Origin of the sequence: Marinobacter sp. BW6, from assembly GCF_008107725.1 — a bacterium.
Lineage (GTDB): Bacteria > Pseudomonadota > Gammaproteobacteria > Pseudomonadales > Oleiphilaceae > Marinobacter.
Map to the genome: position 1 here is coordinate 576,478 of NZ_VIRN01000061.1, position 57,671 is coordinate 634,148.

The window sequence follows — 57,671 nt, forward strand, 5'->3', positions numbered from 1 at the left end:
CCAATCAAGCGAAAGGCAAGTAAACATAGAGGGCGGGGGTGATGACCTCCGCCTTCCCACGACATAATTCTTATCAACTCCAGATTAGAACTGCTGCCATGGGCAGGAAAGCGAGACCAAGTCTCTCCCTGGCGTCACACCACTGGGCAGGTGTCGCGTTTGCCAGGCATCCTTGCCGGCGCTGAGCCCCGATCTTCCTGATCACAGAACTCTCTCACATTATCTGCGTTCCAGGTGAAGGCCGTAAGCAGATATGGCTGTAAAGCGATTGCGACATCTCTTACGCGGAGACACAGCTGGCCATGGCATGTAGCATGCGGTCGATTTTCAGGATTCCGTGTATCTAAGGAGTTTTACGTGAGGTATTTCCAGTATTCTTTACTGGCTCTCACCCTGGCTTTTGGGTTATGTGCAGGGGCCTCAGAGACCGTAAAGAAAACGTCAGCCGGCATCTGCCACCCCCCCGCAAGCTCTTACTACGATCGAACGACGAACTTTCGCGCATTCCAATCCATTGAGGCATGCTTAGCCAGTGATGGCCGCTTACCTGAGAGCTTGGTCCTTTCAGACTCATCTCAGTCTCCAATAAATGACGTTGAAACCTACGACCGGTCAGCTTTTGGACATGGCTGGAAAGATGCTGATGGGGACTGTCAGGACAGTAGAGCTGAAGCTTTAGTCGCCACTTCAAGCACAACTGTGCGTTTTGCCACAGATAAAGCCTGTCGAGTAATCGCAGGCCGCTGGGTGAGTCCTTTTACAGGGAAAACTATACAGAACAGTAACGAGATCGACATTGATCACGTTGTGCCACTGAGATGGGCTTGGGAGCATGGAGCTAAAGGTTGGGCAAAGGCCAAAAGAGAAAGATTTGCAAACGACCTGATCAACCTCTGGCCCGTCGAACTAGGACTAAATCGAAGCAAAGGTGCTCAGCCCCCGAGTGATTGGTTACCCCCATCTAGCCAATGCGGGTATGTCGCAAGATTTACGCGCATCGTTAAAAAGTATGGTCTGGAGCCATCGCAATCCGAAACCAAATGGTTACTAACATTTCTGGATCAATGTCGTCGTAGGTGACCACCTCCCAGTTTTAATACACTGGCGATAATTAAAAGCGGAACCCGAAGCAGCTGTAGAGAAAAATAACCGAGAGTGATCGGGCAGTAGCAACACAGGCAATTCTCATGAAGATCACAGTAGGCTGCGGTCACGTGTACAGGTAGGAGTTATGGAAACAAAGAAAAGTGGAAAGAATGCCAAGAAAAAGGGATTCAAACTAACCCGGCAGCTAATACGCATGGCAATCAATGACGGCTGGACCCAAAAGGATATCGCTGATCGCTGTCGAACCCACCAATCAATTGTCAGCGCCTGGTATAAGGGTCAAAAGCTGGCCACCGAACAACAAGTTAGGCCTTTGCTGGAAATCTACGGACACAAAATCCGACGTAATTCATTCCGGGTATATTGGAATATCGATCCCGAAACCCGAGAAAAAAAGTACTATCGAGTTGAGGGCAAAGTCATCTTAGCTGAGGCCTTCCATGACGCCAGGAGAGAGTCATCCGGCAAACTGACGAAAAAAATCCCGATCCACAAACTCGTCGTGCATCATCAAGGTAACAATCGATTCCGCGTCGTACTGCAAAGCCGTCTCTACTTTCAGCACAGCTCACAAGAGCTGGAGTCCAACGTTTCTGACGCGATCTGGGGATCTCAGATTCATCCGGACCTCCTATCAACTGATGACCTTGTTAAGTTTATTGATCAGTATGCGGCGGAAACATTGCGGGACTTTCCCAGCGATGCGAACACTCTTCCGTTCTTGATCCGGCAATCCCTCTTGCAGCATGGGTTCGAGGTCTCTGGAGTTGAGGATTATCCTGCGTCTTGGTAGGTTATCTGTACCCCAAGGCCCAAGTGCTCCTTAACGCACATCTATGCGAAAAAGCGCAACAGGCCTGAGCTGCTCAATGGAGCAAAGCCTCGTGATCAGCCCCTTGCTGCCACGACGCTATCAGGCCATTTTGGAGAGCGCTAATGCTGCCGATAATGGCTAGGCGACTAGGTGACTTGCCTTATTAGCCGAACCGCCTTAGTGCACTGAAGGGTAAGAGGTGGGATAATGCCCAAGCCGTCAATCACTGACCGCTTGGGCATTTTTTCGCTTGACCGCACCGCCAGGCTTTCCACTCCCGAGTACCGGGCTTGGGTCTATTTGGCCATAGCTGCTGGTATAGCTTCATTCGCTTCTCCCACGCCTGCCTCAGGTCCTCGGGTGTAGCGGCTGCTAACCGCTGCCGATCAGCATCGTCCTGGGCTTGTTTAATCTGCCTGATTTCCACTGCACTGAGTCGAGCCATTGCGCCACCCACTTACTCTCGCTTGCGAATTCCACTATACGTAAAATCGTCAGACCTTGCGTGTAGGCCTCTATGTTGTTCCGTGAATTTGCCCCGCCTCACCGGGCACACCTCATTGATTTGATGCCAGCGCTATTAGGTACTCCTGATGCGATTTCATTTATAGCCCTTGGTGTGTGGGCCGGGTGTTCCTATTCTTTCCCAATTATCTCGCTCTCTTTTAGTAAGCGGCCGGTAATCCCATCTTGAGCCAGGCGCTGCCGCCGTCAGGATAGTGTCCACTTATTTTCTAGTGGACACGTAACATGAACAGAACGACTTAAGCGTAACCAAACCCTACCAACGCCGTCGCCGGTTTTCCCGGGAATGTCTGGCGTCAACTATCTTGTCCGGTCATCCTAATTGTCGCCCAACACGGGAATTCAAATCCCAGATTGTTGCCCAATGTTTGGAGCCCGGTGCCTCCGTTTCCCGAATTTCACTGGATAACGGTCTCAACGCCAACATGGTCAGCCAAGCTGAACGGCCATGATCCCTATGCCTACCTGAAGGATGTGCTGACCCGCCTTCCGACTCAGAAGAACAGCGCCATCGACGAGCTATTGCCCCACAACTGGAAGTCGGCTATTAATGGCGAGACATAACAAACCAAAAACTAAGAATTATCGCAGTGGAAACTGCTGTCCATGGTGAACTGGCATGGGTAACGCATCTCAGGTCTATAGCCGCTATAGAAAAGAAATTCGAGAAATTACCTACCGTTACCCAGTAACTAATGTCCGAGTGTTTGGCTCAGTTGCTCGTGGAGATGATTGCGATACGAGCGATCTCGATCTATTGGTGGACCCATTACCAAGTACAACCTTATTTGATTTAGGTGGCCTTCAGGATGAGCTTCAATCCCTATTAAAGGTAAAGGTCGATCTGGTGACGCCGGGAGACCTTCCGGTCAACGTCAGAGAGATCATAATCAGCGAAGCAAAACCCGTTTGAAAAACCTACTCTAAAAATTAAGGTTCACCGACTAGCCATCAGATCATTACTGAAATTTGCAGGCTGTGATGGCCGGACGCTTACCTCTTTTACGCGAAACCTTCCGCCATCCGTAGTTACAAGCACACGATCAAAATTATTAGGTGATTTCTACCTTCCTTCTTTAGAGGTATCGGACTAGTCAGTTCTCTAAAACTTGGGCTTAGTTTGACTTTAATAAGTCGATAATTACCAGGCATCACCCTTATTTCGAAGTAAGCGTGGCCTGCCCCATTTCTTTGCTCATATTTTCATCTCATCGAACGCTATTCTGAACTCGGATGAAGATAAGACACCCTGGTAATACCTGGGATTAAACGGTCCTCGCTTTACCATGCTTATGATTCGCTGCCGCTGCTGCGAGCCTACATCCGCACCAAAATAAAGCCCCGTGATGGTTTCTGGATGCAAAGATATAGAGTCACCATCACTGGTAAACTCGTCAGCCCCCGGCGCAAAAATATGCCGAAACTCTTCTTCGTATTCCCAGGCTTGCGATTTTATTAGCGCAGCCTGCATGTTTCGCTCATCCTCCACTGGTGGATAGGACATCTGAGGGTATCTATTCTGATACTTTACTTTTCGAGCCCCGCTAATGGGCCAGATTGATGCATCAAATTCGACACAAATTCCAGTGTGCGAAGCACCATAATGAGACCACATCAAAAGATTCTCGTTAGACGTGGTAAAGCTGCACATACGTAATTCGGCAAACGTTTCTATCCCGCTTTGATGAAGCCTCTGATAGAGGATTTCGGGATGAATAAGATTCTCCGCAACCTTACGTCGTGCTTCTTCCTCTCGCATGCCGTTTTCCCGGAACACCTTAAAGATATGAACAAGCAACGCTTTCCACTCTTCTTCGGTATCAGGCTTCCTGTAATGAGGCTTGCACTCAAATGGATCGTTAAGTTTGCTTGGTGCTGAGTGATAAAGCTTTCCATCGACAAATAGGTGCTCCAGCAACCAATCTTCGACATCAAGAACGCGACGGAAATGAAAGAGGCTTTGTTTCCCCGCTTTACCCGGATGGGGATGATCTCTATCGAACTGCTCCAGAGTTATCTGTGCCGCCATAATGCAGTCCCTTGAGCCCTTCTTTGAAGTCTTCTTGTGAAATTTCAGCAGCCAATCTGAGTCATGTGCGTAGCAAGAGAATTTTAAACTGAGAACGGGTATTTGATGGGATCGTGGTGCTCATAGCCTGTCACCTCAAAATCATCCACAGTTACCCACGTTTCGATATCTCTCAGTGTCTTGATGTCTGGGTTGATGTGAAACTGGGGTGATGGGTAGGGATCGCGCTTGAGCTGAACATCACGCATCAACTCCAACTGATCTTCATAAATGTGCGCATTTACGATCTTGTGAAATGCCTTGCCCGGCTTGTGGCCAGTAATTTGGGCAACGAGCGCTAATAGGCAGAAAACCTGAACCTGATTGAAGTTAAGCCCCAGAGGCACATCGCAAGAGCGCTGGGTGCTCGTTAGGTACAAGGTATCTCCCAGAAGAGAAAAGTTGTGAGTGTGCATACAGGGACGCAAGCATCCGAGATGAAACTCGCCAGGGTTATAAAACGTAACAATCTCTCCCCGGTCATCGATCCCTTTGGACAGGTCATCGACAACTTTTTGCAGCTGGTCAATGTGCCTGCCATCAGGCGTCATCCAGCTCCGACCCTGGACACCGTACACTCGCCCCATGTCGTCCTCGCCCTTTCGGGCTGGATTGTTTAGCCAAGCTTCATTTTGGTTTGCGTTAGCGTTCCAGGTATTACAACCGATAGCTCGGAACTGCGCAGCACTGTCGTAGCCCCTCAAGTAACCAAGCAGCTCAGCGATGGCCCCCTTCCAAAAGCTTTTTCGAGTCGTAATCAAGGGGAACTTATTGCCACCGACATCATATTCCATGTCAGCGTTAATAACGGTTAGGCAGCGCTTGCCAGTGCGCTCATTCTTGACCCATTCACCTTCATCGATAATCCGCTGACATAAATCTAAATATTGTCTCATTTGTCTCTCACCGTATTTAGCAGGTCACATACTCGCTCGTATTCAGCTTTCAAATCATCAAAGTCTTTCTTCAAAGCTTCGACTTGACGCTTGTATTCATCCCTGGTTTTAGCGAGATATTTGATGCTTTCATTGGAGGCTTCATATAGCTTCATGACTTCGTTATGTTTTTTGAACCAATACATAGTTTCCAACTGAGCCTTCTCAAGCCTGTCAGTGAGGACATCTATTGGTTTCGGAGAAGAGAAATCTCCCTTTTTCCTTTCTTCTGCTTCAAATTTTCTATGGGCCTTTATTTCCCGTATTCTCGATAATGGCCATTCACGATTGCGGATCGTATTCCGGTGCACGCCCGCTAATTCCGCCAAGCTGCTAACGGTCGTCTTAATGGCGGAATCGGAGGCCATTTTGAGCAGTGCTTCATTGATGCGTTCAGTTACATCTTCAAAGTCCTGTTCGTTCTTTTCGTCAAATGATTGCGCCGCCATTTACAGTGCCCCTAGCGACCGCAAAACCATTCTTGCCTCGTTGACCGCTTCCAACGCTTGATTGTATGCCGCGCCACCCTCTCCGAGTTCAACGATCTTCAAATTTTCAGTATAAACTTCCCGCCACTTCGGGATGTGAGACTGGGTTACCACTGCGTTTTTGCAGCGCACTGGGTTGCACCTGAGTCCACCGATACACGGCAAGGATTCATCAAAATCCTCTTGCTTACCGCCATAGCACATCCCAGTTCCAACATTGGTTATCGCCATTCCTTGTATAGCCATTGCCTCGAAAACCTCCTCTTTTGAATGACCCGCAGCTTGATAACCTCTAAAGATTTTGGTCATTCTCTGCGAATGTTTCTCTGCATTTTCTCCCGCATACTTTGCGTCAGGGTCATAGCTTGCCTTAACCGCGTCAATTTCAGCTTTGTGCCGAAGACTCTTCCGTGTATTGCTCGTGCCGCTGAGCTTTTCGCCGATCTCGCCATAACCAAGAGTGACTTCTGAAAACCCTTTGTTCGACGCCGCGCTAAACGCGCCGACAAGATTTCCAAAATGCTTCAGTTGGTGACTAATGAATGGCAATCCCAGATCTGCTCTGAAAAGTTGGTAGGCAAGCGTATGCCTCAGGACATATGGATATAGCGAATCAGCATCATATTCGTCGGGCACGATCTGTTTAAAATATTCTTGGAGGATATGCTTAATGCCGGTTTGCGAGAGGTGAGATGGCTCCTCACCAAAGGGTACAGTCTCCGCTTTCGAGAAGAGGTAAGGGTTTGCTCTAGTACGCGAGATAATTCGAGCTGCATTCAAAGCGTCCACCATTGCCGGAATACATACCCATTTATCGTCAAAAAGTGCTCGCTCCGAACCTTGATGCTTACGAACGGTTGAGACAATACAAGGGACACCGAAGGATTCTTCCATGTTCGTGTCCAGTCGCACCTCTATAAGCTCAGAGGGCCGCATTCCAGTGTATTGGCCAATCATATAGGCCGCAGATCTGTAAACTAGGTTTAGGTAACTATGTAGCTCTCCAATCGTCTCAATATTGGCGCTGCTCTCAGAAAAGTACTCACGTAGGGCGTCAGCGTAGTTATGATCTTTATGATTTTTAGTCAGCAAATTAGAAGGATCGATGTGATGTAAAGTCGCGTCAAACGGGTAGTGCTTCTTCGACAGTCTCATTGCCGTGTAGGTATCCAAGATTGCCCAATCAATGTCCGCGAGCTTTACCGACCCTAAATCAAACGGGAAATCGCGCATAAGGTCGGTCGATTTTTTATCACCAACCTCGACACCGAGTTTGGTGAGAAAGTCGGCGATAATGTATCCGGAGATTGCTGAAGCTTTTTCAAACACAAGATCAGATAAAACCTTCTCGCGATCGTCTTTTATAGAGTCCGTTACGATGGCTTTCGTCTGACGCAGTTTTGGGAAGGATAAATGCGTGGAGAACAGTAGCTCATGCACTCGCTTTGATTGGAAAAAAGCGGGCACTCTTTCAATCCGCTTCGCTACACCGGTAGACGTCTGAAAGCCCTCAGAGAACTCAACAAAATGAGACCTTTTCAGTGCTTCCAACGATTGAAAATTATCGTTGACAACATCACTGGTAAATTCATGGATCATGTGTAAAAACACATGATCCATGAATGAGAGCCACGACCTGAAAGTCGGCATGATCGTTTGTATTTTCAGGGGTTTGTTCGACTTCGTCTTCCCTAAAAAAAACTCAGATTGAGGGAGCAGCGTCGCCATAAGAATCACAAGCTTAACTTGAAAGATTATTGGCTGTGGGATGCTTTCATAGCTGTCAAAATCAATCGTAAATCGTGTTAATGCCAGCGTCTTTGCTGCTTTTGCCCTAGCTTCTGGAAAATACCAAGTACTGTCTCCAAATAGAGACGCACTTGAAATCCTCAAGCTCATGATCTCGCGAAGGGAGCTTAGCGCTGCCGCATCAGCTTTCTGGTTGTCTAAATGCTCATTCAAATACAACCGGACAAGCGTTGTAGATAACTGCTTATACTTCTTGATGCTGTCCAGAATCGCTTCCACCCTCATACTGCAACTCCATCAATCTTCACTGTTGAATCAATATATCGAGCAAGTCGCTGCGCCTCTTCAAGTTCGGTCTTATCGAATTCAGACTCGTCTCCAAGAATTGACTCAAGAATTTCGATATTTTCTCGAATCACAGTGCCATACGGTGTGGCAGCGACCGTTCCGTGCTGCCATGCTGTCTGATAGTCCCTGAGCAGGGCAAAAAGATCGGGCAGGTGGGCGCGAGTGATAATCACGTTTTCGCAACTCAAGCACTTATTGAAATTCGAGCAAGCGCCGCCGTCATAGCTCTTTGAATTCTTGATGAAATCCGGCGGGTTAAAGATATTCGCGCAGCCCCCGAGGGGGGTTTTGAAGATAATCTCGCCCCGATACTGTTCTTCGCGAGGAACATTCTCTGGCTCTTTCGGCACCCAGGCGTTGTCATAGATGCTTTGGAGCTTCTCCTGTATCTTCGCTCGGGCCTGTTGATTGAAATCCATTCTATCCAAGTAGGACAGCGTCGTCGTGATGGATCCATGCCCCAGCATCAGCTGAATTTCACGTATTGAAACCCCAGCTTCAATCATCGCGCTGACAATGGAGGACCTAAACCGAGTGCCGACCAACGTGATCACTTCGCCGGTATCAACATCGATCAGCTCATCAAGATATCGATTTTCAAAATGTGCCCTGATTCTTTCGTAACCGCTCTCGTACAACCGCTTCACCTGCCCATATCCTTTTGGCGGTTTCCCGGCAGCAATGAAAAGTAAATTCTTGAATTTATGATCATCTGGAAGGCGAGATCGGACGCTTTCAGTAAGCGCTTTTACCTTATCAACGATGTCCGAAACCTCCCTCGCTTGGGACTTTGACAGCCAAGTAATTTCGGAGTTGAAGATGTCCAGGTGCAGATCTTTTGCTCCCGTACTACGGGCTTTCCAATAGCGAAGGCATGGCCTTAATGTGGCAGGGTGCTCAGACTCAAAAGCATCAATATCGAGATCCAGAGCGGATATCGGATTCATTCCGGTTACTTGTAGCAGCCTCATATAAAACGGGAACAATTCTTCCCGATAGACATCCCTCGGCACTCCCCAAGCTTCATAGAGATCCTCTAGGCGAGAATGCGCTCCCGAATGCCGTTGTCGGTACTTTTGGAGCGCCTTGTAGAACAGAGCATCATTAGCAACTCCTTTGACGCTTGATAAATCGTTGAACGTGAACCGTTCAGCTCCAAGCTTTTGATCGAAAAACCAACGCAGATTTTGCTCAGTACACAGCTCACCGTCTATTCGAACACCACCCGCTATTTGTTTGACGAAAGTGCAACCCGTTGTAGTCTTCACATAAGGAGTTGAGTGACGATCCCATACGCGTTGAATTTCCTTGTTGAGAACGTCTGCGACAATGTCGCGATGTGCTTTAGGATAGGGCTTGTAAGTATCGGTTGTTCGTCCACGCAGATCGAACCCAGACGCTTTGATGTAACTGAAATCACGTCCACCATCGAGTTCGGAGAGCCGGTCTAATGAGAGTTGGAAGCAAGACAACATCGTTGATGCATAGCTAGGCGAGAGTTCACCGGTAGCTACATAGTCTTCCAAGTAGGCACGAAACTTAAGCGAAACATACTCATCTAGCGCTATGTGGACTGACTCAGTCCCAAGAAAACCTTGTGAACTTAAAAATGCCTTTAGGTGTTGATATGTCGCGCTGAAATTGCCAATCGAAGACGCTCCAGATACCGTTCGCGATCCCAACGCACACAAATAGTAGATAACATCGAAGGGCTCTTTTAAGAGGCCTTCGAATCCAGACAACGATGACACGTTCGAACAATCTCTGGCCTCCATGAACTTCGCTATGAAAGTTTCAAGACGATCAAAAGGCTCAGGTTCAGCAGCAGGCTTGTTGTCCGTATAGACGTAGGTACCTGAATCTTTGAGAAGCTCCATCACCCTAACCGCAAAAACATTCTTGAAATAGTCGGCAGCTTCTTTGCCCCTTGGATAGGCGATGGATAAACTAAGTTCATGTTCTGGAAATGCATGGATGAGTCGGCTAGCTTGGACTGAATTCCTGTAAATCTGAACTCGTTCAAGCAGGGTTGGATCGGCTTCCATCCGCCGGAGCAGATTCTTTAAGCTATTGATCAAGTTAAGGTTGTTTGCTGAGATGTTCGGTTTAATCAGTCCTTCCGACCGCATCAGCTCGGTCATCTGCTCTAACTCAACCTTGCAGTGCTCCCGAAGAATGGATCGACCGGAGGGGGGCAGCCCAAGCATTTTTAGGAACTTCTCCACACTGATAATGGGAGCATCCGTATATTTATCGGTCAGCTTTAGACTGTAGAGCATCTCGCGATTTTGGGAGGCGTCGTCGAGCCATCTCCGGACCTTGTCTAGATAATCGATAGACTTCATTCTTGGCATTACTTATCGTCTCCTAACTTAATCCGAAGCTTGGTTCTCTCAACAACCTCCTGCATTTTTTCTATTTTCGATCTAAGCCTACCGGAGCTTGAGTCCGCCATTGAGTCGTAGATGTCGTGTGGAATGCTGGTGTAACGCTCGGACGTTGATATAAATGCGTGGCCTAGTGTTTTTTGAACATTCACTAAGCGCTCTAGAGCATCTTCTCCCAGGTTGGGGTCTTTCAACGTTAGGTAGGCTGACCCGTGTCTAAACAAGTGTGCGTGAATCTTTTTGGAGACAAGGTTCTTTTTGATCGCTGCGTTTGACCGCCGCTCAATCATCTTGCTTAGCGTACTTTCGTTGTAGGCATTACCTTCTGAGTTCAGGAAGGCTGGGCAATCGTTTCGATTTTGGAATCTCGCTTGATAGCGCCTATAAAGTGGTGAAGCGTGATACGAAGCGATCCGTTTCAATGTTGGAGTTGTAATGACCGCGAATCGCTCCTTAATTGAATTGCCGCGCCCTTTTGATCCGCGAATTAGAATTGGGGCGTAGCCTGGCTGTACCGGCACATCAATATTCTTGGAAGAGACAAACTCCGAATCACTAAAATTAATAGCTTCTTGAATATCGCGGTAAGTGACGCGCTGGACTTCACTTATTCTGACGCCAGAGTCATACATAAACTGGAAGAGTAAGCGCTCTCGCTCGTACGGAGACTGGTTCATCACAGCCACAAGATCACTCAAGCTTGCACTTACAACTTGCTTCTGGTGAGGTTTAGCGCTGATAAACTTTTTAGGGAATGGGCTTGCTTCGAGAACGGCATCTCTATAGTCACCACTGCTAAGAAAGTCATAAAAAGAACGAAGAGAGCCCTCTCGGTTTCGCACTGTTGATCGATCAAGACATTCGCTCTCTAGCAGGTGAATAATCCAGTCTTCAAGCACACTCAAAGTAACTCGAAGAAGCATCTCATCAGTAGTCAAACCTTCGTTTTCTGCCCTGAGGCTCAGAAACTCAATGAAGTATGAAATATTTCGGGCATACGTTTGAGCTGACTTATATCCAATAACTTGTAAGTCAGTGAGAGTTGTTAGCCACTCCGACGCATACTGAACAACCTTTTCTTGATCATCAAAAACCAGACCGCCGGAGACTGATTGCGATCCAACCTCCACATTCTCGATTAGGCTTTCAGTCAAAAGTGATTTTTGAACAACACGTATATCCATAAATATCTCCTATTAAGAGATATTATAGTTACGCGTTGTGCAAATTACAACTGTCGAAAATAAAATGAAGGAAAGTTTTCTTTCGCTACGCAATCATGGCGTACTGTGCACTTTTGTTGGCTTCCGATAAAAGGAACAGGTCGGCGCTGCGCTGGTAAAGCTGGCAGGAAAGCTTTCCGTCAACCACGTAGAACTGGAACAGGCAGTGGCAGGGCGCCAGCGCCATGCGGCCCTCGCGAACATTGTCCTGAGGACCAATGGATTCGTCCGGCAGCTCTGCCGGGTTCCAGGCAGAGACAATCAGACGACGGGAATTGGGCTTCGTGCGGATCTGCTCGATCACCTCGCTGATCTGGTCGACCACCTCGCCATTCGGGCAATGCCAGCTGCGCCACTGCTTGCCGTAGATAGGCCCTAGATCACCATTTTCCAGTGCCCACTCGTTCCAGATCGAGACCTTGCGCTCCTGCAGCCAGGTATTATCGGTGGAGCCCCGGAGAAACCAGAGCAGTTCGTAAATGATGCTGCGCAGGTGAACCTTCTTGGTTGTCACCAGGGGAAAGCCTTCCTGCAGGTTGAACCGGATCTGGCGGCCGAATACCGACCGGGTACCAACGCCGGTACGGTCGCCCTTGTCGAATCCGTTATCAACAACGTCTTGCATCAGGTCCAGATAGGCTTTCATTGGGCTTGTCTCCGGTAGGCAATAAACATCAGGGCGGCGCCGGCAACGATCATCGGGAAGGAAAGTACCTGCCCCATGGTAAGCCAGTCAAAAGCAAGATAGCCCAGCTGGGGATCTGGCTGGCGCACGAATTCCACCAGGAACCGGAACACGCCGTAGCAGACCAGGAACAGACCGGACACTGCCATGGTCGGCCGCTGCCTGGATGAGAACCACCACAGGATCACGAACAGGGCGACGCCCTCCAGGGCAAACTGGTACAGCTGAGAGGGGTGCCGGGCGAGCGAATCCGGCGCAGTGCGGAACACCATGCCCCAGGCAACGTCCGTGGGCTTGCCCCACAGCTCTCCGTTGATAAAGTTTCCGATCCGCCCTGCGCCAAGACCCAGCGGCACCAGTGGCGCCACAAAATCGGCCATACGCCAGAAACCACTGCCCACTTTGCGGCCGTACCACCACATGGCAAACATCACGCCCAGCAGACCGCCGTGGAAGGACATGCCACCTTCCCAGACCCGGAGCAGCCAAAGCGGGTCAGCCAGGAAGGCATCAAAGTTGTAGAACAGGACATAGCCAAAGCGGCCGCCCAGAATGACCCCCAGGGCCAGGTAAAACAGAAGGTCACCCATCTGCTCTTCGTTAATAGGCGACCAGGGCTTGCGGGTGCGAATGCGCCCAAGCCACCAGCCGGCTAAAAAGCCGAACAGATAGGTCAGACCGTACCAGTGGATCTTGAGGGGACCGATGGCGATGGCCACCGGGTCAATCTGGGGGTGCTGCAGCATCAACTACCTCTCAGCTCAGGAGAAAACGGAGCCCCACCAGCAGAAGCATGATGGAGAAAGTACGCTTGAGAACACGGGCGTTCAGCCGATGGGCCAGATTCGCGCCAATCCGGGCAAAGAAAACGCTGGTCAGAATAATACCGATCAGGGCCGGCAGATAAATAAAGCCGGCGCTCAGTTCTGGCAACGCGGGATTATCCCACCCTGTCCAGATGTTCCCCAGCGCACCCGCAACGGCGATAGGCAGCCCACATGCGGCCGATGTTCCCACCGCCTGCTGCATCCGCACGTTGCACCAGCTCAGATAGGGGACCGTGAGCGTTCCCCCGCCGATGCCGAAAATTGCCGAGGCCCAGCCGATACCGCCACCGGCGACGCCCAGACCGGCGCCCCCAGGAACATCACGGCCTGGCTTGGGATCGACCTGGAAAAACATCTTCAGGCCCACCAGGATAACGAAAATACCGATCACCAGTTCCAGGGCACGACCGCTCATCAGGGACGCCGTCCAGGCGCCGACCAGTGCCCCGGCAACAATCCCCGCAGTCATGGGCCGGAAAAGATCCCAGCGCACTGCGCCATGCTTGTTATGAGAACGGATGGAGCTGACCGAGGTGAACACAATGGTCGCCAGCGAGGTACCAACCGCCAAATGGGGAATAATCTCCGGATTGATTCCCTGCAGGCCAAAACTGAACATCAGCACAGGCACAATAATCAGCCCGCCACCAATACCGAACAGGCCCGCCACGGTGCCTGCCAGGGCGCCGAGGGCCAGATACGATGCTATTACATAAAACAGGGTCATAGTTTGAGACGCACCCGGGAAAACCAAGGCTGGTATGATACACAGCGCAAGAGTCAACTTCATTAACTGCGGGAGCACCATCCTTCAACATGTGCCTGATTGTCTTCTCCGTTAATCAGAACCCTCATTTCCCGCTGGTTGTTGCCGCCAATCGCGATGAATTCTTCCGTCGCCCAACGGACGCTATGGACTGGTGGACCACGGAATCCGGAACGCAGGTGCTTGCCGGCCGCGACCTGCTCTCCGGAGGCACCTGGCTTGCGGTAAATGCCCGCGGCGAGGTTAGCGCTGTGACCAATGTGCGCGAAGGCTCACCGGAAACCGGTCGAATCAGCCGAGGGGAATTGCCTTTGCGGGCTCTCACCGATTCTCGGGAGCATCTTGAGAGCTATCTGCTCAACGCCGCCGATCAGTTCTCCGGCTTCAACCTCGTTCATCTGACCACAGGCGACGGTTGGTATTTCAGCAACCGGGATGCCCATCCCGGCCGGCAAATCCACCGTGGGGTCTACGGCCTGAGCAACCACCTTTTGCAGACTCCCTGGCCCAAACTTCTGCGCCTGCGACAGGCCGCAGGGGATACCATTGCCGCCGCCGGACACAACGCAGAAAAGCTGCACAACGAGCTGATCCCTCTGCTCCAGGACAGTACGCCGGCACCGGACCATCTGCTGCCGGACACTGGCGTTGGGCTGGAGACCGAGCGCTTCCTGTCGTCGCCCTTTATCGTCGGCTCGGATTATGGCACCCGGGCAACCACCGTGGTGACCGTGTCTGTCAACGGGGAAATAGAGGTAACCGAACAGAGCTGGGGCCCGGACGCCGAAGCCCGCGAACGCCGTCACTTCCATTGGCAGCGATAGCGATCAGGCTCTGATATAATCCGCGAAATTCTGCCACCCGATCGGAGGGCCCCTGATGGCCGGTGAACAAGGCGCCACATCGATAGCCGATTTTGAGAAATCTCTTGATGAACTGGAAAAGCTGGTTCGCGATCTGGAACAGGGTGAGCTGTCTCTCGAACAGTCCCTGACGGCGTTTGAGCGGGGTGTAAAGCTGACTCGTGAATGTCAGCAGGCGCTGAAGAGCGCAGAACAGCGGGTCGAACAACTGGTACAGAACAGTGACGGCACCCTGGAAACCCGCCCCTTTTCACCGGATGATGCTGACTGATGTCCGGACCGAACCCGCTTGCCGCTGATTTTCTGGAAACCTGCCGGGCCCGCGTCGATGCGGAACTGGACCGGTGCATTGCACGTGATTCGGCCTCCGGCCGGCTACAGGAAGCCATGCGCTACAGCGTCCTGGGCGGCGGCAAGCGAATCCGGCCGGCGCTGTGTCTTGCGTCGGCAAAGGCACTGGGACAAACCGGTGAAGAGGCCCTGATTCCGGCCTGCGCGGTGGAACTGATCCACGCCTATTCGCTGATCCACGATGACCTGCCGGCCATGGACGACGACGAATTGCGCCGCGGTCGGCCCACCACCCACATCGCCTTCGACGAAGCCACCGCCATCCTGGCTGGAGACGCCCTGCAGGCCCTGGCATTCGGCTGGCTTGCCGAAGCACCGGGAATGTCAGAATCCGTCCGTCTGATGATGGTCAGGGAACTGGCTCGGGCCAGTGGCCACGGCGGAATGGTTGGTGGCCAGGCCATTGATCTTGAGTCGGTGGGCAAAACCCTAACGCTGGCCCAGCTTGAGACCATGCACCGGCACAAGACTGGCGCCCTGATCGAGACCAGCGTGCGGATTGGCGCCCTGACCGCGCCCTCGGTCAGCGAACAGGCCCTGTCTTCCCTGACACGGTATGCCAAGGCACTGGGACTGGCGTTTCAGGTTCAGGATGACCTGCTGGATATAGAAGGGGACACCACGGTCATTGGCAAGCCCCAGGGCTCGGATGCCGCCCGCGCCAAGCCCACCTACCCCGCCCTGCTTGGCGTGGCCGGCGCCCGGGAGCACCTGTCGGATCTGCTTGAACAGGCCCAGCAAAGCCTGCGGGATTTCGGCCGCGAAGCCGATCCTCTGCGGGCAATGGCCGATTACGTGGTGGCAAGAACCCATTGAACCCCGGCGCCCCGAAGGCGCACACTGGCGTAAATATTTTCGTAACAACTGGCCCGCTTTGTGTGAAACAGCTTCCCCTGTTCCCTTATAATGCCAGTCAGTTAGTGAACGTACCGGAAAAGACCCGAGCAGATGCAGGACACTTATATTTTCAAGGAAATTCCGTCACAGCGGCCCAACACGCCTCTGCTGGACCGGATTGACGAGCCGGCCCAGTTGAGGGATCTGGCGCCGGAGCAGCTGACCCTGCTCGCCCGGGAGCTAAGGGCATTTCTGCTATGGTCCGTGGGCCAGACCGGCGGCCATTTTGGCGCGGGTCTGGGCGTGCTGGAACTTACCGTCGCCCTTCACTACGTCTTCGATACTCCGAGCGACCGCCTGGTCTGGGATGTCGGCCATCAGGCCTACCCCCATAAAATCCTGACCGGCCGGAAGGAGTCCATGGGCAGCATCCGGCGCAAAGGCGGGCTGGCCGGCTTCCCGAAGCGGGCCGAAAGCGAGTACGACACCTTTGGCGTGGGCCACTCCAGCACCTCCATCAGCGCAGCCCTGGGCATGGCCATCGCCGCGCGCCTGCAACAGACCGGCCGTAAAAGCATTGCCGTCATTGGTGATGGTGCCATGACCGCAGGCATGGCATTTGAAGCCCTGAACCACGCCGGCCACCTGCACGCCGACATGCTGGTAATCCTCAACGACAATGACATGTCGATCTCCCGGAACGTTGGCGGGCTGTCCAACTACTTTGCCAAGTTGCTGTCCAGCCGCACCTACAACCAGGTACGCGACAGCAGCAAGAAGGTTCTCCAGGGAGCGCCACACCTGATGGCGCTGGCCAAGAAGACCGAGGAACACTTCAAGGGAATGATAGCCCCGGGCACCCTGTTCGAGGAACTGGGTTTCAACTACATCGGCCCGATCGATGGTCATGACCTGCCTCTGCTGGTGGAAACCCTGGAGAACATCCGCGAACTCGAAGGCCCGCAGTTCCTACATGTCGTAACCACCAAGGGTAAGGGCTTTGCCCCGGCCGAAGCCGACCCGATTGGCTACCACGCCATCAACAAGATTGAACCGGTTCCACCCAGCAAGCCCGAACCGGTCAAGCCGAAACCGAAGAAACCGAAATACGCCAATGTCTTTGGTCAGTGGCTCTGTGATTCCGCCGAGCAGGATGAGCGCGTGGTGGGCATTACCCCGGCCATGTGTGAAGGTTCGGATCTGCTGGCGTTTTCACAGCGCTTCCCGGATCGCTATTTCGATGTCGCCATCGCCGAACAGCATGCGGTCACCCTGGCCGCGGGTCTGGCCTGTGATGGAGCCAAACCGGTTGTCGCCATTTACTCGACATTCCTGCAGCGGGCCTACGATCAACTGATACACGATGTTGCTATCCAGAACCTCGATGTCCTGTTCGCTATCGACCGCGCTGGCCTGGTCGGTGAAGACGGTCCGACCCACGCCGGAGCCTTTGACATCAGCTACCTGCGCTGCGTGCCGAACATGGTAGTGATGACACCCTCGGACGAGAACGAAACCCGCCAGATGCTGCAGACCGGCATGCTTTATGAAGGGCCAGCATCGGTGCGCTACCCGCGGGGAACCGGGCCCGGCACCGAGATACAGCAGGAATTGACGCCGCTGGAGATTGGCAAGGGTCGCAAGATGCGCAGCGGCAAGGGGGTGGCCATCCTCAACTTCGGCACCATGCTGGCTCCAGCTCTGGAAGCCGCAGAAGCGATCGGCGCAACGGTTGCCGACATGCGCTTCGTGAAACCCCTGGATGAGGAACTGGTGCTGGAACTCGCCGAGCAGCATGAGCTGCTGGTAACTCTGGAAGAGAACGCCATTGCCGGTGGTGCCGGCAGCGCTGTAACCGAGTTCCTGAACAGCCGCCTGGTCTCCATGCCGGTCCTTCAGTTGGGCCTGCCGGATACCTTCATGGACCACGGCAAGCATGGGGAACTGCTGGCCGAATGTGGCCTGGATGCGACTGGCATTGAATCCGCTATTCGCACGCGGATGGAAACCCTCCGCCACCAGAACCTGAAAGTCGTTAAATAACCGGAAGACTCTCCTCAGACAGCAAAAAGCCCGCGACATTCGCGGGCTTTTTCGTATCCGGATCGAGGATCAGCTCAAACCTCCGGATCATCGTCCTGGTGCGTCTCCAGCCAGTGGCCGAGCTTGCTCTGCTTGGTATCGAGGTAGTGTTCGTTGTGGGGGTTCCGGCCCACGTGTAGAGGCACCCGCTCGGCAATATCGATTCCGTACGAGGACAGCGCTTTAACCTTCCGGGGATTGTTGGTCATCAGTCGCAGACTCCTGATACCCAGATGCTCCAGCATGTCTTTGCACATGCTGTAATCCCGCAGGTCTGCTGCAAAACCCAGACGCTCATTGGCTTCGACCGTATCAGCACCCTGATCCTGCAGGTGGTAGGCGCGAATCTTGTTTAGCAGACCAATGCCGCGGCCCTCCTGGCGCAGGTACATCAGGATGCCGCGACCTTCCCGGGCGATACTTCGCAGCGCTTCTTCCAGCTGGTAGCCGCAGTCACAACGCATGCTGTAGAGGGCATCGCCGGTCAGACACTCAGAATGAGTGCGGGCCAGCATGGGTTCGTCACTGTCCAGGTCGCCCAGAGTCAAGGCAACATGTTCCTTTCCGGTGTCCGGTTCTTCAAAGCCGTGCATATCAAATACCCCGAACGGGGTCGGCAACCGGCAGGTCTGGATGTAACGAACAGCCACAGTGTTTCCTCGTGGTTCAGTCAATCGGGCCGCGCATTCTATCACGGGCCCGCCCGCTTGGCGTAGTCTCTGCACTGTCGCTCCTCCGGCGTGGTCTTGGTAACCAACACTTACGAGCGCGGTGGTCCGCCAGATCAGGCTCTATCGGCGACCCAGTGGCCACTGCGGCCGCCTTTCTTCTCCAGCAGACGCACGGAACCAATCTCCATACCACGGTCGACCGCCTTGCACATATCGTACAACGTCAGTGCCGCAACGCTTGCCGCAGTTAACGCCTCCATCTCGACACCGGTCTGACCGGACAGTTTGCAGCGGGCAAGAATATGCACGGAAGCACCATCGTCGCCTGGCGTCAGTTCGACTTTCACAGAAGTCAGGTTCAATGCGTGACACAAGGGAATCAGATCATGGGTTTTTTTCGCGGCCATGATACCGGCGATGCGGGCAACGGCAAGGACATCTCCTTTGGGATGCTCACCCTCAACAATCATGTTCAGGGTTTCCGGCGCCATGCGTATGGTGGCTTCGGCGCGGGCCTCACGTTCGGTGGCCGCCTTGTCGGTCACATCCACCATGCGGGCTTCGCCCTTGTCATCGAGATGGGTCAGTTTGCTCACGGAATCTCCCGGAATCGGTTGTGCAAGATGATGGAAAACGTAGAAATAACAGCATAACAGAGATGGTCATGGCATCGCTGACAAGCGTCAGCTTTGCGGCCACCAGAAGCGGATACCGGCGATGCCCTGGCCGCCTCGCTGAAGGGCTTCCCGGAGATCTCCGGGCGACAACCCGCCGAGGGCAAACACCGGCAGCCCGGCTTCGGACGCCAGATCGGCAAAGGCCGGCCAGCCAAGGGTCGGCGCGCCCGGGTGACTCTCCGTCGGTAGGACCGGCCCGAGAGTAATGTAGTCCGCCCCGATAGCCATTGCCTGATCGATTTCCTGTCTGTCGTGGCATGACACCCCCAACCAGGCGTCAGCCGGAACGGGTCGGGCCGTTAGCCCTGCCGCTTCGCGCCAGGGCAAGTGCAGACCGCGAGCTCCGGAGGTGGCGCGGAATACCTCGGGGCCGCCGTGGACAATCAGGGCAGTCCCAGCCCTCTCACAAACCGGCACCGCTTTCGCCGCCAACTCTCGGTAGGCTTGCGCGCTTATGTTTGGAGCACGAAGCACCACCAGGGCTGGCCTGGCAACTTCGAGACCTGCCAGAAGTCGTGCAACCGTCTGGTCCTGATCAGTCTCTTCTCCGGTGATCGCCAGCTGCCGCGGCAATCGCAAAGCCCGAATAATCGGCCGGTTGGCGGCGGGAAAATCTTCATCCCGAAGCTGCTCCGGACTGAGCCATTCGACCGGCTGCCCCTCGCACCCCTTTGCTTCACCTTCGGCGGCTCTGGTTTCCCAGACGTCCAGGAAAACCCGCTTGTCACCGTAGTCGTGGCGAATACCGATAACAGGCTCCAGAGAGGCCTCAGGCACGCGAAGACTGGTTTCTTCGGCAATCTCACGTACCAGCGCCGCCTGAACACTTTCCCCAGGCTCCACCTTGCCCCCGGGAAACTCCAGCAAGCCCCCCTGATGAACATGATCCGGCCGTCGGGCAATCAACACCCGACCATCCCGGACAATAACCGCAACGGCAACGTGAACTTCTTTCACCCGGGCTTCCGACGCAGACATGCTCAGGTACGGTACTCGGCGTTGATGGTGACGTAATCGTGGGAGAAGTCACAGGTCCATACCGTCTCCCGAACATCACCCCGCTTGAGATCAATAGCAATGGTAATCTCTTCCCGGTCCATCACAGCCTGGCCACGAGTTTCCGAGTAGTCCTCGGCCCTGCCACCGTTGCGGACCAGACAGACATCCCCCAGGTAAATTTCCAGGGCATTCAGATCCAGCCCGTCGACACCCGCGCGCCCTACCGCCGCCAGAATCCGGCCCCAGTTCGGGTCCGAGGCAAACAGCGCGGTCTTGACCAGCGGCGAATGCGCAACGGTGTAGGCCACATCCAGCGCTTCCTGCTGGCTGGCCGCGCCGCTGACATCGATGGTGACAAACTTGGTTGCACCCTCGCCGTCACGGACAATGGCATGAGCCAGTTCCAGATAGACGTTTTGCAGCGCCTCCCGCAGCTTCGGAAGCTCTGGACTGGTGGCCGTAATCTCGGGGCCGGAATACTGACCACTGGCCATCAGCATGCAGGCATCGTTAGTGGAGGTGTCGCCGTCGATGGTGATGCGATTGAAAGATGCCTCCCCCAGCTCGGAGGCAAGCGCCTGCAATAACTCTGGCGCAATCCGGGCATCGGTGGCAATGAAACCGAGCATGGTCGCCATGTTGGGACGAATCATACCCGCCCCCTTGCTGATTCCCGAAATGGTCGCCGTGTGGCCGTCCAGCTCCACCTGACAGGACGCACCTTTGGGGCGGGTATCCGTCGTCATGATGCCACTGGCGGCTTCAGCCCAGCGATTTTCAGCGGTGTTTGCCAAAGCCTCCGGAAGCGCGCCAACAATCTTTTGCACTGGCAACGGCTCGCCGATCACTCCAGTGGAAAACGGCAGAATCTCGGCTTCTGTGACGGCCGCCTGGGCTGCCAGGGCCTGACAGCAGGCGACTGCGTCCCGCATACCCTGCTCACCGGTACCGGCGTTGGCATTGCCGGTATTAATCAGAAGGTACCTTGGCGAGGTCGCGGCCAGATGCCGACGGCTGAGGGTAACCGGTGCCGCACAGAACTGGTTTTTCGTGAAGATACCGGCAACCCGGCTTTCAGGGGCCAGTTCAAACACAACGACATCCTTGCGACCCGGCTTCTTGATACCGGCGCTGGCTATGCCAATTTTTACCCCGGCCACCGGGTGAAACTCAGGTAAGGTTCCCGGACCTACCGCCATTCTGCCACTCCTATTTTCTATGGTTCTGCTCGAAGGACCACACCACCCATTGGAAACTAAAAAACCCGCAGCCCACCAGTCATGGCTGGCAGATTGCGGGTTCCGATAGTGTGATCAGTGCTCTGAATCAGCTGACCTTGCCATGACACTGCTTGTACTTCTTGCCGGACCCGCAGGGGCAGGGCTCATTTCGGCCCACCTTACGCTCCTGCCGAACAAAGGTTTCCGGGGTCGACTGCCGGGCATCGTCTGCGTCGCCCTCACCCTGGCTCTGGGCCGTGGCACTGGTCTCATCGTGGCGCAAGCGGGCGCGGGCAAGCTCCTCTTCCAATTCCTGTTTGCGACGACGCTCGACTTCTTCCATCTCTTCACGGCTCTGAACACGAACGTGGCAGAGCACCCGTGTGACGTCCCGCTTCATGGTATCAAGCATGGTTTCAAACAGGTTGAAGGCCTCGCGCTTGTACTCCTGCTTGGGGTTCTTCTGGGCATAACCCCGCAGATGGATACCACGGCGCAGATGGTCCATGTTGGAAAGATGCTCTTTCCACAGGGTATCCAGCACCTGCAGGAACACCTGTTTCTCGAACTTGCGCATGGCCTCGGAACCGGCAATTTCTTCCTTGCCTTCGTAGGCGGCCACAATTTCGTCCAGAATCTTCTGGCGCAGGTTTTCCTCATACAGCTTGTTATCTTCCTCCAGCCATTTCTGAACCGGCAGATCAATCGACATCTCAGACTGAAGCTGGGCTTCCAGCCCCGCGATATCCCACTGTTCAGGCATACTCTGGGGCGGGATGTATTCGCTGATCAGCGAATCGACAACGTCTTCCCGGATGGTCTTGACCATGTCGGAAATGTCATCGGAGGACATGACTTCGTTGCGCTGGTCGTAGATGACCGTCCGCTGATCGTTGGCCACGTCGTCGTATTCCAGCAGCGTCTTCCGCATATCAAAGTTGCGGCCTTCGACCTTGCGCTGGGATTTCTCAATGGCATTGGTCACCATCCGGTGCTCAATGGCCTCGCCCTTCTTCATGCCCATCGCCTGCATCAGGCTCTTGACCCGATCTGGGGCAAAGATGCGCATGAGGTTGTCTTCCAGAGAAAGGAAGAACCGCGAGGAACCGGGATCACCCTGACGACCGGCACGACCGCGAAGCTGGTTATCAATCCGGCGGGACTCGTGACGCTCGGTACCAATGATGTGCAGGCCGCCTGCCTCAAGCACCTGATTATGACGCTCGGTCCATTCCGCCTTGACCCGGGCAACCTCCTCTTCCGAGGGATTCTCCATGGCCGCAGCTTCGTGCTCCCAGTTACCACCGAGCACGATATCGGTACCACGGCCGGCCATGTTGGTGGCGATGGTCACTGCGCCCGGACGGCCCGCCTGGGCAATGATATGGGCTTCAGATTCGTGCTGCTTGGCGTTCAGGATCTTGTGCTCGATCCGCGCCTTCTTGAGCAGCATGGAGAGTAGTTCGGAAGCCTCGATAGACGCGGTACCGACCAGGATTGGACGCCCTTCAGCGGTGACATCCTTGATCTCGTCAATGATGGCGTGGAATTTCTCTTCCTGGGTCAGATACACCAGGTCGTTGTAATCAGTCCGCTGGATCGGCTTGTTGGGCGGAATAACCACGACGTCGAGGCCGTAGATCTGGCGGAATTCGAAGGCTTCGGTATCCGCCGTACCGGTCATACCGGCCAGCTTGTCGTAAAGCCGGAAATAGTTCTGGAAGGTAGTGGAAGCGAGCGTCTGGCTTTCGGCCTGAATGTTGACGCCCTCTTTGGCCTCCACCGCCTGGTGCAAACCTTCACTCCAGCGACGACCCGGCATGGTACGACCGGTATGCTCGTCGACAATAACCACCTGGCCACCCTGGACAATATAATCCACGTCTTTCTGGAACAGGTGATGGGCCCGCAATGCCGAGTGCACATGGTGCAACAGGCTGAGGTTGGCCGCAGAATACAGGCTCTCACCTTCCTTCAGGAGGCCACGTTCAAGCAACAGTTCCTCGACTTTCTCGTGGCCGCCCTCCGTAAGCTCGACCTGGCGGGACTTCTCGTCAATGGTGAAGTCACCGGTAGGCTCGCCTTCTTCAGGCACTTCACCTTTTTCGAGGCTTGGAATCAGTTCATTGATGGCCTGGTACAGTTTTGAGCTGTCCTCGGCTGCACCGGAGATGATCAACGGCGTTCTGGCCTCATCGATCAGGATCGAATCAACTTCGTCCACGATCGCGTAATTCAGCCCGCGCTGGACCTTGTCTTCAGTACTGAACGCCATGTTATCGCGCAGGTAATCGAAACCAAATTCGTTGTTGGTGCCGTAGGTAATGTCGGCCTGGTAGGCCGCGCGCTTTTCCTCCGCCGGCTGGCCCGAGGCCACCACACCCACCTGCATACCCAGGAAACGGTAAAGCTTGCCCATCCAGTCGGCGTCACGGCGGGCCAGGTAATCGTTCACGGTGACAACGTGGACACCCTTGCCGGACAGGGCATTGAGGTACACAGAAGCGGTGGCTACCAGGGTCTTGCCCTCACCGGTTTTCATTTCCGCGATCCGGCCTTCGTGCAGGGTAATCCCCCCGATCAGCTGGACGTCGTAATGGCGCATGCCCATAACCCGCCGGCCCGCTTCACGCACGGTTGCAAAGGCTTCCGGTAACAGGGCATCCAGGGATTCGCCTTCGTCGATCCGGCGACGGAACTCCGCGGTCTTGCCTTGCAACTCGGAGTCAGACAGATTGCCATACTGCTCTTCAAGCTCATTAATGCGTATGACGGATTTACGCATTCTCTTGATTTCTCTGGCGTTTTTACTGCCGAACATCTTGGTTGCAAGCTTTGTGAACATAGACCACTGCTTCTTTGATTAAACGGAGGAAGCCGGCATTCTAACCTTATTTTGTAACAGGACAAAAGGCAGGCCTCACACAGGCGCAATAAGTCGCCGATGAGGCACCGGATTCATGGATAAAAACTGGCCGGGCGCGGAATGGCAGAGAAATACTGAAGGCGGCGGGTAAGCCGTAACCGGATTAGCGGCTCGCTCGCTTGATGTAGGTTTCCGGGTTTTCAGACTTGCCATTCCGGATTACTTCAAAGTGCACATGGGGACCGGTTGAACGCCCGGTGCTGCCCATCAGCGCCACCACCTGGCCCTTCTGGACAACATCACCCACCTCCACCTTGATGGTCTTGCAGTGAGCATAACGGGTTATCAAACCATCACCATGGTCGACTTCCACGAGGTTCCCATAGCCATAGCGCTCGCCGGCATAGGTAACCACACCGCCCGCGACCGAGATAATATCACTGCCATCCTTGCCGGCCAGGTCAACCCCGGCATGCCAGGTGCGCTTGCCGGTAAACGGATCCGAACGATAGCCGTACTTGGAAGACAGCCAACCCCAGGTTATCGGGCGACCTTCAAGGTAGAGTTCGTCTTCGAGACGCTTGCTGGATGCCAGCTGATCAAGCAGCCGCAGTTGCTGTTCGCGATCCTCGATCCGCCACTCCATTGCCTCGATCATGCGCGTCAGCTCAGGCGCGGAAAAGGAATCGCCCGACAAAGCGTCTTCAGGACCACCGACAGCGGCCGGCTGATCGAAGTTGAACTCATCACTGGCCACCAGGCCAGATTCCACAAAACGCTGGCCCAGCGCATCCAGGCGTAACAGACGGCCCTGAATCTCACCCAGGCGCAGAGTCAACGCATCAACCTGTTGCTGGACATTCTCTTCAATACCGGCCAGTTCCGCTTTCTGCTCTGCCAGTTTTAGCTGCCACTCGGCCACCAGCTCGGAGTTGGTGGGCTCTCTGGCCTCAACCTGCTCCACGGCCATCTGATAACCGGCCCAGCCAGCGGCGGCCAGCAGGGAAAGCACAAAAAACAGCAGCCCGACGGCAAGAGTACTGTTGATCGACAACACACGGGACTTTCCGTGGTGCTTGCCAACAAGAATAATGTTCATATCATCATCTGGTTTCATCGTTGAGCCGCAACCGCATCCTGTAGCGTTGCGCCCCGGAAAGATCCGAAGGGGTCTGCCATCCTTTGGCAACAGCTACATACTGAAAAAATTGCAGCGCCCGGTAGACATACTCGTTTGTCACAATGTAAAACGAGTGTAATACAGGCACTACGCATAAACCGTGCCGAAGTGTAACCAATCGTAAACGGAGCCGTCGAGTAAAAACGCCGCCATGAAACGGAAAAGCGAGCAAAAAATGACCTTCGACAAGCTTGGCAGGACCCCCGTGCTCAAGGATCTCGTTGCTAAAGCTGAACTCCATCGACAGGCGGAGGAGGAAGTTCTGGCAGCCCTTCCGCAGGAACTGGTTACGGGGACACGCTTTGTCAGCTGCAAGGACGGCGAACTGATTCTTACCGCTGAAACCGCCGGCAAAGCAAGTCAGGTTCGGTTCCGCCAACATGAGATCATGGAGAAACTTCGAGAGAACGAATTATTCCGGTTCGTCTGGAAACTGAAAGTAAAGGTTGCCCCGCCCAGATTCCGGGAAAAACCGGTGTTCAAAAAAGAACCTTTGAGCAAAGAAAATGCCCGACTCCTCAAAGAGGAAGCCGGGCACACGAAGGATAAAGCATTACGCGAGGTTCTCGAAAAACTCGCTAGCCACGTACGGGATTAAAGCGTCCTGCCTTAACCCGCCGCCAGCACAGGCTTCATGTAGGAAATCGGGGCAGTGGCCTCGTCATCAAAGGTAACCACTTCCCAGGCGTCCTCTTCTGCCCTGAGCTTGCGCAACAGCTTGTTGTTCAGATCGTGGCCGGATTTGATACCCCGGAATTCACCAATCAGGCTATTGCCCAACTGATAAAGATCACCGATGGCATCAAGCAGCTTGTGCTTCACGAATTCGTCGTCATAGCGCAGGCCGTCTTCGTTGAGGATTTTGTAATCGTCAACGACGATGGCGTTATCCACACTGCCACCAAGGGCGAGGTTCATGGCACGCAATTTTTCAATGTCACGCATGAACCCGAAGGTCCGTGCACGGCTCACTTCCTTGACAAAGGAGGTGCTGGAAAAATCGACGGTTGCAGTCTGGGCGCGGCCTTTGAACACAGGGTGATCAAAGTCGATACCGAAGCTAACCTTGAAACCTTCGAAAGGCAGCAGGGTCGCTTTCTTATCACCTTCCTCAACCGTTACCTCACGCTTGATGCGAATGAAACGCTTGGCCGCATCCTGCTCGGCAATACCGGCGGACTGCAGAAGAAACACAAATGGGCCGGCAGAACCGTCCATAATGGGCACTTCCGCGGCGCTAAGCTCGACGAAACAGTTATCAATCCCGAGACCAGCCATGGCCGAGAGCAGATGCTCTACGGTCGCCACACGGACACCGTCTTTTACCAGCGTCGTGGACAGCATGGTCTCACCCACATTTTCCGCACATGCACGAATCTCAACCATGGGGTCCAGATCGGTACGGCGGAAGATGATACCGGAGTCCACCGGAGCAGGCTTGAGGGTCAGGTAAACCTTCTCACCCGAGTGCAAGCCAACACCGGTGGCACGGATGGTGTTTTTAAGTGTCCGTTGTCTGATCATCGGTACATAATTCCGTCACAAAAAGGCGATATTCTAGGCAAAATTCTGCCCGGAGAATATCAGAAAATAAGACTGAATACCATTTAACCAATCCGTTGTTGCTGAATGTTCATACAGCACGCAACCCATGGCAATCAGTGCACGTATTTACCGGTTTCGGGTTCCATATTTCGCTCACGAACCGGAACCAGATCACAATTGCACCAGATTATCAGTCAGCCTGCCGACGGAGGAATGCGGGAATATCGAGATAGTCGACACCCTGCTCCTCGCTGTCCTTGCTCTGGTCGATAGCCACGTTTCCATGGGAAACGGCCCGGCGACGCAGCACAGCGGGACGGTCCAGCTGGTTGTAATCGGTTTTTCCATCCAGGGTACGGGTGTTGTCCACCACCTTGGTCGGCTTCTCACGATCACCGCCCAGACCGGTCGCAACAACCGTCACCTTCAGTTCGTCGGTCATTTCCGGATCAATGACGGTACCGACAACAACGGTGGCGGAGTCAGAAGCGAACTCACGCACAATGTCGCCAACCTCGGAGAATTCGCCCAGGTTGAGGTCCATACCAGCGGTGATGTTGACCAGAATACCTTTGGCACCCTGCAGGTTGATATCTTCCAGCAACGGGCTGCGAATGGCCGCTTCGGCTGCTTCCCGCGCGCGGTTTTCGCCAGTGGCGCGAGCGGTGCCCATCATGGCCATACCCATTTCAGACATGACCGTCTTCACATCGGCAAAGTCGACGTTGATCATACCGTTACGGGTAATCAGATCGGCGATACCCTGAACTGCGCCCAGAAGCACATCATTGGCCGCGGCAAATGCGTCCAGCAGGCTGGTTTTCTTGCCCATAACCGCCAACAGCTTTTCATTGGGGATGGTGATCAGGGAGTCGACGCTTTCTTCCAATTCTTTCAGTCCGGATTCGGCAACGCTCATGCGCTTACCACCTTCAAACATGAAAGGCTTGGTAACAACGGCAACGGTCAGGATACCCAGTTCACGGGCCACTTCCGCCACAATCGGCGCGGCGCCGGTGCCGGTACCACCACCCATGCCCGCGGTAATGAAGACCATGTCAGCACCCTTGATGGCTTCGGCGATGCGATCACGATCTTCCAGGGCGGACTGACGACCGACTTCCGGATTTGCGCCGGCACCCAGCCCCTTGGTGATATTGCCACCGAGCTGAATGATCTGACGCGCATCCATATCGGTCAGCGCCTGGGCATCTGTGTTGGCGCAGATGAATTCCACACCTTCGATGTCGCTGTTAAGCATATGGCGAACGGCGTTGCCGCCACCACCGCCTACACCGACGACTTTAATGACAGCGTTTTGCTGGACATTATCGACGAGTTCAAACATTTCCCCTACTCCTTCGTGCTGTTTTCAGCCCTTGTTCCAGGCTGTTTGTTCGAGATTGTGTTTTCGAGATACCTTCGTGTACTACCACCCGGTTCCGTCAGAAATGACCGGTAAACCAGGCTTTCATGCGCTCAAACAGCGAGGGTGCATCTTCACCCTTGAGCACCGGTGCCCGCCCTAGATCCATCTGGCGGAAACCATGAATCAACAACCCAACGCCAGTGGCGTAGATCGGATTGTTGACCACCTCCGTCATGCCGGAAACCGCCTGCGGACAGGCCAGCCGTACCGGCATGTGGAAGATCTCTTCGGCCAGCTCCACCACGCCTTCCATGGTGGAGGAACCGCCGGTTATCACGATGCCTGCCGGAATGAGGTCTTCGAACCCGGACCGGCGCAACTCTGACTGCACCAGGGTGAACAGCTCCTCATAACGCGGCTCAACCACCTCGGCCAGGGCCTGCCTGGACAGATCCCGCGGAGCGCGATCGCCAACGCTGGGAACCTTGATGGTTTCATCCGCACCGGCCAGCTGGGTCAGTGCGCAGGCATATTTGATCTTGATTTCTTCGGCATTCTGGGTCGGTGTGCGCAACGCCATCGCGATGTCGTTGGTCACCTGGTCGCCGGCGATCGGAATCACCGCCGTGTGCCGAATAGCGCCGCCGGTAAACACAGCAATGTCGGTGGTGCCGCCACCGATATCCACCACGCAGACGCCAAGTTCCTTTTCGTCTTCGGTGAGAATGGCGTGGCTGGATGCCAGCTGCTCCAGGATGATGTCATCCACCTCCAGACCACAGCGCTTCACGCATTTCTCGATGTTCTGGGCGGCGTTCACCGCGCAGGTCACAAGATGCACCTTGGCTTCCAGGCGCACACCCGACATACCCATGGGTTCCTTGATGCCTTCCTGGCTGTCGATCACGAATTCCTGGGGCAGAATGTGAAGAATTTTCTGGTCTGCAGGAATCGCGACCGCCTGGGCGGCATCGATCACCCGGTCAATGTCAGCCTGGGTGACTTCACGATCACGGATGGCAACAATCCCGTGGGAGTTCAGGCTCTTGATATGGCTGCCGGCAATACCCGCATACACCGAGTGAATTCGGCACCCAGCCATCAACTCCGCCTCTTCCACCGCGCGCTGAATTGCCTGGACCGTGGTTTCAATATTCACCACCACTCCACGCTTGAGGCCCCGGGAAGGATGGGAACCAATGCCCACCACTTCGATGGTGCCGTCCATCTTGCGCTTGCCGACAATCGCAACCACCTTCGAGGTTCCGATATCGAGGCCGACAATCATGTTTTCCGTTTCAACCGATGACATGTATTCCACCAAACCGTAGGTCTGAATTAACCGTTGCTATGATTTTGGGCTGGAGGCTGTCTCAACAGCTTTCCACTTGACCGCTACACCATTGGTGTAACGGGCATCCACCCGACTGACTTCGTCCGACCGTGCTGCCAGCCGGTTTTCATAAACCGTGATAAACCGCTCGAACCGTTGCTCCACCTGATCCCGGCCAAGCACCACCTCGATGCCATTGGCCAATTGCAGGGTCCAGGCGCCCCGATGTTCCAGGGCGAGGCCCGAAAATCCGAGGCCCCGGGCGACCAGCTTGTCACTCATGGTCCGCGCCATATTGATCACATCCCGTACTCTTTCGTCTGGCCCGGCCAGACGGGGAAGTCGACCTGCGACTTCGGGATTGGACGGCGCGAACAGTTCGCCGGTTCGGCTGACCAGGCGCCCGTCTGTCCAGTAGGCCAGCGGCTTCTTCTCCCGGATATCGATTACCAGCCGGTCCGGCCACACCCGACGCACTGCAGCGGACTCAACCCAGGGCCGGCGCTCCAGGCTCTCCTTGATTTCCGAAAGATCCGTGGCGAAATAGCTTTTGCCGATCCAGTCGCCAGCAGCGCGCTCGATGGCTACCCGGCTGTCGCCGACAAAATCCCCTTTCACATCCACCGCCAGGACCTGCTGATCCATGGCACCCAGCACCTTGCCCGTGCCCCAGGGCACCAGGGCTGCCAACAACACAATCACGGCGCCCATGCCCACCTGAAGCCAGGGCACAGCCGCCAGCACCCCCTTCAACACGCCAAACCGGTCCCGCTCAGGACCAAGGGACGTTGCCCCCCGGCGCCGCGGGGGCTCGGACGGTGTCGCCCGGCTCCGGATCAGCAGTGTTTCAAGCATCGGGACCCTCCAGGGTGTCCTTCAGTATCCGGACCACGAGTTCCTCAAAACTTATTCCTGCCGCTTTTGCTGCCATGGGCACGAGACTGTGGTCGGTCATCCCGGGCACGGTATTGACTTCCAGCAGCCAGAACTTGCCGTCGCTATCCTGCATAATGTCGACTCGGCCCCAGGTCCGACAGCCGACGACCCGGAACGCATCGAGTGCCAGGTGCTGAAGCCGCACCTCGTCTTCAGGCGCCAGCCCGCAGGGAATCTGGTAGCGAGTGTCGTCCGCCAGGTACTTGGCGTCGTAATCGTAAAAAACGTGCTCGGTGCTGGCGCTCAGACCAATGGCCGGTAGCGCCTGATCCTGCAACAGGCTCACGGTGAACTCCGGCCCTTCGATCCACTCCTCGACAAGCACCAGGCTATCCAGAGCGGCCGCGGCTTCGTAGGCTTCAGCCAGCTCAGCTGCGCTATAAACCTTTCGGATGCCGATGCTTGAGCCTTCCCGGGAAGGCTTCACGCTCAACGGTGCTCGCAATTCACCAATAATCTGGTCTGCCTGGTCGACACCGGACATGGTCCGGAACTTCGGCGTTGGCAGGCCACAGCCTTCGAATACGTACTTCGTTCTGAGCTTGTCCATGGCCAGAGCGGAGGCGAGCATTTCACTGCCGGTATATGGAATCCCTGCCTGCGCGAGGATGGCCTGCAACGTACCGTCCTCGCCGCCCCTGCCATGCAGGGCAATAAAGACACGATCAAATTGTGGGCTATCAACCGTTCTCAGCAGACAGCCTTTGACGTCCTCGGCAAAGGCATCGACGCCGGCAGATACCAACGCGGCCAGCACTGCCTTGCCGCTCTTCAGGGACACTTCACGCTCGGCGGAATCACCGCCCATAAAGACCGCGACCCGTCCCAGCGCCCTGACGAGTTCGGGGTCTGCCTGATAGGCCTGTGCTTCGTTATGATGCATATCACTCACCAGCAATCACTCCTGCGGCCGCCAGCCGCGAAGCCACACCACCGATATCGCCGGCTCCCTGGGTTATCAGCAGGTCGCCATCCTGCAGGACATTGGCCAGCAAGGCCTCAATTTCCCGGTTATCCTCGACAAAGACCGGTTCCACCTGCCCGCGCTGGCGAATACTGCGACACAGTGCCCGGCCGTCGGCACCCGGAATCGCCGGTTCGCCGGCGGAATACACATCCATCAGCAGCAAGCCGTCCACTTCCGACAGCACCCGGACAAAGTCCTCATAAAGGTCACGGGTCCGGGTAAAGCGGTGTGGCTGGTACAGCATGACCAGACGACGATCCGGCCAGGCATCGTGTGCCGCGCGGATAACCGCCTCCACTTCCGTGGGGTGGTGCCCGTAATCGTCTACCAGCGTCACCGTGCCCTTGGGTGTCTGGTAATCGCCGTAAACCTGGAACCGGCGCCCGACACCGGCAAATTCAGCCAGTCCGCGACAGATCGCGTCATCCTCGACGCCTTCATCTGTGGCTACGGCAATGGCCGCCAGTGCGTTCAGCACGTTGTGTCGGCCCGGCATTTTCAGCTCGACTGTCAGGTCACTCCGCCCGGCCGGACGCTTAACCACAAAGTGAGTCCGTAGACCATCGGAATTGATGCTTTCGGCGCGGTAATCCGCCTCCGGGTTGTCAATCCCGTAGGTAATGATCGCCCGGGAAATCCGGGGAATGATCTCCTGAACGTAACCATCGTCCACACACATCACTGTGACGCCATAAAACGGGAGGTTGTGCAGGAAATCCACGAAGGTCTGCTTCAGCTTCTCGACATCGCCACCATAGGTATCCATGTGGTCCGCTTCGATGTTGGTCACCACCGAAATCACCGGTGTCAGATGCAGGAAGGAGGCATCGCTCTCATCTGCCTCCGCCACCAGATAGCGGGAACCTCCCAACTGAGCGTTGGTGCCGGCGCTGTTCAGCTTGCCGCCAATCACAAAAGTCGGGTCCAGACCCGCCTCACCCAGAATGGAGGCGATCAGGCTGGTGGTCGTGGTCTTGCCATGGGTTCCGGCCACAGCGATGCCGTGACGGTAGCGCATGATTTCCGCCAGCATTTCTGCCCTGGGTACGATCGGCACCCGACGACTTCGAGCGGCCACGACTTCCGGGTTGTCCGCCGACACCGCCGAAGAAACCACAACAACATCGGCACTGGCGCTGTTCTCTTCCCGGTGACCGATCTGGACTTCAACCCCCATCGCTTTGAGACGATCGGTGACAGCGCCCTCTTTCAGATCCGAACCGGAAACGTCGTAGCCCTGATTCTTGAGAACCTCGGCGATACCGCTCATGCCTGCACCACCAATCCCCACAAAGTGGATGTGACGGATCCGGCGCATTTCAGGCACCTGATAGACCAGGGGCGGATTGCTTGCATCAGCCATTGGCGGCCTCCAGACAGTAATTCACGACTCTCTCCGTTGCGTCAGGGCGGGCCAGTGTTCGCGCGGCCTTCGCCATATCAGTTACCCGGCCACGATCCCGGGCCAGATCGCCCAGGGTTTCCGCCAGCACCGCCGGGGTCATCTTTGATTGGGGGATCAGGATGGCCGCTTTCGCCGCCACCATCTGCTGGCCATTTTTCGTCTGGTGGTCATCCACGGCGTGGGGAAATGGCACCAGCACTGCCCCAATACCGGCCGCACACAGCTCAGACACCGTCAGGGCGCCGGACCGGCATAACACCAGGTCCGCCCATTGATAGGCTTCGGCCATGTCCTTGATAAACGGCTCCACACTGGCCTCAACCCCGTGTTGTTCATAAGATTGCCGGGCCGCGTCTGCGTGGCGCTCACCACACTGATGACGAACTACCGGGCGATCGGCTTCGGGCAACATGGCCAGGGCCTCTGGCAGCTGCTCGTTGAAGACCTGGGCCCCCAGGCTGCCGCCAATCACCAGCAACCTGAGAGCACCTTCGCGCCCCGCGAGGCGTTGCTCGGGCACCGGCAGGGCGGCGAGATCCTCCCGAACTGGATTACCGGTGCAACGAGTGACTACTTTCGGCCCGAAGCTATCCGGGAACGCTTCCAGCACGGTTTCCGCAAATCTAACCAGAATCCGGTTGGTCATACCGGCTATGGCGTTCTGTTCATGAATCACCAGCGGTGTTCGGCTCAGCCAGGCGGCGACACCACCGGGCCCGGTGACAAACCCACCCATGCCGACGACACAATCCGGGCGAATACGGCGCAGGATGGTGAAGGCCTCACCGAGTGCCCGCATCAGCCGGAAGGGTGCCAGCAACAGAGCAAGCTTGCCCTTGCCCCGCAAACCCGAAATATGAATCAATGACAGCGGTATATCGGTTTCCCCGATCAATCTCTGCTCCATACCGCCACTGGCTCCGAGCCAGTAGACCTGATGACCTCGAGCCTCAAGCGCACGGGCCGTCGCCAGGGCCGGGAAAACGTGGCCTCCGGTACCACCAGCCATCATGAGGAAGCGACGCTGTTCAGTCATACACAGCACCTCCCCGCGTCTTCGGGCCGGCCTTTTCACGGGCCAGTTTTTCCTGATCGAGACGCTCCATTTCGACGCGGGCCAGAATGCCAATGCAGATACAGGTAATCATCAGGCTGGATCCGCCGTAACTTACCAGTGGCAGAGTCAGACCCTTGGTTGGTAAAAGGCCGGTACTGACCGCCATGTTGATCCCGGCCTGCAGCCCGATCAGCAAGGTCAGGCCGTAGGCGAAACAGGCACCGAACGGCATGCCCGCCTTTTCTGCCCGACGGGCAATGACGAACCCGGTCACCACCAACAGGGTGAAAAGGCTGAGTACCAGTAGGGATCCCATGAGACCGAACTCTTCGGCAATAATGGCGAAGATGAAGTCGGTATGTGCCTCCGGCAAATAGAACAGCTTCTGGATGGAGTTACCAAGCCCGACGCCGCCCCAGTCTCCGCGGCCGAAGGCGATCAGAGACTGAGTCAGCTGGTAACCGCTGTCGAATTGGTCTTTCCAGGGGTCAAGATAGCTGACCACCCGTTTCAGGCGGTATGGCTGGGTAACAATCAGAATGGCACCGAGAACCACCAGCGTTCCGATCAGGGGGACAAACCGGCTAAGCCGCACACCACTGAGAAAGATCATGCCCGCCGCTGCCGTCACCAGCACCACAGTGGCACCAAAGTCCGGCTGAATAACCAGCAGAACCGATGCCAATCCAAGAACAACCAGTGGCTTGAGGAAACCAGCCCAGGTATTGAGCAATTCATCCCGGCGACGGACCACGTAGCCTGCGAGGTAAGCAATCAGGCAGAGCTTCGCCACTTCCGACACCTGGACGTTAAACAGGCCGAAAGGGATCCAGCGGGTAGAGCCGTTGACGGTCCTTCCCAGAGGCGTAAGCACCAGAACAAGGGCCAGCAGACCGACCCCCAGGAGCAGCCAGCCGCTGCGCTCCCACCAGGCTACCGGAACGTTGACCGCGACCAGCGCCAGCAGGCAACCAAGGCCGGCAAACATCAGTTGGCGAATCACGTAGTGGTAGCTGTTCCCCATGGTTTCAGCGGCCATATCCATGGACGCAGATGAAATCATGACAACGCCCATTACCAGCAGTGCAACCGAACTGATCACCAACATCGGTAGCGGCTGGATCTCGCCCAGCCATTGGTTCCGGTTCTGCAGGGAAAGATCTGCGTGCATCACAGGGCCTCCACCAGAGAACGGAACTGGTCACCGCGATCGAGATAATCACGGAACATGTCAAAACTCGCACAGGCCGGCGAAAGCAATACCCGATCCCCCGGCACCGCCAGCTCTGCGGAACGGGAAACCGCCTCGGCGAGATTCTCCATCCGATAAACCGGAATACCGCTGCCCAGCACATCGGCGATGGCCGGCGCATCACGCCCAATCAACAGTACGGCCCGGCAATGCAGGGCAATGGGCGCTTCCAGGGCGGTAAAATCAGCACCTTTGCCATCTCCGCCGGCAATCAGCACCACTTTGCCATTGTCCGGTGCGAGACTTTCAATAGCGGCTACCGTGGCGCCGACATTGGTTCCCTTGGAATCGTTGATGAAATCAACGTCGCCCAGCCGGCGCACGAACTCACAGCGATGCGGCAGCCCCGGAAATTCCCGGGCGACTTCCAGCATCACTTCCATGGGCAGGCCGGCTGCATGGCCCAGTGCCAGAGCGGCCATCACGTTGCTGATGTTGTGATGCCCCAGCAGCTTCAACTCGCTGGCCAGCAAGAGGTTATCAAACCCGAAGGTAATCCAGGTGCCCTGGTCATCGTCCCGGGTGCTGAACGTCTCGGGATTCACCCGATGGAAGCCGAAACACAGAAACCTCAGGGTGTCCCTGGCCATGGGAGTGCTCAGGGCATCGTCCAGATTAACAATGGCGTTCTTGCAGCCCCGGAATATCCGCTGTTTTGCCTGGAAGTAGGCCATCTTGTTCGGGTAACGGTCCATGTGATCGTCGCTGACGTTCAGTACCGTCGCTGCCAGGGCGTTCAGTTCGTCTGTGGTCTCAAGCTGGAAACTCGACAGCTCGAGCACATAAAGGTCGGCATCCTCGCCCAGAAGATCCAGGGCCGGGGTGCCGATGTTGCCACCCACGGCGACTTTCCGGCCCGCGGCTTTTGCCATCTCACCAACCAGGGTGGTGACTGTGGTTTTACCGTTGGAGCCGGTAATGGCCACGATGGGCGCATCTGCCGCCTCGGCGAACAGATCAATGTCACCGCGGATTCTTGCTCCCTGGCTTGCGGCTGCGGCAATGGCCGGCTCAGCAATACTGATGCCCGGACTTACTACCAGTTCGTTGAAACCGACAAACAGTTCGGCGTCAAAGGTGCCCAGGTGCACTGGAATGTCGGGCCAGTCTGACCTCAACTGATCAAGACCGGGAGGGGCCTTGCGGCTATCGGCCACAGCTACGTCCCGTCCCTGTTCGGACAGATAGCGCACGCAGGAAAGCCCGGTTTTACCGAGCCCTACGACCAATGTGCGACGATCCGAAACAATGACACTCATAGTTGCAGCGTTTTCCTATCTCAGTTTCAGACTGGCGATGCCAATCAGGACCAGAACAACGGTGATCACCCAGAAACGGACAATCACCCGCGGCTCTGGCCAGCCTTTCAATTCAAAATGGTGGTGCAGCGGCGCCATGCGGAAGATCCGCCGCCCGGTCAGACGGAACGACGCAACCTGCAGGATTACCGAAACGGTCTCCATCACGAACACCCCGCCCATGATGAACAGCACAATTTCCTGGCGAACGATAACCGCAACCACACCAAGGGCTGCACCGAGGGCCAGCGCCCCCACATCACCCATGAAGACCTGGGCCGGGTAGGTGTTGAACCAGAGGAAACCAAGCCCGGCTCCGACGAGAGCACCGCAGAAAACGATGAGCTCGCCAGTCCCAGGAAGATGCGGGATCAGCAGGTAGTTGGCGAACTGGGCGTGCCCGGACAGATACGCAAAGATGCCGAGCGCGCCGGCCACCATCACCGTGGGCATAATAGCCAGCCCATCGAGACCGTCAGTGAGGTTGACTGCATTGCTGCTACCGACAATGACGAAATAACTAAGCAGGATGAACAATACCGGGCCAAGCGTGAGTGACACCTGCTTGACGAACGGCACATACAGAGAGGTCTCCTGGGGCAATGCGGAGCTGAAGAACAACACCACTGCCGCCGTGGCACCAATGACCGACTGCCAGAAGTATTTCCAGCGGCCCGGCAAGCCTCTTGGATTGCGCTCCACCACCTTGCGATAGTCGTCGACCCAGCCGATCGCGCCGAACAGCAGCGTCACCAAAAGGGTAACCCAGACATAGCGGTTGCCAAGATCCGCCCAGAGCAGCGTACTGATGCCGATAGCCACCAAGATCAGGGCGCCACCCATGGTCGGAGTGCCGGCTTTGCTGAGATGGGTCTGAGGACCGTCATCTCTCACCGCCTGGCCAATCTGATACTGACTCAGTTTACGGATCATCACCGGGCCGATGATCAGCGAAATCAGCAGCGCAGTAAGTGTGCCCAGGATTCCACGCAGCGTCAGGTACTGAAACACCGTCAGTGCGGAGAAATACTGTGATAAGACCTCTGTCAGCCAGAGCAGCATGAGTTATTCACCTTTTCTTTAATTCCCTCCACCACACGCTCCATGGCGGAACTGCGAGAACCCTTGACCAACACTGTCAATGGTGTGTTTTTGTCCCTGATAACCAATTCAACGGCCTGCTCATGGCCCAGCCCAAGCTCCGTGGACTCTCCAAACCCGTCGGCATAACCTTCACAACCCGGGCCCACCGTGATCAGTCGGTCGATGCCGTGCTCCCGGGCACACTCTCCAACTTCCCTGTGCAACGCCCTGGCCTCAGCGCCAAGCTCTGCCATGGCGCCAAGTACCGCAATCTTCTGACCCTCGCGCCCGGCCAGAACTCCAAGCGCGGCTTTCATGGACGACGGGTTGGCGTTGTAACTGTCGTCAATCAAGGTCAATTCCGGCGACAGTTTCAGGACCTGGAGCCGCCCTTTCACCGGCGCAACACTGGCCAGCCCGTCAACAATCGCCTGATCACTGGCACCCAGCTCGCGGGTGGCAGCAATGGCCAGCAGCATGTTGGTGATGTTGTGATCGCCCTCCAGCCCCAGGGCAACCTGGCACTGCCAGCCGTCCGGGCCGCTCACCAGAATGGTTTTGGTTCCGGCGCCCTGGCTATCGATGACCGCGTGATAGTCCGCCTCGGCACCGAGACGACTGACCCCGGCAACACGCCGGGCTCCGGCACGCTTTTGCCATTGGCCGAAAGCCGGGTCGTCGCGGTTGAGAACCATCAGCCCGTCTGCCGCCACGCCATCAATGATTTCGCCCTTGGCCTGAACAATATTCTCGTAGCTGCCAAACCCTTCCAGATGGGCCTCGCCAGCATTCGTGAGAATGGCAACGCGGGGCTTCGCCAGTGCGACGGTATGGGCAATTTCACCCAGCCCACTGGCACCCAGTTCAATCACGCCATACTGGTGTTCCGGAGAAAGGCCTAATAGCGTAAGCGGAACACCGATGTGATTGTTCAGGTTGCCTTTTGTCGAAAGCGTCTTGCCCATCTGCGAGAGAATAGCGGCGCACATCTCCTTGACCGTGGTCTTGCCGCTGCTACCGGTGATCGCAAGAATGCCGGCTTTGCTTTCTTCACGGTTGCCGGCCGCTAGCCGGGCCAATGCCGCAAGCGTGTCCTCTACCACCAGCTGGGGCAGGTCGACACTGCTTTCCGAAGTATCTACCACCAGACCAACCGCCCCCTTATCCAGAGCCTGTTGCAGGAACCGGTGGCCATCAAAGTTTTCGCCTCGCAGGGCCACAAAAAGCTGCCCTTGCTCCAGGGTACGAGTGTCTGTGGAAACCCCGCTGAATGTCACTGACGCAAGATCGTCCGAAGGGCACTCGGCACCCAGCCAAGTCTTGGCTTCGGCCAGCGAAAAGGCGCGCATCATGCCACACCCCCATTGAGTTTCAAGATGTGGCGAACCTGCTCGGCATCGCTGAACGGATATTTCTGGCCGGCGATTTCCTGGTAAGCCTCGTGCCCTTTTCCTGCAATCAGAACGAGGTCGTCAGGAGTGGCCGAACGAATCGCCGACTGGATGGCTTCAGCCCGGTCATGAATAACCGTCACCTTTGCTGAATCCGAGAATCCGGCAAGAATATCCTGCGCAATTGCTTTGGCATTCTCACTTCGGGGATTGTCGTCCGTCACCACTACACGATCCGCCAGCTTCTCGGCTTCCCGAGCCATGTCCGGACGTTTGCCGGTATCGCGGTCACCGCCGCAGCCGAAAACGCAAATCAGTTCACCAGCCACATGGGGGCGCAGCGCTGCCAGGGCATTGGCCAGGGCATCCGGGGTATGGGCGTAATCGACCACCACCCTGACACCATTGGCGCCACCGAATCTTTCAAGTCTGCCAGGGGGCGGCGTGAGTCTGCTGGTGGCCTGCTGAACACGCTCGACCGGCACTCCAAGCGTGAGGACCGTCGCCATCGCCGCCAAAACATTGCTCGCGTTGAAGCTGCCCATCAGGGGAACGGCTATAGTAAACCTGCCCCATTCGCCATCCACTTCAGCTTCGAAACCGTCGTCGGTTGGCCGGAACTCCCGCAACCAGAGCTCGGTCTGGGCTTCGTGAAGGCTGTAGCGCACGCGATCACATTTGCCCTCAAGTTGCTCGAAGAGTTGCCGACCGAAAGGATCGTCAAAATTGATAACGGAAAAGTGCAGTTCCTCTCGTTCGAACAGCTGGGCCTTGGCTGCGCCGTATGCTTCCATGGAGCCGTGGTAGTCGAGATGATCCCGGGTCAGATTGGTAAATACGGCCCCGGTCATGGAGAGGTTGTCCACCCGGCCCTGATCCAGCGCGTGGGAGGACACCTCCATCACGGCAGCGCGACCTTCCTGCTTCACAATCCGGGACAGAACCCGGTTGACCTGAACGGCATCCGGTGTCGTGTGAGTTGCTGGCTGAAGCGCACCGGGCATGCCATACCCCAGGGTGCCCAGGATGCCGCAGGGAGTGCCTGTCTCCTTCAGCAGCTGGGCCACATACTGGCAGACCGACGTCTTACCATTGGTCCCGGTTACACCGATCAGGCGAAGACGTTGCGACGGATGTTCAAAAAACCGGTCTGCGATCCGGCCCACCAGGCTTCGCAAGCCGGCAACAGGCACAATCAGGGCGCCGTGGTGCTCAGTGCACTCGCCGGCCTGTTCGGCTTCGAGGAGGATAACCGTCGCGCCAGCCTCAATGGCCTTGTCGACATAAAAATCGGCAGGCGTTCGGGCACCTGACAGGGCTATAAACGCATCGCCGGAGGCGACCTCCCGACTGTCGGTTTTCAGACCATGAATCGTCACGTCGAACACCGACGGAACCGCCACAATACCTTGCAATAACGTGCTGAGAGATGTGATGCACATAGGCCTACCCTCGCTCTCTGGACGCAGAAGAGGCAACTTCGGCCTCTCCCACTTCCAGTTCAGGCTTCACATTCAACAGTCGCAGTGCGTCACTCATTACCCGTGAAAATACCGGCGCAGCGACTTCGCCACCGTAGTATTCTCCGGACTGCGGCGCATCAACGGCCACAACCGTAACCAGCCTCGGATTATCAATAGGCGCCATACCGGCAAAAATCGCCTTGTACTGGCTGTCTTCATAACCCTGGGCACCAACAAGATGAACCGTTCCGGTCTTGCCACCAGCCGAATAGAACCCGGGTTGTGCGCGTTTTCCGGTCCCCCTTGAAACTGCTTCCCGCAACATGTTCCGGACCTGATGGGTTACCTGCTCCGAAAGCACACGCTGGCCCTCCGGCTTTTCATCTTGCCGGACCAGGCTTAGTGGATAGCGCACACCACCGTTGGCAATCACCATATACGCTTGGGCCAACTGCAGGGCATTCACACTCATACCGTATCCGTAAGACAGCGTTGCCTCTTCCACCGGACGCCACTTGGGTGGAGACGGCAACACGCCAACCGCTTCTCCCGGGAAGCCGATACCGGTTGGTTGTCCAAGCCCCAGCCGGGCGTAAAGATCGCGGATTACATCGCCTCCGAGATCGGTGGCAATCCGGCTAATCCCGACGTTGCTGGATTTGACGATGATCTCGGCCATATCCATCACGCCATAGTTGCGATGATCCCGGATGGTAAAACGACCAAAACGGCGGAAACCCGGGTTGGTATCAATGGTACTGTTGACCGAGTAGCTGCCGGACTCCAGTGCAGCCGCCATGGTGATCGGCTTCATGGTCGAGCCTGGCTCAAACAAATCGGTGATGGCCTTGTTCCGGAGATTCTCGGCGGCGAGCTGACTGCGGTCATTGGGGTTGTATGACCCCTGGTTCACCATCGCGAGGACCTCACCGGTATCCACGTCAAGCATGACCAGCGTGCCCCCTCGTGCATTATGAGCCGTCACAACGGCCTTGAGTTCCCGGTAGGCCAGGTACTGGAGACGCAAATCAATGCTGAGCGCCAGGTTCCGGCCGGGGCTGGCATCGCGAATCAGGGTCAGATCCTTGATGATCCGACCCCGGTTGTCCTTCAGAACTCGCTTACGTCCGGTTTCACCAGACAGCCACTGATTGTAGGCCAGCTCGATCCCTTCCTGGCCACGCTCATCAATATCCGTGAAGCCGACCACGTGAGCGGTCACTTCGCCTGCAGGATAATAACGACGGTACTCCTGACGGGCGTATATGCCGTCAACTTCCAGATCCAGGACTTTTCTGGCCAGATCCGGCTGAACCTTGCGGCGCAGGTAAATGAATTCACGACCGGAATACTCTTTCAGACGCTGCCGCAGCGAGGCTTCGCTGATATCCAGGAGCCTCGCCAGGTTGGTCAGCCGCGCCTCAGAAGGGTCGGCCTCGGACGGATTGGCCCAGATGGTCTGCACCGGAGTGCTGACCGCCAGCGGTTCATCGTAGCGATCGGTGACAACACCCCGGTGGGCATCAATACTCTCAACCCGGATAGTCCGGACATCGCCCTGCTTGCGCAGAAACTCGTTATCAACGACATGCAGATCAACCAGGCGCCAGCCCAGCACACCCACCACCAGGAGAAAGACGCCGACAACGGAGCCAAAACGCCAGGCTGCCAGCCCGGACGCCAAGCGCTGTCCCCATGTTGTCTTCTTTCCCTGATCGGACACGTCGATCACCCTGAATCGTTGTTGTTCTCGTGAATTACCGGCTGACAACCGGCGACATCAGTGGCACCAGCACAATATCCTGACGTCCCGGCACCACCATGCCGAAACGCTCCGCGGCCAGCTTTTCGACCCGGCCATGAGCGCTTAACGCACTCTGCTCGAGCAGAAGCTGGCTCCATTCGCTCTGATAACGGTCGCGCTCGGACTGAAGTTGCGACAGTGTGTTGAAAAGCTCCCGGTTCTCGTGGGCACTGACCACCACGCCAATAGAGGAAGCCAGCAACACCGCAACCAGACCAAGCGAGACAAGCACCTTGCCCTGCTTCGTGGCAGCGAAAACCTGCCTTGAAATACGGACCGCGGTTGCAACACCGTCCCGGACCTTCTGCTTGTTGAGCTTCGCCGTCTTTACCGGCTCTTCAATGGCAACAGCGCCCATGGTTACGCGCTCCCCTGCGAGTTTTTCCTGATATCGGTGCGTTCCAGCACCCGCATGACTGCGCTGCGGGCACGTACGTTGTCACTTACTTCTTCTGCGCCGGCCTTGCTGGCTTTGCCAACGAGCCGGAAGTCCGAGGCTTCCTGTTCCGCGGTTACGGGCACACCTTTGGGCAGCTGTGGCCCGCGCGCCAGATTCCTCATGAACCGCTTGACCAACCGGTCTTCCAGCGAATGAAAACTGATGACCACCAGGCGCCCTCCCGGGGCAAGGCAATCAACAGCAGACTGAAGACCCACTTCCAGATCTTCCAACTCCCGGTTGATAAAAATCCGGATTGCCTGAAAGGTCCGGGTAGCCGGATGCTTGTGCTTTTCCTTTTTCGGGACCGCCTCGCTGACCAACTCTGCCAACTGGCGAGTGGTCTCGACGGGCGCTTCCAGCCGACGCTCGACCAGGAGCCGGGCAATACGCCGCGAGAACTTCTCCTCGCCGTAGCGGAAAATCACGTTTGCGATGTCCGACTCGTCCGCTGTTGCAAGCCATTCGGCCGCACTAGGCGATTGCTCGGTATTCATGCGCATGTCCAGTGGACCATCACGCATGAAACTGAATCCACGGGAGGCATCATCAAGCTGCGGCGATGACACGCCGAGATCCAGCAACACACCATTCACTGTCTGCCAATCCTGAGCGGCCACCGCAGCGCCCAACTCCGCGAAAGAACCGTGGAAACTGTGGAACCGGTTATCCTGAGCTTCCAATTCCTTTGCCGCGCGAATCGCCTCGGGATCCTTGTCGATACCCAGCAACCGCGCCGACGGGCCGAGGCGACCGAGAATCAGGCGGCTGTGACCACCCCGCCCAAAGGTGCCATCCACGTAATAACCGTCGGGGTCGTTGACCAGATAGTCGACCGCCGAATCCAGGAGCACCGAGCGATGCGAGTACGCCGCCCCGGCCTCCTGACTGCGATCAGTGGTCATAAGGACAGCGCCTCCATCTCAGGCGGCATGTCTTCGTCATCAGAGGATTCATCCAGCCAGGCAAACCAGCGCTCTTCACTCCAGAGCTCGAGCTTCTTGCCTTGCCCGATCAACATCAGTTTTTTCTCCAGATGGGCATAGCTTCTCAGGGTTGGCGGAATCAGAATGCGCCCGGCCGAATCCAGCTCCATGGGCGCAGCATTACCCAGGATCAGACGCTGCAGCCGTCGGGCCGCCTTATTCATGTTGGGAAGCGCCTCGATTTTGGGCCGTAAAACTTCCCACTCGGGCTCCGGATAGACCAGCAGGCACCGCTCCTCGTCAGCGTTTGCTGTCAATACAATGCGCCCACCACAGGCCTGCGCGAGCTCTTCGCGCACCTTGGAGGGGATCGCCAGGCGACCCTTCGCATCCATATTGATGGCATGACTGCCGAGAAAATTACTCATTTACGCTGTCTCTGGGTGCCCGATATCCACAAAAAACCACTAGAAACCACTTTTTCCCACTTCTGCACACTATAGAAACACGCAATACACAATGCAAGCGCCGCAAACAGCGCCACACTTGCAAAAGTTCCTTTTATGACAATAGGTTACAGAGGCGGATTCGATGAAATGGTGAGATTACGGAAAAGAAAAGAAGTAAAATCAAATACCTGCAAAAAAGTCTGAAGACTGCAAGTGAGGTTTAAGATTTTTTGGCTATAAAGGACATCTGTTGAGAATGACGAATGTCACAGGAAGGGAAAAGAGCGAGCTCGCCGATAAGCCGGGTTCTGTCTTGGACAGTCATTCATCTAGGGTCTGCGTCACCACAGACCTCAAGCAACCTACCCGAATCCAGCGCGGGCCACGCCATTGGATTCCTATTTGGTCTTGCTCCAGGTGGGGTTTACCATCGCCGTGGACTGTTGCCAGCCACGCGGTGCGCTCTTACCGCACCGTTTCACCCTTACCGGCGCCCGAGGGCGCTTAGGCGGTATACTTTCTGTTGCACTTTCCGTCGGCTCGCGCCGCCCAGGCGTTACCTGGCACCTTGCCCTGTGGAGCCCGGACTTTCCTCCCCCGGAAAACCGGCGGCGACTGTCTGGCGAGCTCGGGCGAGACAATACTCCTGCGCTCAGAGCCTTGCAAGGGAAAACGCCACTGTACTCAGCTGTCTTTCAGCGCCAGTGCGCGCTGGTACAGCTCATTTTTCGACAGACCGGTCAGCTCCGAGGCCATTTTGGCGACCTTCTTCACCGGAAGCTCTGCCAGTAAAACCCGAAGCACACGGTCCACATCCATGGTAGCCGCGTCATCATTACCGGGTTGAGTCATCGCACCTCGAACCATGACCACGAACTCCCCCCGGGTTCCGTGGGGATCTTGCTCCAACTCTGCCAGAACCTCCGCAACCGAACCGGAATAGAAGGTTTCAAAGGTCTTGGTGAGCTCCCGCCCCAGAACCATCTCACGATCCTCGCCCAGCACCTCAGCAATATCCCGCACTGACTCCAGAATCCTGTGAGGCGATTCGTAGAACACAAGAGTGGCCGGCTCACTGGCCAATGGCTCAAGACTGGCCCTGCGACCCGAGCGCTTGGCAGGCAGAAACCCCACGTACAGAAAGCGGTCCGTCGGCAGGCCGGCCGCGCTCAGAGCCACCACCAGTGCACAGGGACCCGGAATCGGGCTCACCCGATACCCCGCAGCCCTGGCGTCCCGCACCAGCACGTAGCCGGGATCGGAGATTAGCGGTGTACCGGCGTCGGAAATCAGCGCCACATCGCGCCCGGCATTAAGCTCAGCGAGGATCCCGGCCGCGCGATCTTTTTCGTTGTGGTCGTGCAATGCGATCATTCGTTTCTGAATGCCCAAATGGTTCAAAAGCCGGCCACTGTGACGTGTATCCTCGGCTGCAACCACATCCACACTGGCCAGTGTCCGGGCTGCCCTTGGAGACAGATCATCAAGGTTGCCGATGGGCGTGGCAACCACATAAAGCGTGCCTCCCAATGCACCCTTCCGGCTGTCTGACGACTGGAAATCGCTGACCTCGTTTTTCAAAGCTTCTGCCTCTCTGATGGGGAGTCCCGGACCGTGACAGTTACGTCATGTGAATTAGCCCCGGAGCTGTTAAACTTGCCACCGTTAGTCTGGCGCTACAAGCCCAATCATCCGGAGTATGTCGAGCCTGCCATGATAAAGATCCGCATTCATCAACGAGCCCTGGCCAGCGTATTTACCGCCGCCCTCTTGTCGGCTGGTTGCGCCACCGTGAATCTCGAAACCCATGTTGCACAAACCGCCGATCAGGCCCTGGAGCTGGCGAGCAACGAAGACAATATCGAAACCGCCCAGGCCTACCTCCTCCGGATTGCCGGCAGGTTCCAGGACCAGGGCAACGACACGGCGGCCAGAACGCTACTTCAAAGTCCACAGCTGGCGCAACCTGCTCCGGAGCTTGCCAACCAGAAACTCCTTCTAGCGATGGCAAGCGCCAACGCCCTTGAAGATGGATCCTGGGCAGAAGAGATCGCTGGCGAACTCACCCCGTCGACGTTTATCGACTACCCGGCCGACCTGATTACCCGGGCCGCCAACCTGCAGGCGGACACCTTCGCCCTGGCCGGTGAGCCCATGCCTGCGGCCATGACTCTGATTCTGCTGGCCCAGACTGATAACACCGCGAATGCGCAACAGATCCATAACAGAGTCTGGTCCCTGCTGGAACAGGTACCAGACAGCGAGCTGAGGTCGGCCTCTGCCGAGGCCATCGGCTACGAAGCACAGGGCTGGCTGGAGTTGGCCGGCCTTGTCCGGGCGCCAGACGCCGGCATTGACGAGCAGGGCCGCATCATCCGCAGCTGGCAAAATAACTGGCCCGGTCATCCGGCCGCCCAGGTTCTGCCTTCGGAACTGCAGCTGATCGCCACACTGGCGGAAAGCCGCCCTGAAAAAATCGCTCTCGCCCTCCCCCTCAAGGGCCCGCTAGCAACCGCCGGCAAGGCGATCCGCGATGGCTTTCTGGCAGCTTACTACCTCGATGATTCTGCCGACCGGGGCACAACAGACATCCGCATCTTTGATACCTCCAGCACATCGTTCAGCGAGCTTTACAAACAGCTGGCGGAACAGGATATCGATCTAGTTGTTGGCCCTCTGGAAAAAGAAGCGCTGGCCGGACTTGGCTCAATGAACACGCTGCCTGTACCCGCACTCGGGTTGAACTACCTGCCCGCCGATACCAAGCCTGCCGACGGACTTTACCAGTTTGGGCTTTCTGCAGAAGACGAAGCGCGGCAGATTGCAGACAGGCTGGCCGCCGAACAACTGAGTCAGGTTCTGGTTCTCATTCCCGGCGGCGAATGGGGCGATCGCGTCGAGGCCGCTTTGCTGAAGCGCATGGCCTCCCACGAGGGTGTTGCCCTGGATATCGAACGCTTTTACCGCGAGGACAACCTTCGGGCGGTGACAGCCGACCTGCTGGGCATCACCGTTTCCCGGGACAGGGCCATCCAGGTTGAACGGACCATCGGCATGGACGTCGAGTTCGAGCCGCGGCGCCGGCAGGACGCCGACGCCATCGTCATGGTGGCCGAGCCCACAGTGGCGCGCCAGTTCAAGCCACTGTTCGCCTTTTATTTTGGAGGTGACCTGCCGGTTTACTCACCTTCCATTATCTACGAAGGCACCCCCGCACCCTCCCGGGACCGCGACTTGAACGGTGTTATTTTCACGGATATTCCCTGGGTTCTGGGCGACGACAACGAACTGCGCACCCGCGCCACGGAAAATCTGTCAGGCACCCGTGGCCAGCCCGGCCGGCTGTTCGCCATGGGCGCTGATGCGTGGCACCTGAGCAAACGCCTACCTCTGCTAAAACAGGTCGAAAGCGCCTCAATATCCGGCCAGACCGGCGTACTAACCATGACGCCTCAGGGCAGCATCCATCGGGAACAACTCTGGGCACAATTTAGCAACGGGGCCCCCGAGCTTATCCCCGACCCGGTGGCCGACGAGGGCGAGGCAGCAGTAAAGGAAGAGGAAGCCGCCCCCCTTAGCGAATAACACCACAGGAGCAAATCAATCGCCATGGATGGCACCAAAACCCTGGGCAATCATTTCGAGGGCGTCGCTGCCCGATACCTTGCTAGCCGAGGCGTCCGGATACTCGATCGAAATGTGTACAATCGCGGCGGCGAAATCGACCTCATCGGTCAGGATGGCGACACTCTTGTGTTTTTTGAGGTCCGCTATCGGGGGCCGGGCAGTCTTGTCGACCCCGCAAGCTCAATCAATTACCCCAAACAGAAACGCCTGATTCGAGCGGTTTCATTCTATCTGCACCGGCACAGGCTTTGGGACAACCTCTCACGGATTGATGTAGTTGCCATTAGCCCGGGTACCGTCAAAAAATACCGGGTACAATGGATCAGGAACGCAATTCTGGCAGGACAGTGATACTGAAAATGACCGACACCGAACACCAGATCAATCAGTGGTTCGCAAGCCATATGGAGCATACCGCTCAGGCCGCCAGCACGGCTGGGCCCGATATTGAGGAGGTTGCCAATGCCTTCGTGGAAGCGTTGCTCCAGGACGGAAAAATTATCACCTGCGCCAATGGCAATGCGAACATTCTGGCCCAGTATTTCTGCACCGCCCTTCTGAACCGGTTCGAACACGACAGGCCCGCGTTACCCGCCATCAATCTCGGAGCCGATGCGACAACCTATTCCGCAATCTGCCGGGACAACCGCTTCAACGACACCTTCTCACGCCAGGTCCGAGCAATCGGCAAACCCGGGGACCTTCTTTTCGTGATTGTCGACGATGGCCACAAGGCAAATCTCATCCAGGCAATCCAGGTCGCTCATGACCGGGAAATGAGCGTTGTGGTTCTCAGTGCCAGAGAAAAATCAGACATAACGTCGCTATTGCATCCTGAAGATCACGAGATTGCACTGAACAACCTCAGCCCCACCGAGGCAACCCCTCTGCTGCTACTCATCATCAACGCCCTCTGTGGGTTGATCGACGCCAAGATTTTCGGGGGATAAAAAAAGCCAGCATAAGCTGGCTCTTTCAAAACGACGGGATGGCGCTTACTTAACGACCTTGAGGGTGGGCCTGCCGGACGGGCGATCCTCCTGCCCGGATTGAGGCTGCTCACCTTCACGCTCCCGGGAAGTACCCTCTGGATCCGGGGAGCCGGGTTCGCTGCCGAACACCATGCCCTCACCGTTTTCCTTGGCATAAACCGCCATAACCGCCTGAAGCGGAATGAACACCTGCATGGGCACCCCACCGAAACGGGCACTGAACTCCAATGCACCATTACCGATGACCAGGCCTCGCACCGCGCCCGGACTGATGTTCAGAACAATCTGCCCGTTCGCAACGTGCTCAGTCGGCACCTGTACACCCTGAATGCCTGCGTCCACCACAATGTAGGGGGTACAGTCATTGTCCAGAATCCACTCATTGAATGCTCGTACCAGGTACGGGCGACTGGACGTCATGGTGTTTTTACTCTCGGCCACTGCCACTCTCCTGCTCCGGCCAGCGGAACGTTACCAAATCAGCTGCGAATGTCTTCTTCCAGATCGGACAAGCTTGCCTTGAACCCTTCCCGACTGAAGATGCTCTCCATGTACTTCTGCAGCGGCTTGGCCTGCTTTTCGTTCAGCTCAATACCTAATGACGGAAGGCGCCAGAGGATAGGGGCAATACAACAGTCCACAATGGTGAACTCTTCAGACAGGAAGAAAGGCATCTCCCCGAACAGCGGTGCCGTTGCCAACAGACTTTCCTTCAGCTCTTTGCGCGCTGCTTCAGAAGCCTTGGCGTTCGGCTGCGACAGAATCTGATCAACCAGACCACACCAGTCTTTCTGAATCCGATGAATCATCAGACGACTGTTGGCACGGGCCACTGGATATACCGGCAACAGGGGCGGATGCGGAAACCGCTCGTCGAGGTACTCCATCATGATATTGGGCTCGTAGAGCACCAAGTCACGATCTACCAGTGTCGGCAGGGCGTTGTATGGGTTCAGGTCGGCCAGTTCAGCCGGCGGATTGTCCGGATCCACATCAACGATATCGACGGTAACACCCTTTTCTGCCAGAACAATACGCACCCTGTGGCTGTAATGGCTGGTCGGATCCGAGAAAAACGTCATTGATGACCGCTTGGTCACAACGCCCATAGAACTACCTCACGAGTAAACAAACCGAAATGATCCTGAAAAAACGCAAAAATCCAGCGGGCCGGTTATGCCCGCTGGAACTCAGGGGACGGGATTATACCCTATTTCTCAGTGTACGTCCTTCCAGTACTCACGATTGAGCAAGTAGGCGAACACGAAGAAGATGGCCACGAAAATCAGGACAAAGATCCCCAGACGCTCACGCTCAAGCTTGATCGGATCAGCCATGTAAGACATGAAGTTGGTCAGATCATACATGGCCTGGTCAAACTCGGCTCCAGACATGCTGCCTTCGATAGCGTACTCTGGGCAAATATCCGCGTTGTTGATGTTGCCACTCAAAGGCTCAACGCTGGCCGGGGTACCGATGTTGGGCTCGACGGCGCAAAGCCCCTGCATCCCAACCAGAACATGGGGCATGCCCACAGCCGGGAACACCACGTTGTTCACGCCCAGCGGACGGGACTCGTCCTTGTAAAACCCACGCAGGTAGGAATACACCCACGCTTCGCCACGCAGACGGGTTTCCAGCGTAAGGTCCGGTGGCGGAGCGCCAAACCAGTCAGCAGCCATGTCCTTGTTCATGGAGTTCTTCATCAGCTCGCCAATCTTGGCGCTGGTGAAGATCAGGTTTTCCTCATACAACTCGACAGGAATCTCCAGATCATCAGCCACGCGCTTGTAGCGGGCATATTCCATGGAATGACAGCCCATGCAGTAGTTGGTGAACAGAGCCGCACCCCGCTGCAGAGACGCTTTGTCAGAGTGATCTGACTCAAAGCTGTCCAGCGGCACGGTTGAACCCGCTGCCAGCCCGAGAGCCGGCAGGACCGCGATGAAAAGACCAAAAATCAGCTTTCTCATTATCCTGTCACCCTCTCTGGAACTGGCTTGGTTTTCTCCATACGCGTATAGAACGGCATAAGGATGAAGTAGAGGAAGTACAGCACCGTCAGAATCTGGGCAACCATGGTGCGGCCTTCAGTCGCCGGTACAAGACCAAGATAGCCAAGCACCACAAAACTGACTGCGAAAATGGCCAGGGCAATCCGACTCAACCAACCCTTATAGCGCATTGAGCGCACCGGGCTTCTGTCCAGCCAGGGCAGCACGAACAGAATGGCGATCGCTGCACCCATCACCACAACACCCCAGAACTTGGCATCCAGACCGAACAGGTCAATGGTTACCGCACGCAGCATTGCGTAGAAAGGTGTGAAGTACCAGACCGGAGCAATGTGATTTGGTGTTTTCAGCGGGTTTGCCGGTTCGAAATTCGGCTTCTCAATGAACAACCCGCCGCCTTCTGGGAAGAAGAACACGACGATGAAGAAGATAAAGAAGAATACACCGACGCCCAGCAGGTCATGCACAGTGTAGTAAGGATGGAACGGGATACCGTCTTTCGGAATGCCGTTTTCGTCCTTGTTCTTCTTGATGTCAATACCGTCAGGATTGTTTGAGCCCACTTCATGCAGCGCCAGGATGTGAAGCACAACCAGACCAAGCAGAACGATCGGCAGCGCCACCACATGCAACGCGAAGAAGCGGTTCAGGGTAATGCCGGAAATCAGGTAATCGCCACGAATCCACAGGGACAGATCTTCGCCAATGACCGGAATAGCACCGAACAGGTTAACGATAACCTGGGCACCCCAGTAGGACATCTGGCCCCAGGGCAGCAGATAGCCCATGAACGCTTCAGCCATCAGAATCAGGTAGATCAACATACCGAAGATCCAGATCAGTTCACGCGGCTTCTGGTAGGAGCCATACATCAGCCCCCGGAACATGTGGAGATAAACCACAACGAAGAATGCCGAAGCACCGGTAGAGTGCAGGTAACGCAACAACCAACCCCATTCGACATCACGCATGATGTACTCAACGGAGGCAAACGCGCCCTCCCCAGAGGGGTTGTAGCTCATGGTCAGCCAGATCCCGGTAACCAGCTGGTTAACCAGAACGAGCATGGCCAGGGAACCGAAGAAGTACCACACGTTGAAATTCTTCGGCGCGTAATACTTGCCCAGATGCTTGTTCCAGGCATCGACGATCGGCAGACGTTCGTCTACCCAGTTAATCAGCTTCTGCATTACGCTGCCTCCGGATCAAGACCAATCGTGAGGGTCGCATCGTCATCAAAACGATAAGGCGGCACCTCCAGGTTCAGGGGAGCAGGCTGCGCATCATAGACCCTTCCGGCCATGTCATATCGGGAACCGTGACACGGGCAGAAAAGACCACCCAGCCAATCATCACCGAGATCCGCCGGAGCAACTTCCGGACGGTAGGAAGGAACACAGCCAAGATGGGTACACAGCCCTACAAGCACGGCAAATTCCGGCTTCAGGGAGCGCAGGATGCCATCGATATACGGTGGCTGCTGAGGCGCTTCAGACTGGGGATCTTTCACCCGATCGTTGAGCTTCTCGATATTTGCCTGCATCTCTTCGGTACGGCGGATGATCCAGACCGGCTTACCCCGCCATTCGACCGTAATCTGCTGACCCGGTTCAATCTTGCTGACATTGACGGTTACCGGTGCACCCGCTGCTTCCGCTTTGGCACTGGGATTCCAGGATGCCACGAAAGGAACGGCCGCACCGACGACGCCGACTCCACCCACCACAGACGTAGCACCGATCAGAAACCGGCGCCGGCCTTGGCTCACGTCGCCATTACTCATTATGGTTTTCTCCCATCAGGCGATGTCACAGCCCGCAAAATAGCCGGCAATGTGCATCTAAAAGGACTTCACAACCCAAAAATATAAGCGCCCAAATGGTAATGAAATTACCAAGGGCTTACAAGTCGGAAAGCCGCCGCTGGCGCCTCATCCCTGTTCCAGATCAATTTGCTGACAAATCGCCCGAACATAAAAAAACCCGACCGAAAAGGGCCGGGTTTCCAGGATCTGCTCCAGCGAAATTAACGCTTGGAGTACTGAGGACGCTTACGCGCCTTGCGCAGACCCACTTTCTTACGCTCGACCTCACGCGCGTCACGGGTAACGTAACCCGCCTTACGCAGCGCCGGACGCAGAGTTTCGTCGTAATCCATCAGAGCGCGGGTCAGACCATGGCGAATCGCGCCGGCCTGGCCACTGATACCACCACCCTTAACGGTGATTTGGATATCAAAACGATCGGTAGATTCGGCAACAACCAGCGGCTGACGAACGATCATGCGCAGGGTGTCACGACCGAAGAAATCTTCGATTGAGCGACCGTTGATAGAGATGTTACCGCTTCCCGGCTTGATAAAAACCCGAGCCGTGGATGTCTTGCGGCGACCAGTACCGTAATTTTGTGCTACAGACATATCCGCCTTCCGTTAAATGTCGAGTTCTTTGGGCTGCTGGGCTGCGTGAGGATGCTCAGCGCCGGCATAAATTTTCAGCTTCTTGAACATGGCGCGACCGAGCGGGCCTTTCGGAAGCATGCCTTTGACAGACTTCTGAATGATTTGCTCGGGCGCCTTGTCGACCAGCTTCTCGAAGTTGATGGACTTGATTCCACCCGGAAAGCCGGTATGACTGTAGTACATCTTGTCAGATGCCTTCTTGCCGGTAACCCGCACCTGGCTCGCGTTAATCACAACAATATAATCGCCAGTGTCTACGTGAGGGGTGTACTCAGGCTTATGCTTGCCCCGCAGACGAAGGGCGATTTCGGTTGACAGACGACCCAGCGTCTTGCCGGCTGCGTCTACAACGTACCAGTCACGTTTTACTGTTTCTGGTTTCGCACTCAGAGTCTTCATTGATTCCGCCTTGAACGCTATATAAGAAACGTTAAAAACCGCCACCGGTAAATGCAAGGCATCCGGAGGAGGTTCCATACCTGTATGTTGCGTTGCCATCATTCGGGGCTGAGATAATGACATCGCCTTGAAAAGCCAGGGCGCGAAGTATACTCGAACCACCCAGGAAAGCCAACCCTGTGTCGATTCGTTTCGTTATTCCCCTATACCAGCACTGGACCAACCGTATAAACGGGAAACATTATCCAGAAGTACCGGCGCCAGTTGCCCCGGCGTCCCGCCACGGATCTCCGCAAGCGCGCCCAGAATATCCGGCAGATACCGCGGGGAGTTCTGCCCCTGCTGCACGCCCTCGGGAGCCATGTCCGGCGCATCCGTTTCAAGCACCAGCGCTTCCAGTGGCAGCCTTGCGATTGCATCGCGGGTCTTTCGGGCCCCGGGGTGGGTGATCACACCACCCACTCCGATGAAGCACCCCAGGTCAACCAGCTTACGCGCCTGCTGAAAACTTCCGCTGAAGCCGTGAAGCAGGGCCCGACCACCCCACTGCCGACGATTGAGCAGACTGTGTACTTCGTCATGGGTCTTAACGGAATGGATCACCAGTGGCATGTTTAGCTCTCGAGCCAGATCCACTTGCGCCTCAAACCAGGGCCACTGAAGCTCAAGACTTCCCCGAAGCCGGTCGAGCCCACACTCACCGATTGCGACACAGCGCTCGGGGCGAGCCTCCAGCAGCCGGCGGAGCTCCGTCAGATCTTCCTGCGAATGCTCTTCAACGAACCAGGGATGAATTCCAAGACAGTAAAACAGGGCCTCGTGCGCCAGCGCTGTGTCACGGACCCGGCCCCAGTCCGGTCGCCTGACACCAGGTATTACCAGCCCGCGAAGTCCGCGCGAGCGGCCCTGCTCAAGTTCCGCAATGCGGCGGCCATCGAACTGGGGGAAATCAAAATGGCAATGGGCGTCGATCAGCTGCACAGTCACCTCCGCCCGGAACCGCTAATGTTCCCGGGTCTTGTGGAACTGGATATCCGGATACCTTTCCTGGGCCAGGTTCAGGTTTACCATGGTCGGAGCGATATAGGCGAGCCGGTCACCGCCATCAAGGGCCAGGTTGTCGTTGTTCTTGCGCTGGAACTCATCCAACTTGCGCTCATCGCTGCAGGTCACCCATCGAGCCGTGGCGACGTTGATCGGCTCATAGATCGCCTCGACCTTGTACTCACTTTTCAGGCGGCTGACCACCACGTCGAACTGCAGAACACCTACTGCTCCAACGATCAGATCGTTATTACGCAGCGGCCTGAAAACCTGGACGGCACCCTCTTCCGACAGCTGAATCAACCCTTTCTGGAGCTGCTTGGCCTTGAGCGGGTCCTTCAGACGAATCCGGCGGAACAGCTCCGGTGCAAAGTTCGGGATACCGGTGAACTTCATGTCTTCGCCGGCCGTAAAGGTATCCCCCAACTGGATAGTGCCATGGTTATGCAGGCCGATAATATCGCCGGCAAAGGCCTGCTCGGCGTGCTCACGGTCGCCAGCCATGAAGGTCAGCGCGTCGGAAAAGCGGACTTCCTTTCCGATACGGACATGCCGGGCCTTCATGCCCTGATTGTAGCTACCAGAGACAATGCGAAGGAACGCAACGCGATCGCGATGTTGCGGATCCATATTCGCCTGAATCTTGAATACGAAGCCCGAGAAGCCGTCCTCTGGAGGCTGGACCAGCCTCTGGTCGGTTTCCCGTGGCTGCGGCGCCGGCGCCCATTCCACCAGACCGTCCAGCATGTGGTCGACACCGAAGTTACCCAGTGCGGTACCAAAGAATACCGGCGTCAACTCGCCGGCAAGAAAGGCCTCCTGATCGAACTCGTGGGACGCACCCTTGACCAGCTCAATTTCATCACGCAAATCATCGGCGTATGCACCAATCGCCTCATCAAGCTCAGGGTTATCCAGCCCTGAGATCACCCGCTTGTCCTGAATCATGTGGCCCTGACCGGACTGATAGAGGATGACCTCATCCCGAAGCAGGTGATACACACCTTTGAAGCTCTTGCCCATTCCTATGGGCCAGGTGATCGGCGCACAGGCGATTTTCAGGACCTCCTCAACTTCATCCATCAATTCGACCGGATCCCGGGTATCCCGATCCAGCTTGTTCATGAACGTTAGGATGGGGGTGTCCCGCAGGCGGGTCACTTCCATGAGCTTGATGGTCCGCTCCTCGACACCCTTGGCGCTATCAATCACCATCAGGCAGGAGTCCACTGCTGTCAGGGTCCGGTAGGTATCTTCGGAAAAGTCCTCGTGGCCCGGCGTATCCAGAAGATTGACCAATTTGCCGCCATAGGGAAACTGCATGACGGAGGTGGTTACCGAGATGCCCCGCTCTTTCTCCATTTCCATCCAGTCGGATTTGGCATGCTGGCCGGACTTCTTCCCCTTGACGGTACCGGCCTTCTGAATCGCCTGTCCGAATAAAAGCACCTTCTCGGTAATGGTGGTTTTACCGGCATCCGGGTGCGAAATAATGGCAAAGGTGCGGCGCTTGGCCACTTCCTGGGAAAGGTTAGACATAATCGAAAAGCAACCTGAATCTGATATTCTGGAAAAGGCGGCCATTATAGGCCCTAAGCCGCTGTGACGCTAACTAGCACTGCAGTGCTCACTCGCCGAGAGCAAGCATAAGGACGCGGGCGTCCTCCCGACCGTTGGCAGCCGGGTAATACCCGGGTCGCTGCCCGATCTCGTGAAAGCCTTCATTCTGGTACAAGACGATGGCGGCATGATTGCTGACCCTGACTTCGAGTAACATCTGGGACATGCCGTCATGGGCAGCGGTTGCCAGAACATGCCTCAGGAGATATCGACCCACACCCTCACTTCGGGCTCTCGGGTGGACGCAGATATTCAACAAATGCGCTTCATCAACCATATAGGCCACGACCGCGTAGCCCACCAGAACGCCGCCATGGCAGGCGCCCCAGAGCCGATAGTTGTCCTTGAAACAATCGAGAAACACCGATTCGTTCCAGGGATGGGAATAACCCTGGCGCTCTATATCAAGTACCGCCGGAACATCACCGGGCGCCAGAGGCCGCACCAGCAGATCGGCGTCGAGAACTTTTTGGTAGGTTTCGGGATAAGGCATTAAAGGGCGACCAGAGGCCGTATCTGTTGCCAGAGGGACCGCTTTAGTGTCGGGTTACCGGCAATCTCCGCAAGGGTGTGTGGAAACCGAACTGCTGCTTCGCGACCAAGCGCTTCCCGCAGCCAGCTCTGCTCTGAACCTTTTCCACCCTGCAAGACCACAACCTGCTGACGCTCCAGGCCCGACAGAACACTGCGCATCACCTCAACGAAATCCTGGCCGGAGTTCCCGGGCACCAGCAGATTGTTGAAGATCGGCCAGGCCACTTGCCCAAGCACCCGGGGCTGGCTTTCCCCCATGCTCTTGAGAATGTTCAGCGCGAGGGTTTCCTGCAACCGACTGCTGGCATCCGCGGACATGCCGCCAATCAGCACCGCACCGCTCCCCGCCCAGACCGTCAGGTTGACGCTCTCAGAGGGGATCATGGACGATGGCGTCGCCCCTTCCTCCAGCGGCACTGGTTCCGGGGAGTCAGTAGCAGCCCCCGGCAATGGAGGCGATTCCTGGGGCTGTCCGGAAGTTTGTCCCGAGGCGCCGACCCCAGCTTCCATCAACGCCTGCAGATCCGCGATTCGAGCAACGCCCTCAGTTCGATCAGGCCTTGTCGGTTTGTCACGGGCCGGGCGCCCTGAATTA

55 protein-coding genes, 1 other RNA gene and 1 pseudogene (2 of these 57 only partly in view) are annotated in these 57,671 nt (G+C 56.2%); 13 read left to right on the forward strand and 44 right to left on the reverse strand.

Annotated elements, in window-relative coordinates; all coding sequences use genetic code 11:
- The 5 genes and pseudogenes from FMN52_RS20100 to FMN52_RS08390 form a co-directional block, all read left to right on the forward strand.
- Positions 1-23, forward strand: the end of a protein-coding gene (locus tag FMN52_RS20100) for a hypothetical protein (protein ID WP_275898173.1). Its footprint begins 112 nt before the window's first position; 23 of the gene's 135 nt are visible here — the last part of the coding sequence; its start codon lies beyond the left edge, outside the window; it ends in the stop codon at positions 21-23.
- A gap of 676 nt (positions 24-699) precedes the next feature.
- Entirely contained in the window at positions 700-1,080 is a 381-nt protein-coding gene (locus FMN52_RS19995) for an HNH endonuclease family protein (protein ID WP_275898176.1), read from the forward strand.
- Between the two features lie 151 nt (positions 1,081-1,231).
- Positions 1,232-1,900, forward strand: a complete 669-nt coding sequence (locus tag FMN52_RS08380; RefSeq protein ID WP_148608197.1) for a helix-turn-helix domain-containing protein — start codon at positions 1,232-1,234, stop codon at positions 1,898-1,900.
- A 975-nt stretch (positions 1,901-2,875) separates the two neighbouring features.
- Positions 2,876-3,010: pseudogene (locus FMN52_RS08385) on the forward strand (transposase domain-containing protein); the annotation flags it as partial.
- Between the two features lie 55 nt (positions 3,011-3,065).
- Entirely contained in the window at positions 3,066-3,359 is a 294-nt protein-coding gene (locus FMN52_RS08390) for a nucleotidyltransferase family protein (RefSeq protein ID WP_148608198.1), read from the forward strand.
- A gap of 282 nt (positions 3,360-3,641) precedes the next feature.
- Here the strand turns inward: FMN52_RS08390 and FMN52_RS08395 are convergent, their stop codons facing one another.
- The 9 genes from FMN52_RS08395 to FMN52_RS08435 form a co-directional block, all read right to left on the reverse strand.
- Positions 3,642-4,475, reverse strand: coding sequence for a DUF2971 domain-containing protein (locus tag FMN52_RS08395; protein ID WP_148608199.1), 834 nt, complete (start codon positions 4,473-4,475; stop codon positions 3,642-3,644).
- Positions 4,476-4,558: 83 nt separating this feature from the next.
- The gene (locus FMN52_RS08400; RefSeq protein ID WP_148608200.1) at positions 4,559-5,410 is read right to left on the reverse strand and encodes a thymidylate synthase; all 852 of its coding nucleotides are present in this window, start codon (positions 5,408-5,410) and stop codon (positions 4,559-4,561) included.
- Positions 5,407-5,898, reverse strand: coding sequence for a hypothetical protein (locus FMN52_RS08405; RefSeq protein WP_148608201.1), 492 nt, complete (start codon positions 5,896-5,898; stop codon positions 5,407-5,409). Before FMN52_RS08405 ends, FMN52_RS08400 begins: the two co-directional genes overlap by 4 nt.
- Positions 5,899-7,965: a site-specific integrase gene (locus tag FMN52_RS08410; RefSeq protein ID WP_162525029.1), complete on the reverse strand. Its 2,067-nt coding sequence runs from the start codon at positions 7,963-7,965 to the stop codon at positions 5,899-5,901.
- Between the two features lie 2 nt (positions 7,966-7,967).
- Positions 7,968-10,388, reverse strand: a complete 2,421-nt coding sequence (locus FMN52_RS08415) for a site-specific integrase (protein WP_148608203.1) — start codon at positions 10,386-10,388, stop codon at positions 7,968-7,970.
- A complete protein-coding gene (locus FMN52_RS08420) occupies positions 10,388-11,605 on the reverse strand; it encodes a site-specific integrase (protein ID WP_148608204.1) in 1,218 nt (405 codons plus the stop codon). The genes FMN52_RS08415 and FMN52_RS08420 overlap by 1 nt, the downstream gene beginning before the upstream one ends.
- Positions 11,606-11,690: 85 nt before the next feature.
- Positions 11,691-12,290 carry a thymidylate synthase gene (thyA, locus tag FMN52_RS08425; protein ID WP_275898174.1) on the reverse strand — a complete coding sequence of 200 codons (600 nt, stop codon included), beginning with the start codon at positions 12,288-12,290 and terminating at the stop codon, positions 11,691-11,693.
- Positions 12,287-13,075 (reverse strand): prolipoprotein diacylglyceryl transferase, encoded by a 789-nt coding sequence (gene lgt / locus FMN52_RS08430; RefSeq protein WP_148608205.1) that lies wholly within the window; start codon positions 13,073-13,075, stop codon positions 12,287-12,289. The genes thyA and lgt overlap by 4 nt, the downstream gene beginning before the upstream one ends.
- Positions 13,076-13,085: 10 nt before the next feature.
- Entirely contained in the window at positions 13,086-13,883 is a 798-nt protein-coding gene (locus tag FMN52_RS08435) for a sulfite exporter TauE/SafE family protein (RefSeq protein WP_148608206.1), read from the reverse strand.
- Positions 13,884-13,972: 89 nt separating this feature from the next.
- Here FMN52_RS08435 and FMN52_RS08440 point away from each other — a divergent pair, with 89 nt between their 5' ends.
- The 4 genes from FMN52_RS08440 to dxs all read left to right on the forward strand — a co-directional run bounded on the left by FMN52_RS08440 (position 13,973) and on the right by dxs (position 18,016).
- Positions 13,973-14,746, forward strand: a complete 774-nt coding sequence (locus FMN52_RS08440) for an NRDE family protein (RefSeq protein WP_148608207.1) — start codon at positions 13,973-13,975, stop codon at positions 14,744-14,746.
- A 55-nt stretch (positions 14,747-14,801) separates the two neighbouring features.
- Positions 14,802-15,056: an exodeoxyribonuclease VII small subunit gene (locus FMN52_RS08445; protein WP_008176478.1), complete on the forward strand. Its 255-nt coding sequence runs from the start codon at positions 14,802-14,804 to the stop codon at positions 15,054-15,056.
- Positions 15,056-15,952 (forward strand): (2E,6E)-farnesyl diphosphate synthase, encoded by an 897-nt coding sequence (ispA, locus tag FMN52_RS08450; protein WP_148608208.1) that lies wholly within the window; start codon positions 15,056-15,058, stop codon positions 15,950-15,952. The genes FMN52_RS08445 and ispA overlap by 1 nt, the downstream gene beginning before the upstream one ends.
- A 132-nt stretch (positions 15,953-16,084) precedes the next feature.
- Positions 16,085-18,016 (forward strand): 1-deoxy-D-xylulose-5-phosphate synthase, encoded by a 1,932-nt coding sequence (gene dxs, locus FMN52_RS08455; protein WP_148608209.1) that lies wholly within the window; start codon positions 16,085-16,087, stop codon positions 18,014-18,016.
- A gap of 74 nt (positions 18,017-18,090) precedes the next feature.
- Here the strand turns inward: dxs and ribA are convergent, their stop codons facing one another.
- The 6 genes from ribA to FMN52_RS08485 form a co-directional block, all read right to left on the reverse strand.
- Positions 18,091-18,705, reverse strand: coding sequence for a GTP cyclohydrolase II (ribA, locus tag FMN52_RS08460; protein WP_148608210.1), 615 nt, complete (start codon positions 18,703-18,705; stop codon positions 18,091-18,093).
- 134 nt (positions 18,706-18,839) lie between these two features.
- The gene (gene moaC, locus FMN52_RS08465) at positions 18,840-19,322 is read right to left on the reverse strand and encodes a cyclic pyranopterin monophosphate synthase MoaC (RefSeq protein WP_148608211.1); all 483 of its coding nucleotides are present in this window, start codon (positions 19,320-19,322) and stop codon (positions 18,840-18,842) included.
- A gap of 87 nt (positions 19,323-19,409) precedes the next feature.
- The gene (locus FMN52_RS08470; protein WP_148608212.1) at positions 19,410-20,381 is read right to left on the reverse strand and encodes a Nudix family hydrolase; all 972 of its coding nucleotides are present in this window, start codon (positions 20,379-20,381) and stop codon (positions 19,410-19,412) included.
- A gap of 2 nt (positions 20,382-20,383) precedes the next feature.
- On the reverse strand, positions 20,384-21,601 hold the full coding sequence (gene argJ / locus FMN52_RS08475; RefSeq protein WP_148608213.1) for a bifunctional glutamate N-acetyltransferase/amino-acid acetyltransferase ArgJ: 1,218 nt from the start codon (positions 21,599-21,601) through the stop codon (positions 20,384-20,386).
- A 127-nt stretch (positions 21,602-21,728) separates the two neighbouring features.
- Positions 21,729-24,467, reverse strand: a complete 2,739-nt coding sequence (secA, locus tag FMN52_RS08480) for a preprotein translocase subunit SecA (RefSeq protein ID WP_148608214.1) — start codon at positions 24,465-24,467, stop codon at positions 21,729-21,731.
- A 184-nt stretch (positions 24,468-24,651) separates the two neighbouring features.
- A complete protein-coding gene (locus FMN52_RS08485; RefSeq protein ID WP_148608215.1) occupies positions 24,652-25,605 on the reverse strand; it encodes a M23 family metallopeptidase in 954 nt (317 codons plus the stop codon).
- Positions 25,606-25,819: 214 nt separating this feature from the next.
- On the opposite strand from FMN52_RS08485, the gene FMN52_RS08490 reads away from it, so the two are divergent.
- On the forward strand, positions 25,820-26,266 hold the full coding sequence (locus FMN52_RS08490) for a DciA family protein (protein WP_148608216.1): 447 nt from the start codon (positions 25,820-25,822) through the stop codon (positions 26,264-26,266).
- Between the two features lie 11 nt (positions 26,267-26,277).
- Here the strand turns inward: FMN52_RS08490 and lpxC are convergent, their stop codons facing one another.
- The 18 genes from lpxC to rsmI form a co-directional block, all read right to left on the reverse strand.
- The gene (lpxC, locus tag FMN52_RS08495; RefSeq protein ID WP_104323272.1) at positions 26,278-27,192 is read right to left on the reverse strand and encodes a UDP-3-O-acyl-N-acetylglucosamine deacetylase; all 915 of its coding nucleotides are present in this window, start codon (positions 27,190-27,192) and stop codon (positions 26,278-26,280) included.
- Between the two features lie 211 nt (positions 27,193-27,403).
- On the reverse strand, positions 27,404-28,561 hold the full coding sequence (ftsZ, locus tag FMN52_RS08500; RefSeq protein WP_148608217.1) for a cell division protein FtsZ: 1,158 nt from the start codon (positions 28,559-28,561) through the stop codon (positions 27,404-27,406).
- A 97-nt stretch (positions 28,562-28,658) separates the two neighbouring features.
- Positions 28,659-29,894 (reverse strand): cell division protein FtsA, encoded by a 1,236-nt coding sequence (ftsA, locus tag FMN52_RS08510; RefSeq protein ID WP_008176504.1) that lies wholly within the window; start codon positions 29,892-29,894, stop codon positions 28,659-28,661.
- Between the two features lie 36 nt (positions 29,895-29,930).
- Entirely contained in the window at positions 29,931-30,770 is an 840-nt protein-coding gene (locus FMN52_RS08515; RefSeq protein WP_148608219.1) for a cell division protein FtsQ/DivIB, read from the reverse strand.
- Positions 30,763-31,743 (reverse strand): D-alanine--D-alanine ligase, encoded by a 981-nt coding sequence (locus FMN52_RS08520; protein WP_275898175.1) that lies wholly within the window; start codon positions 31,741-31,743, stop codon positions 30,763-30,765. Before FMN52_RS08520 ends, FMN52_RS08515 begins: the two co-directional genes overlap by 8 nt.
- Positions 31,736-33,181, reverse strand: coding sequence for a UDP-N-acetylmuramate--L-alanine ligase (murC, locus tag FMN52_RS08525; RefSeq protein ID WP_148608220.1), 1,446 nt, complete (start codon positions 33,179-33,181; stop codon positions 31,736-31,738). The genes FMN52_RS08520 and murC overlap by 8 nt, the downstream gene beginning before the upstream one ends.
- A complete protein-coding gene (gene murG, locus FMN52_RS08530) occupies positions 33,174-34,259 on the reverse strand; it encodes an undecaprenyldiphospho-muramoylpentapeptide beta-N-acetylglucosaminyltransferase (protein ID WP_148608221.1) in 1,086 nt (361 codons plus the stop codon). The genes murC and murG overlap by 8 nt, the downstream gene beginning before the upstream one ends.
- Positions 34,252-35,451 carry a putative lipid II flippase FtsW gene (gene ftsW / locus FMN52_RS08535; RefSeq protein WP_148608222.1) on the reverse strand — a complete coding sequence of 400 codons (1,200 nt, stop codon included), beginning with the start codon at positions 35,449-35,451 and terminating at the stop codon, positions 34,252-34,254. The genes murG and ftsW overlap by 8 nt, the downstream gene beginning before the upstream one ends.
- Positions 35,451-36,791 carry a UDP-N-acetylmuramoyl-L-alanine--D-glutamate ligase gene (gene murD / locus FMN52_RS08540; protein WP_148608223.1) on the reverse strand — a complete coding sequence of 447 codons (1,341 nt, stop codon included), beginning with the start codon at positions 36,789-36,791 and terminating at the stop codon, positions 35,451-35,453. The genes ftsW and murD overlap by 1 nt, the downstream gene beginning before the upstream one ends.
- Before the next feature lie 15 nt (positions 36,792-36,806).
- A complete protein-coding gene (gene mraY / locus FMN52_RS08545) occupies positions 36,807-37,892 on the reverse strand; it encodes a phospho-N-acetylmuramoyl-pentapeptide-transferase (protein ID WP_148608224.1) in 1,086 nt (361 codons plus the stop codon).
- The gene (gene murF, locus FMN52_RS08550) at positions 37,877-39,265 is read right to left on the reverse strand and encodes a UDP-N-acetylmuramoyl-tripeptide--D-alanyl-D-alanine ligase (RefSeq protein WP_148608225.1); all 1,389 of its coding nucleotides are present in this window, start codon (positions 39,263-39,265) and stop codon (positions 37,877-37,879) included. The genes mraY and murF overlap by 16 nt, the downstream gene beginning before the upstream one ends.
- Positions 39,262-40,746, reverse strand: coding sequence for a UDP-N-acetylmuramoyl-L-alanyl-D-glutamate--2,6-diaminopimelate ligase (locus FMN52_RS08555; RefSeq protein ID WP_148608226.1), 1,485 nt, complete (start codon positions 40,744-40,746; stop codon positions 39,262-39,264). Before FMN52_RS08555 ends, murF begins: the two co-directional genes overlap by 4 nt.
- Before the next feature lie 4 nt (positions 40,747-40,750).
- A complete protein-coding gene (locus tag FMN52_RS08560; RefSeq protein ID WP_148608227.1) occupies positions 40,751-42,490 on the reverse strand; it encodes a penicillin-binding protein 2 in 1,740 nt (579 codons plus the stop codon).
- A 34-nt stretch (positions 42,491-42,524) separates the two neighbouring features.
- Positions 42,525-42,929, reverse strand: coding sequence for a cell division protein FtsL (gene ftsL / locus FMN52_RS08565; RefSeq protein ID WP_148608228.1), 405 nt, complete (start codon positions 42,927-42,929; stop codon positions 42,525-42,527).
- Between the two features lie 2 nt (positions 42,930-42,931).
- Positions 42,932-43,915 (reverse strand): 16S rRNA (cytosine(1402)-N(4))-methyltransferase RsmH, encoded by a 984-nt coding sequence (gene rsmH, locus FMN52_RS08570; protein ID WP_148608229.1) that lies wholly within the window; start codon positions 43,913-43,915, stop codon positions 42,932-42,934.
- Positions 43,912-44,364: a division/cell wall cluster transcriptional repressor MraZ gene (mraZ, locus tag FMN52_RS08575; protein ID WP_008176533.1), complete on the reverse strand. Its 453-nt coding sequence runs from the start codon at positions 44,362-44,364 to the stop codon at positions 43,912-43,914. The genes rsmH and mraZ overlap by 4 nt, the downstream gene beginning before the upstream one ends.
- A 302-nt stretch (positions 44,365-44,666) precedes the next feature.
- An RNA gene (rnpB, locus tag FMN52_RS08580) (RNase P RNA component class A) lies at positions 44,667-45,016 on the reverse strand.
- Positions 45,017-45,069: 53 nt separating this feature from the next.
- Positions 45,070-45,966 (reverse strand): 16S rRNA (cytidine(1402)-2'-O)-methyltransferase, encoded by an 897-nt coding sequence (gene rsmI, locus FMN52_RS08585; RefSeq protein ID WP_148608230.1) that lies wholly within the window; start codon positions 45,964-45,966, stop codon positions 45,070-45,072.
- A gap of 75 nt (positions 45,967-46,041) precedes the next feature.
- Between rsmI and FMN52_RS08590 the strand changes: the two genes are divergently transcribed.
- Genes FMN52_RS08590 through FMN52_RS08600 form a run of 3 tightly spaced genes read left to right on the forward strand, consistent with a single transcriptional unit; the run spans position 46,042 to position 48,962 of the window.
- Complete coding sequence (locus tag FMN52_RS08590; protein ID WP_240339423.1) at positions 46,042-47,970, forward strand: penicillin-binding protein activator; 1,929 nt, start codon at positions 46,042-46,044, stop codon at positions 47,968-47,970.
- Between the two features lie 24 nt (positions 47,971-47,994).
- The gene (locus tag FMN52_RS08595; protein ID WP_148608231.1) at positions 47,995-48,363 is read left to right on the forward strand and encodes a YraN family protein; all 369 of its coding nucleotides are present in this window, start codon (positions 47,995-47,997) and stop codon (positions 48,361-48,363) included.
- Between the two features lie 8 nt (positions 48,364-48,371).
- The gene (locus FMN52_RS08600; RefSeq protein WP_148608232.1) at positions 48,372-48,962 is read left to right on the forward strand and encodes an SIS domain-containing protein; all 591 of its coding nucleotides are present in this window, start codon (positions 48,372-48,374) and stop codon (positions 48,960-48,962) included.
- A gap of 45 nt (positions 48,963-49,007) precedes the next feature.
- On the opposite strand, the gene FMN52_RS08605 is transcribed toward FMN52_RS08600, so the two are convergent.
- The 11 genes from FMN52_RS08605 to FMN52_RS08655 form a co-directional block, all read right to left on the reverse strand.
- Positions 49,008-49,424 carry a ClpXP protease specificity-enhancing factor gene (locus FMN52_RS08605; RefSeq protein ID WP_240339431.1) on the reverse strand — a complete coding sequence of 139 codons (417 nt, stop codon included), beginning with the start codon at positions 49,422-49,424 and terminating at the stop codon, positions 49,008-49,010.
- Between the two features lie 59 nt (positions 49,425-49,483).
- A complete protein-coding gene (locus FMN52_RS08610) occupies positions 49,484-50,113 on the reverse strand; it encodes a glutathione S-transferase N-terminal domain-containing protein (RefSeq protein ID WP_148608234.1) in 630 nt (209 codons plus the stop codon).
- A 108-nt stretch (positions 50,114-50,221) separates the two neighbouring features.
- Positions 50,222-50,977 (reverse strand): cytochrome c1, encoded by a 756-nt coding sequence (locus tag FMN52_RS08615; protein ID WP_148608235.1) that lies wholly within the window; start codon positions 50,975-50,977, stop codon positions 50,222-50,224.
- Entirely contained in the window at positions 50,977-52,209 is a 1,233-nt protein-coding gene (locus tag FMN52_RS08620) for a cytochrome bc complex cytochrome b subunit (protein ID WP_148608236.1), read from the reverse strand. The genes FMN52_RS08615 and FMN52_RS08620 overlap by 1 nt, the downstream gene beginning before the upstream one ends.
- A complete protein-coding gene (gene petA / locus FMN52_RS08625; RefSeq protein ID WP_148608237.1) occupies positions 52,209-52,802 on the reverse strand; it encodes a ubiquinol-cytochrome c reductase iron-sulfur subunit in 594 nt (197 codons plus the stop codon). Before petA ends, FMN52_RS08620 begins: the two co-directional genes overlap by 1 nt.
- A gap of 242 nt (positions 52,803-53,044) precedes the next feature.
- The gene (rpsI, locus tag FMN52_RS08630) at positions 53,045-53,437 is read right to left on the reverse strand and encodes a 30S ribosomal protein S9 (protein WP_069184011.1); all 393 of its coding nucleotides are present in this window, start codon (positions 53,435-53,437) and stop codon (positions 53,045-53,047) included.
- Positions 53,438-53,449: 12 nt separating this feature from the next.
- Positions 53,450-53,878 carry a 50S ribosomal protein L13 gene (rplM, locus tag FMN52_RS08635; RefSeq protein WP_008176556.1) on the reverse strand — a complete coding sequence of 143 codons (429 nt, stop codon included), beginning with the start codon at positions 53,876-53,878 and terminating at the stop codon, positions 53,450-53,452.
- Positions 53,879-54,073: 195 nt separating this feature from the next.
- A complete protein-coding gene (locus FMN52_RS08640; RefSeq protein WP_148608238.1) occupies positions 54,074-54,859 on the reverse strand; it encodes a TatD family hydrolase in 786 nt (261 codons plus the stop codon).
- A gap of 21 nt (positions 54,860-54,880) precedes the next feature.
- Entirely contained in the window at positions 54,881-56,461 is a 1,581-nt protein-coding gene (gene prfC, locus FMN52_RS08645) for a peptide chain release factor 3 (RefSeq protein ID WP_148608239.1), read from the reverse strand.
- An 88-nt stretch (positions 56,462-56,549) separates the two neighbouring features.
- Positions 56,550-57,035: a ribosomal protein S18-alanine N-acetyltransferase gene (gene rimI, locus FMN52_RS08650; RefSeq protein WP_148608240.1), complete on the reverse strand. Its 486-nt coding sequence runs from the start codon at positions 57,033-57,035 to the stop codon at positions 56,550-56,552.
- On the reverse strand, positions 57,035-57,671 hold the 3' portion of the coding sequence (locus FMN52_RS08655; protein ID WP_148608241.1) for a 2-isopropylmalate synthase. 176 nt of this gene lie beyond the right edge of the window; the window shows 637 of its 813 coding nt (coding positions 177-813); the start codon falls outside the window, past its right edge; its stop codon occupies positions 57,035-57,037. The genes rimI and FMN52_RS08655 overlap by 1 nt, the downstream gene beginning before the upstream one ends.

Coding starts and splice junctions, on each gene's coding strand:
- FMN52_RS08380 (WP_148608197.1), top strand. CDS start 1,232: ATGGAAACAAAGAAAAGTGGAAAGAATGCCAAGAAAAAGGGATTCAAA.
- FMN52_RS08390 (WP_148608198.1), top strand. CDS start 3,066: ATGGGTAACGCATCTCAGGTCTATAGCCGCTATAGAAAAGAAATTCGA.
- FMN52_RS08395 (WP_148608199.1), bottom strand. CDS start 4,475: ATGGCGGCACAGATAACTCTGGAGCAGTTCGATAGAGATCATCCCCAT.
- FMN52_RS08400 (WP_148608200.1), bottom strand. CDS start 5,410: ATGAGACAATATTTAGATTTATGTCAGCGGATTATCGATGAAGGTGAA.
- FMN52_RS08405 (WP_148608201.1), bottom strand. CDS start 5,898: ATGGCGGCGCAATCATTTGACGAAAAGAACGAACAGGACTTTGAAGAT.
- FMN52_RS08415 (WP_148608203.1), bottom strand. CDS start 10,388: ATGCCAAGAATGAAGTCTATCGATTATCTAGACAAGGTCCGGAGATGG.
- FMN52_RS08420 (WP_148608204.1), bottom strand. CDS start 11,605: ATGGATATACGTGTTGTTCAAAAATCACTTTTGACTGAAAGCCTAATC.
- thyA (WP_275898174.1), bottom strand. CDS start 12,290: ATGAAAGCCTATCTGGACCTGATGCAAGACGTTGTTGATAACGGATTC.
- lgt (WP_148608205.1), bottom strand. CDS start 13,075: ATGCTGCAGCACCCCCAGATTGACCCGGTGGCCATCGCCATCGGTCCC.
- FMN52_RS08435 (WP_148608206.1), bottom strand. CDS start 13,883: ATGACCCTGTTTTATGTAATAGCATCGTATCTGGCCCTCGGCGCCCTG.
- FMN52_RS08440 (WP_148608207.1), top strand. CDS start 13,973: ATGTGCCTGATTGTCTTCTCCGTTAATCAGAACCCTCATTTCCCGCTG.
- FMN52_RS08445 (WP_008176478.1), top strand. CDS start 14,802: ATGGCCGGTGAACAAGGCGCCACATCGATAGCCGATTTTGAGAAATCT.
- ispA (WP_148608208.1), top strand. CDS start 15,056: ATGTCCGGACCGAACCCGCTTGCCGCTGATTTTCTGGAAACCTGCCGG.
- dxs (WP_148608209.1), top strand. CDS start 16,085: ATGCAGGACACTTATATTTTCAAGGAAATTCCGTCACAGCGGCCCAAC.
- FMN52_RS08470 (WP_148608212.1), bottom strand. CDS start 20,381: ATGTCTGCGTCGGAAGCCCGGGTGAAAGAAGTTCACGTTGCCGTTGCG.
- argJ (WP_148608213.1), bottom strand. CDS start 21,601: ATGGCGGTAGGTCCGGGAACCTTACCTGAGTTTCACCCGGTGGCCGGG.
- secA (WP_148608214.1), bottom strand. CDS start 24,467: ATGTTCACAAAGCTTGCAACCAAGATGTTCGGCAGTAAAAACGCCAGA.
- FMN52_RS08485 (WP_148608215.1), bottom strand. CDS start 25,605: ATGAAACCAGATGATGATATGAACATTATTCTTGTTGGCAAGCACCAC.
- FMN52_RS08490 (WP_148608216.1), top strand. CDS start 25,820: ATGAAACGGAAAAGCGAGCAAAAAATGACCTTCGACAAGCTTGGCAGG.
- lpxC (WP_104323272.1), bottom strand. CDS start 27,192: ATGATCAGACAACGGACACTTAAAAACACCATCCGTGCCACCGGTGTT.
- ftsZ (WP_148608217.1), bottom strand. CDS start 28,561: ATGTTTGAACTCGTCGATAATGTCCAGCAAAACGCTGTCATTAAAGTC.
- ftsA (WP_008176504.1), bottom strand. CDS start 29,894: ATGTCATCGGTTGAAACGGAAAACATGATTGTCGGCCTCGATATCGGA.
- FMN52_RS08515 (WP_148608219.1), bottom strand. CDS start 30,770: ATGCTTGAAACACTGCTGATCCGGAGCCGGGCGACACCGTCCGAGCCC.
- murC (WP_148608220.1), bottom strand. CDS start 33,181: ATGGCTGATGCAAGCAATCCGCCCCTGGTCTATCAGGTGCCTGAAATG.
- murG (WP_148608221.1), bottom strand. CDS start 34,259: ATGACTGAACAGCGTCGCTTCCTCATGATGGCTGGTGGTACCGGAGGC.
- ftsW (WP_148608222.1), bottom strand. CDS start 35,451: ATGCACGCAGATCTTTCCCTGCAGAACCGGAACCAATGGCTGGGCGAG.
- murD (WP_148608223.1), bottom strand. CDS start 36,791: ATGAGTGTCATTGTTTCGGATCGTCGCACATTGGTCGTAGGGCTCGGT.
- mraY (WP_148608224.1), bottom strand. CDS start 37,892: ATGCTGCTCTGGCTGACAGAGGTCTTATCACAGTATTTCTCCGCACTG.
- murF (WP_148608225.1), bottom strand. CDS start 39,265: ATGATGCGCGCCTTTTCGCTGGCCGAAGCCAAGACTTGGCTGGGTGCC.
- FMN52_RS08555 (WP_148608226.1), bottom strand. CDS start 40,746: ATGTGCATCACATCTCTCAGCACGTTATTGCAAGGTATTGTGGCGGTT.
- ftsL (WP_148608228.1), bottom strand. CDS start 42,929: ATGGGCGCTGTTGCCATTGAAGAGCCGGTAAAGACGGCGAAGCTCAAC.
- rsmH (WP_148608229.1), bottom strand. CDS start 43,915: ATGACCACTGATCGCAGTCAGGAGGCCGGGGCGGCGTACTCGCATCGC.
- mraZ (WP_008176533.1), bottom strand. CDS start 44,364: ATGAGTAATTTTCTCGGCAGTCATGCCATCAATATGGATGCGAAGGGT.
- FMN52_RS08595 (WP_148608231.1), top strand. CDS start 47,995: ATGGATGGCACCAAAACCCTGGGCAATCATTTCGAGGGCGTCGCTGCC.
- FMN52_RS08600 (WP_148608232.1), top strand. CDS start 48,372: ATGACCGACACCGAACACCAGATCAATCAGTGGTTCGCAAGCCATATG.
- FMN52_RS08605 (WP_240339431.1), bottom strand. CDS start 49,424: ATGACGTCCAGTCGCCCGTACCTGGTACGAGCATTCAATGAGTGGATT.
- FMN52_RS08610 (WP_148608234.1), bottom strand. CDS start 50,113: ATGGGCGTTGTGACCAAGCGGTCATCAATGACGTTTTTCTCGGATCCG.
- FMN52_RS08615 (WP_148608235.1), bottom strand. CDS start 50,977: ATGAGAAAGCTGATTTTTGGTCTTTTCATCGCGGTCCTGCCGGCTCTC.
- FMN52_RS08620 (WP_148608236.1), bottom strand. CDS start 52,209: ATGCAGAAGCTGATTAACTGGGTAGACGAACGTCTGCCGATCGTCGAT.
- petA (WP_148608237.1), bottom strand. CDS start 52,802: ATGAGTAATGGCGACGTGAGCCAAGGCCGGCGCCGGTTTCTGATCGGT.
- rpsI (WP_069184011.1), bottom strand. CDS start 53,437: ATGTCTGTAGCACAAAATTACGGTACTGGTCGCCGCAAGACATCCACG.
- rplM (WP_008176556.1), bottom strand. CDS start 53,878: ATGAAGACTCTGAGTGCGAAACCAGAAACAGTAAAACGTGACTGGTAC.
- prfC (WP_148608239.1), bottom strand. CDS start 56,461: ATGTCTAACCTTTCCCAGGAAGTGGCCAAGCGCCGCACCTTTGCCATT.
- rimI (WP_148608240.1), bottom strand. CDS start 57,035: ATGCCTTATCCCGAAACCTACCAAAAAGTTCTCGACGCCGATCTGCTG.